This window comes from Psychrobacter sp. UBA3962 (genome assembly GCF_002385225.1).
GTDB lineage: Bacteria > Pseudomonadota > Gammaproteobacteria > Pseudomonadales > Moraxellaceae > Psychrobacter.
In genome coordinates, this window is record NZ_DGDC01000043.1 from 1 (window position 1) to 43,227 (window position 43,227).

The following is a 43,227-nucleotide window of genomic DNA, read 5'->3' on the forward strand; positions in this document are numbered from 1 at the left end:
TATTTCAGGACGAGACAAAATAAAAATGTTAACGCTTACGACTAAACTTGCTTAGTTTTTTATTATTGATTTCACTGATCGCATGGTTAATCTCATCTTCATCTAACGTAGCCACATGTTGCAGAATCTGCATGATGTCAGGATTTAGAATGTAATGAGCATGGCGTGCGATATTATTAATACGCTCATCAAAGGTCAGTACTCCCGTTTCTGGATCATTTTGTACATAATCTAAGCGAATTAAGGTGTTTAAAAAGCTGGTAAATAAAGCGCGGTCAAAGAAGTCAGGGATGTCATCTGCATATAATACAGACAGACGTTGACCCAATAAGTGACATAGGTCGACCACCTGTTCAGCCGTTAAATTACCTGAGCCTTGTTGGGCTAATAATGCCAAAGACATAAAGTAACGCTCAAGACTCTGAGATACCGGAGTGGCTAGCATATCTAATTGCTGATATTGCTCACTGTTTTTCTCTGGGGTGCCAATTACACCATTGCCTAAGTCAACCACCATCCCTTGTTCAATCAGGTTATTCAACTTTTCATCAATCATATCTGGCAAGTTACGAGCCGCACGATATAAGAACAACTCACTTTGTAAGAAAGGATAAAGCTGAGTGACGATGCTTTCTAAGTGTTCGCGCTGGATACGACCATTCCTATACACTAGGGAAGCTAGGAAAGATGACATGATAAACACATGTAGAATATTGTTTCTAAAGTAACTTAAGATAGCCATCTGTTTCGGTAACACTTTGATCATATCGCCTAGGATATGCGGCGTACGCTCTACCAGTTTCAGCTTAATGCCATAGTCAATGATAGATTGTGGCGACATATCGGTAATGATAGTACTTTCAGAATACGGCGAACCATGGGCTATTCTTTGATAAAGAGCCAATTGCTCACGACAGCTGTCTTCATCTAGAGCAGCTTTCGGGGTAGACAGTAATACCAAGGATAGCAGCGCGATGGGGTTAACCACCGCCGCTTTATTGATATTTTGCATGATTTTAACGCCAAGGTTGTCGACCATAGCCATGGCATTTTTACTAAGGGGAGTGTCAGTACGATCGGCCGGTAAGCTATTAGGCTCTACGTCAAACTTCTCCATGAAGTCCTCCATCAGCAATGGAGTACCAAAGCTTAGATGGACGTGACCGAAGATACGCTCAATTTTACGGCTGACTTTTAATAAGCCCAGTACCGACTCTGATTCTTTTGGTTTGCCTTTTAGCTCCCCAATATAAGTACCGCCTTCCATGATACGCTCATAGCCAATATAGGTTGGAATAAAGGCCATAGGCTTGTTTGAGCCTCGTAAATGACTGTGCACGGTCATCGAGAGCATGCCTAATTTAGGCGGTAATAGGCGACCTGAACGAGAGCGACCGCCTTCGATGAAGTACTCAATAGGCGTATTGCGCTGGATTAGGGTGTGTAGATATTCACGCAGGACCGCTTTGTATAGCTCATTATCTTTAAAGCTACGGCGGATATAGAAGGCAATGGCATTACGTAATATAGGGCCAAGTACGGGAACGTCTAGGTTATTTCCAGCAGCCACATACGGTAGGCTTAAGCCCTTCTCAAAAATAACATAACCCAGCAGTAGATAGTCAACATGGCTTCGGTGACAAGGCACATAAATAAGTTCATGAGTTGTGGCTAATTCGCGGACTTGCTCGAAGTGATGCACCTCAATACCGTCATAAAGCTGAGTCCACAACCAAGTCAAGAATCTATAAAAGAAGCGAATAACGGAGTAATTATAATCATTGGCTATTTCGTTGATATAACCCCGAGCCCGTTTTTTGGCCTCATCGAAGCTAATGTTTTCCGCTTCTGCCTCTTTTTGGCAAGCATAGTTAATCGCAGGGGAGTTAATCAGTTTGTCTACTAAGTTACGTCTATCCGACAAGTCTGGGCCAATCATGCTTTGGCGCTGGCTGTCTAAATAAGCATTTAGCTTGTGCTGTACCAATAGGGCTAAGCTAAAATTAGCTTCCGAGGCAGTAACCAGAGCAGTAGAGGTCGATAGGCCATTGGCTTCAACGTTTCTTTTGGCCTGAAGTAGCAGTTCTCTGTCACTGTTTGACAGCTCACTGTCTTTTAAATCCACCGCATCAAATAATTTCTGAGTCAGCTGCTGTGATTGCTCAGTAGAGTTGGTACTTGGCGTAGACAAGGAGTCTATTAAATCATGCAAAGATTGAGGGGGGTGGAACTGAACGAAGGTATCCCGTCCCATCATGCCGATGTTAAACAGCTGTTTGGTAATAGAAGGCTCTTCCCAGTTATCAGCCATTAAAAGCTTAAACAAAGAGTCTTCATTATCTGGCGCACGTCCCCATAAAATTGATACCGGTACTAGATTAATTTTTATGGCTGGGTTTTCACGACAAGCTGTGACTAGGCGGGCCAATCGGGGAGACACTTTACGACCATCGGCATTAGGATGGTTTAGAAAAATAATGGCCGCATTTTCATTAATATTAAAAGCAGGGCTCTCAACACCTACCAAAGCAGGGGGAAAGTCATGCTCTTTGGTCTGTAAGTCGACTAAAATACTATTAGAGCGTGAGTACTCGCGTAATACATAAAAGGTCAGCGCTCCCTCTTCAGTACTGATTGTGGGTAAGTCGCCAATAACCTTGGGCTTCACTGCCAAATCTAGCGTTTTACCAGAAAGTTTTCGGTATAGCTGGTTTACAGAACGGCCAGAGCGAGATATAGCGGCACTGGCTTGAGCCGCCTGCTCTTGTAAGCTCAAAGCAGAGCGTTGAGCATTTGAGGCAGTGCTCTTAGTCTTTTTTTGGGCTTGGCGCTGCTTTTTTAGGCGATTTTTTAAAGAGTGCATTAAGCGAGATGGTAACATAAGTATTAGTCAAACCTATTAATAATGATAAGGCTATATTGCCATAAAATACAATAAAGTAATACAGTTGTTCGCTGAAAAGATAAGGTTAGGGCTTTATTATAGGGCATTGGCGGCTTTGATGCTTTTTATTCAAAATCTAATTTGTGCCAAAAAGTAACTATTAACTGTTAACTAAATATCAGGTTATCCTGTTTTAGTTCTAAGGCGATTACGATTCCATTTTAAAGCCTTAACTAATTCTGAAATTTTAAACGATGATCAAGCTTTAAGGTCAGTTAAGCTGATCTTAGTTTTTGCATCAAACCCATTCTTTACGATAAGTATTATTATTTACACTAACATAATCTGTATAATGTTACCCGTATCGCAAGGGACAAATAGAATCCCTTGGGGCTCAGGGTAAGATTATTTAGGGTTGCTGGAGAGACAAATGTCTGATTATAAACAGCTTGTTGATCAATTATTAAACACCGTAAAATTAACTGAAGTGGCTCCTGATGTATTCCAAGGAGAGAGCTTTGATTATGTAGGAAAGCGCATCTTTGGTGGTCAAGTATTGGCTCAAGCCATTATGGCTGCGGCTCATACTTTAGAGGAAGATAAGCCTTGTCATTCTTTGCATGGCTATTTTTTACGCGGTGGCAATATTAATCAGCCAGTCATTTATAAAGTTCGTCACTTGCGAGATGGTCGTAGTCTATCTGCAAGAGAAGTAACGGCGATACAATACAAAGAGGACCAACAGGGCAGTCGGTTGGAGCAAGTTGTTTTTACCATGATTGCATCTTTCTCTCCGATGGAAGGAGGGCTAGATTATCAAGAAGAAATGCCCGCTTATCCCCCACCTGAGGATCTAGAATCGGAGCAGTCATTAAAAGAACACCATGTCGGTAGCGTTCCAGAGCCATTACGTGAGCGTTTTATGCGCCCCCGTCATGTTGAAATTAAACCGGTTAAACCACGTGACCCTGTCTATCCAGAGCCTATGGAACCCAAACAAGCCAACTGGTTGCGTATCCGTGAACTGGGGGAGCAACCCATGGCGATACAGCAGGCCTTATTGGCGTTTTCCTCAGATTATTATTTGGTAGGTACGGGGCTGATGTCACATGGTATTAGCTTTATGACCAAAGGACTACAAGCGGCCAGTATTGATCATTCAATGCATTTCCACCGTCCTTTTGATATCAATGAGTGGTTGCTGTATGACATGTGGAGCGATACCACCTCTCATTCAAAAGGACTGAATCATGGTCAGTTTTGGCAAAATGGTAATTTGGTGGCCACGGTGCAACAAGAAGGTTTGATGCGCTTACGCGGATAGTTAGGCAGAGTATAGATAGGCTAGAGTAAGTAGTATTACCTTTCTTTAAGCCAACAGCTGCTATAAGATTGATAGTCACAAGATTGACAGTAAAAAAATAGCCGTTCATTCATGAACGGCTATTTTTGGTTTTAGACCAGCTTTTGTTAAAAGTGAGCCATTACCAAATTAAAGAAGAGGCACTATTTAAGGTAACAAAGCCATCAGGCGTCTGACCATTGGCGGCTTGCCAGCGAGCAAAAGCGTTACGGGTATTGGTACCCATGATGCCATCCACCCCTTGGGTATCATAACCGGCGTTGGTTAGACGCTGTTGTAGGTTACGAACTTGAGTGGTGGTTAGCGGTTTCTCATAACGAGGCCATGACTTTTGAATACCAGACTGACCGTTGATACCTCGGCCCAGTAGGCTAACCCCTAACGCATAGTTTGAAGAGTTGTTGTAAACCTTGATGACATCGAAGTTAGGGCTTAATAATAAAGCAGGGCCGTCCTTACCGGCAGGCAGCCACATTTCAAATGAAGTGTTGGCATCCAGGTAAGCCCCGTCTATTGGGCCAATGCCCATATTACGCCAGCTTGATCCAGGCAGCTTCTGACCCAATAGGCTAAAGTCAAAGTTTGCAGGCAAAGTTACTTCATAGAATGGGGATAGACCGCGTACCCAGCCTGACTTACTTAGATAATTAGCGGTAGAAGACAGCGCATCCGCGGTTGCCCAAGGGCTACGGCGTCCATCTCCGTTCCCATCCACACCGAACTCCAACCAAGTACCTGGAATAAACTGAGTATGACCCATACCACCGGCCCATGAGCCGTTGAGTTGTGAGGGATAAATGTCCCCATTTTGGATAAGTTTGATTAAGGCCAGCAGCTGGTCTTCTGCCCAAGCACGGCGGCGACCATCATAGGCTAGGGTCGCCAGTGAACTTGGAATATAGCTGTTACCCGTACCTGCACCGTAAGAAGATTCCATACCCCAAATGGCAGTGATAATTTCAGCATTCACCCCATACTGAGATTCAAGTTGGCTTAGTAATGAGCGATGCTCGTTAAATTTACTTTTACCGGTGTTGATACGTCCACCAGACACTGCAGAATCCGCATAGTCCCAAGGCATTTTTACGAACTCGGCTTGGTTAGAATCTAATGAGATTACCTGACTGTTTAACTGGGCTGAGTCTAGAATGCGGCTCACATCATAAGCGTTATAACCTTGGCTAATGGCACGCGTAGTAAAGTCTGATTTCCACTCAGAGAAGCTGCTATAAGTTGCTTTTGGCTCAGGAGCAGGCTTAGGCTGTGGTACTGGCTGAGGTTTAGGCTTAACAATGACCACAGGAGCAGGTTTACTAACAGGAACTTGTTGAATTGGGGCTTGGCTGGCACAGCTGGCAAGAAAAATGGCAGGCCCAAGCGTCAGCACACTTTTTAGCAGGGTGAGTTTGTTTTGGTTATTGGTTTTTAAGCTATTGGTCTGAATCATAGGGTAGGGTCTCACACATAGGTTTGTTAGGAAAAGGTAAGCTATTAACGCTATTATAAAAATTAGGTTAAAGCACTTTATCAATAAATGGCTGTAAAGTCGATGGCTGTTGTACTTCACACGGCTAGAGCGCCTCTAAAACTTTAAGCATCGCTTTGGGTAAGCCGAGCGTTTGTTCTGCCTCATTAGCGGGTAACCACCGCGAATTAATATCGGCTTCTGTAAGCAGTCTGGTTAATTGCTCAGCTTGCTTAGCAGATAAAGCCAGCGTTTGTGGCTGTAGATACCAATGAAAATGGGTCAAGGTATGTTTAATCGGAGCAGCCTCTAGTAAGCCATCATTGATAGAGATGGCAATTAAGTTGTTATCCTCCATCCACTTGTCCACAATCTGTTCAGCTAGACTATTTTCAGACTCATAAGCGCTATCTTCCTCAGCAGTAGAAAGCAATTTTTTACCTAAAGTCTTTTTCTCAAACTGTAAGGGTAACACCCATAGCCCACCCCAAATACCATTATCAGGGCGCTGTAACCACAAGATTTTATTATCGGGGTCAGTTATTACTAGGGCATGACTAAACTTGCTGGGCTTAGGTTTCTTTTTGGCTTTGACTGGGTAGGATTCCTGTTTGCCCTCATGCCTAGCAATACAATCTGCTTGAATAGGGCACTGACCACAATTAGGGTTACGACGGGTACATAAGGTGGCGCCCATGTCCATCATGGCTTGAGCGAAGTGTCCACTGTCCTCAATAGGAGTTAAGCGCTCTGCTAGGGCCCACAGCTCTTTATTTGTGGCAGATTTGGTAATATCGCCGTCAATACCGGCCCAGCGAGTTATTACTCGTTTAACATTACCATCACATATCACCCCATAGCCATGTAAGCCCATGGCGACAATTGCCCCAGCCGTTGACTGTCCGACGCCTGAAATAGCCTCCCAGCCTTCTACCGTTTGTGGAAAGTCACCAGTTTCATTAATAATCTCTACCAGTTGCTTAGCGCCTTTATGTAAATTGCGGGCACGGGCGTAATACCCCAAACCTGCCCAATGTTCAGCGACACTATCCCATTCTGCAGTGGCTAGGTCTTGCACCGTTGGAAATGAGGCCATAAAGCGTTGAAAATAGGGGATAACGGTGGCGACTTGAGTTTGCTGTAGCATCACCTCAGACAGCCAAACGATATAAGCGCTTGGGGTATCGGTCTTATGCTGTTGCCAAGGCAGGTCATGGCGGCCGTAATCATCGAACCAATTTAGAATACGCGGAGCGAAGCTGTCGAGTTCAGCTTCGCTATGATTGAACAGTGTTGGCAATTAAGTTCCTTTACTTGGTAATAGTAGAGAGTTTGAAACTATAAACTTGATAGTTAAGTTTGACAGGGATGCTAGCAGTCCGTCTGGGTCAAATGAGTAACAGACGCTAGGTTGCTGGCAGCACTATAGCGAGCTGGCAAGATGGGCTCTACTTGCGGTTCTTACGAGCCCGTCTCTTACGCAGTTTTTTCTCTTCGATTCGCGCCAGTCTTTTTTCTTCGGCTTGGGCACGTAAGGCTTCGACCAGCTTGAATTCCTCGTCACGCATAGCGGGTGTTTCCAAAGTAATGCGACCTATTTGCCCACTGCGTAGCTCATTAACGAGTATCTCTGCCATACGGTAGATATCGACCACGCCGCCTTTTTTCAGAAAGCCCCGGCTGCGGCCCGCTGCTTCAAAAAACTCCCAGTCGGTTTCGGGTAAGTCGTCCAATTTATAACGCTCTTTTAACAGCTCTGGATAAGCTTTAATCAGATATTCTGCGGTGTAGCTGGCGACATCATCAAAGTCAAAGGCAGTATCTTTAATCCCCCCTGTGGCGGCTAAGCGATAGCCAGAGTGTGGGTTTTCAATCTTCGGCCACAGCATACCAGGAGTGTCATACAGCATGATGTCGTTATCGATTTTAATCAATTGCTGCGACTTGGTGACCGCGGGCTCGTCGCCTGTTTTGGCAATACTACGTCCGGCTAAAGTATTGATTAGAGTCGACTTTCCGACGTTTGGAATCCCCATAATAAGCACTTTGATTTGTCTGCCAGTACCCACTTTATTAGGGACAAGCTGTTTACAGAGCTGTATTATCTTTTGAACATCGTTGGCTTTATTGTCATCACAAGCGATGGCTTTGACTTGGCTTTGTTGTTCCAGATCTTGAATCCATGCTTGAGTGAGCTCAGGATCTGCCAGATCTGCCTTGTTAAGAATTTTTATGACCGGCTTTTGAAAACCATGTTCATTGTGGCGTAGTGCAGTAACCATAGGGTTTTCACTACTGAAGGGAATACGGGCATCGATGACTTCAATGACCACATCCATATCAGGCATAATTTCTTTGATTTCGTTGCGGGCCTTGTTCATGTGGCCCGGAAACCATTGAATGCTATTGGGGGCTTGTAAGTTGTACTGACTCATTATTGATTTTATCCATTGTTAAATCTAGATTAAGCTTTTAAATAGGGTATCTTTTAATTACCGTTGTGCTTATCTGTTTCTGGCTCAAGCTCAGTTTTGTTCTCATCTTGTTCTGGAGGAAGAGGGGCCAGATAACCGATAAGCAGGATCAAGCTACCTGCGCCAAGGAAGGAGACCACTCGCCAGATTGTATCGGTTTGAGAAAGGTCAATTACCACCAACTTCAAGACCACGATAGCTAATAAACCAATCCCCATAAACCACCAAAAGCGTTTTTGATATCGACTGGAAATGATGGTTAACACTAGAGCAGTAAGCGTCCAAAAGATAGTCAGCGCGGTTTGTACTTGCTCATCAAGCCAAGCCCCTTGGTACCAAAGTGGGGTGCCTAAATAGGCATGTAAAGTTCGAATTAATACACTCGATAGTAACCAAAAACCGAGAAGCCCCGCAATCTTTAACAGTAGATTGTTGCCCTTAATCAGTTTCTGATTCTGGCCGATAGTCAAATAATGGGTACTTATCAGGTAAGCCACTACAGTAATTAAAGATAGGTCATATAAGTTTACCACAGGTAGATAGGCTAAACCCCATACGATGCCATCGTGAGTCCAGTTACTATAGATAGCCCAGATGACAAATAGAGGGATAAATAACAAGCCACAGCCTAACAGAGCATTCTGCCAATTAAACCATGGAGGAGTATTGAGCTTTTTCCTCAAGCACAGTTGGATTAACGCTATTAACCCAATGCCAGTGATAAGTACGGTCATGACCCCATTTGAATGGGGTAATAGATAATAACTGAGCTGGGCTATTAAAAGGGTTCCCGTCATTAACCAAGTTACGGTATCAAAGTTTGTGGCCTTATCGGCATAATACCAACGCTTAATCCATAGCTGTCCAACGAGTAACCACCCCATTACCAAAGCTATGAATAGTGGCCAGAATGATGAGGTGGTGGCATCATCGTACTCAAAATGAAAAAAGACAGTGGTTAGCAGTGCCAGATAAAACAACCCTAAAAAAGCATGACTTATAGTGGTGACAAGGTTCCATTGACGATATTTATCTATGACAAAGTAGCCAATAAGGTTTATTAATAAGGCAAAGGTAATCACTCGGGTTAGGCTATCTATCCAGTTGCCCATATGGTCGTCGATGATGAGAACCGTAACAATGAGTCCCCACATCATGCTGACAACCGTTAACATATCCACAAAAGAGTTTGACCATATCAGCTGGAATATAGGGCTTTTGGTATTTACGCTGGCCAGTAAGGGTTTCTCTTTGGTGGGCGCCTCATAATCAGGCTGGATAGGATTATTCTCATTGCGTAAAATAAATACCGAGGCTAGACACCCCATAGCAGAGATAGTAAGAGACAGGGTACTTGGGGCTGGAGCACTATAGTAATCAAATAAAGGCTGTAGGAGAGCCAAGGCAAGTCCTTGTAGTAATATCCCCAATAACACCGTCCAGCCACGAAGAGATTGTCTTCCAAACCAAACCAGTGCCAACCCTTGTATAGCCCAACCACAGGCTGTCCACTCGGCATCAAAGGCTATGGCAATCATCAAAGCCAAGAAACCAAACCCTAACGCCAGCATGCCTTCTATTAACGGGGTATAACGGTGTTGATTGGCATTGTTTTTGTCTTTCAACACAAAAAACGACCCCAACCCTAAATAAGCAATCGCTATGATAGCACTGGCGATAGTCAAGGCATTATCAATGTCGCTAAGTAGGGTAGATAACAACCCAAACGCCAATAGAGGCACCCCAAACATTAGGCTGACATCAATGGGAATAATAAAGGCGGTATTGCTGTCTTTATAAGAGCCAGATTTATAAGAGCTGTCTTTATAAAAATTGAAGTAGCCAAATGACGATTTGCTATCCTCCGATGCAGACTCTATAAGCTCATGGTTTAAATCCTTTGCAGAAGGATTTATCACGACTTGTTCATTATAGGTCAGTAGCTGCTGGGCGTAGCGAATGACTACGAACACATACAATAACCAATGTAAGGTTACTAGACCCACTAAAGACCAACGCTGGGTACTAAAATCATCAATAGCATGAAAGGTATCTACTAAACCTAAGAAGTATGCGAAGCCAAAGGTCACAGTGGCTGCCAGTAAGTTTAAAACCTTCCAGGTGCGATAATGAGCAATAACTGCAATAGCGACATTCAATAATAAATAATAACTGAATAAAGTGGTCAAGTTACCGATATTACTGTTGGTCAATAAAGGCGCTAAAAACGCCCCTGAAAAGGCCAATAAGGCAAGTGGGAAAGCATTTTGGCGCACAGCAAGTATAACTGTAAGGGCTGACAAGGTACCTAACAGCACAAAACTAGGCAGGCTGGGCAACACCTCGTATACTTGATAGGCAAAGAAAGTACTGAGATAAGCAATCGCTAACCCAGCCCCTTGCAGCGTCATACCATAAGTGAATCTATTTTTAACCAGCTTCAGCCCAAGCCCAGCTATAGCAAGACCCACAGTACCTATTGCTATCAATTTTAGTTCAATAGATATTTCAATATAGTCGCTTAATAGGCGTAGCAACAACACCACGCCTATTAAAAGAACGATGACTCCGACGCGAACCACTAAGTTGCCGCCAAAAAACAAATGCTTTAAGGAATGCACCACTGAGGTTACGATCGCAGTAGATTGCTCATCCGGTTGAAGTTGCTTATGAGAGGACTTGAGTGCTTGTTGTCTAGCACTAGCGTTAGTCCGTGCAGGGGTAGCGGTTATTGGGGCGCTGTTTTCAGCAGATGGGTGTTGCTCAGCGGTTTCAGGAGTAGAGTATTCTTCTGAAACGGGTCGGGACTCGGTGACTGTTTTGTCGGTGGTGCTATTGTCGTTATTAATATTGTCGTTACTGATATTGTCGGTAGGGGTATTGGAAACTTGGGTAATATTTTGTTGATGGTCTTGCTCGGCTCTAATGGCATCGCTAGCTATTGAATCTTCTTCTGGTGATACATGTTGGATAGGAATAAAGTCATCAGCAGGTTTAGCGGTCTCTTTTTCGGCTAAAGTATTTTGATGGCTAGCCACTTGTTCAGTGAGGTGTTGTAGGTCGTTCTGTAAGCCAGTTATTTTTTTATTTAAAGCATTAAACTTATAACTTATGTACAGCAATAGGGCTACAGTTACCACCAAAAAAATAACCAACATTTGAGCCACCAAGTATTATATAAATTAGAGTGATAATGACCTTATTCGATTAAAAACACAAGTAAGGGAATACTTACAGCTATGATAAGTTAAACTAAATATATTACATTTAGAGTGAGGGTTTCAATAAAATGTTTTATCTAATAGACATCAAAAAAGCCTTTAAGCTGTGTTGAGCTTAAAGGCTTACGGTGCGGATAAACTGTTGCTGATTACTATTGATAGACAGTAGCTAGCTGTTACAGCGTGTCACGCATAAAGGCAATCATTTTATCCCAACTTTCATTGGCTGCAGCTTCGTTGTAACCTAAGTCCACGCCATTATCCGCGGCACGTTTGTCAGCATTGGGATTGGTAAAGCCATGCTTAGCATTGTCATAGACATCCACAGTGTAGTCGACACCGGCATTGTCCATTTCTTGTTTAAAGCTCTCAACATCTTCCATTGAGACCATGCTGTCATCACGACCATGAGCTACCAAAACTTTAGCCTTGAATTTGCCCTTTTCAGCCGGCTGCTTCGGGGATAGATTACCATGGAAAGTGGCGACAGCTTTAAGAGGCATGCCTTCACGGGCCATATCTAACCCAATTTTACCGCCAAAGCAATAGCCAGCTATCCCCAAACGATTGCCATCAACGGGAAGCTGGTCGGCAAAGTCGTCTAATATCGCACGGCAACGACCCATTAATTTATCTTGGTCATTTAGCATTTGCGTCATCCATTCATTGGCTTGGGCCGCGTCTGTGGTCAGCTTACCTTCACCATAGACATCCATTGCAATAGCAGCAAATCCAGCTTCAGCTAAGCGTTCAGTGACTTTACGAGGGTGCTCAACCACGCCCCACCATTCTGGGGCAACTAAGATGCCTGGCACTGAGTTTTCATCACTGGCATTTTCTGGAAGAGCAATATAGCTGATCAGCTCCATGCCATAGTCAGCTGTGGTTTTGATTTCGTAAGTTTTAATACTCATCGGTTATGTCCTTATTAATTTATGGGTTTGTTTTTTTTATGCAATACACTCTATAGCAAGACATTTTATAAAAGCCGGCTCATGATCGTTTATGGCCGTTTATAGTCATTCATAGCCCTTTATAGCCATTTATAATGAGGGCTTTGGATTTCACTTCTAATAACATAACAAAGATAACTGCCAGTTTCGACTTAAGAAATGTGAACAGGATTTACAGCTTGCTGTCGTTTTGTATTGATTCCCAAAGCCTAATCTATTAGTCTGCTGTCTATTGCTTAGGTAGGAGCCTAAGAGATAGCTTGAGGCAAAGAAATTAGTTAACAAGAAAATAGCTAAGTTACAGGTTAAATGACAAATCGAGGAATTATCGTGGGTGATGAGCAGTTAAGAGCAAATTTCTGGGAAAAATATCCCCTAGAGCAGCTGACCACAGCGGAATGGGAAGCTTTGTGTGATGGCTGTGGCGGCTGTTGTCTGGAGAAATTCTTGGATGACCCTGACTCGCCTTATGAAGTGGAGTATACGGATGTGGCCTGTAAGTTGCTCGATTGTAGCACGGGCTATTGCTCAAATTATGAGAATCGTCAGCAGTTTGTGCCTGAGTGTGTGTCTTTAACCGCGGATAAATTGCCAGATATGATGTGGCTGCCGAGCAACTGCGCTTATAAGCGAATATATTTGGGCGAAGGCTTACCTGACTGGCACTTGTTATTGACTCAAGATATAGCACTGACCCAGCAAGGCATGCGCGAGTCGGGTGTGGGCGTGGCAGGGCGCTGTGTTAGTGAGAAGCAGGTCAATGAAGAGGATCTTGAGGAGCGTATTGTGCGCTGGATACAGGCGTAGGCTCTAAGCTAAACACCAAAAAAAGGAGCGCTAAGGCTCCTTTTTTATTTTCTGTATTGATGTACTAACAGAGGACTCTAATAATCAATGACTAGTTAACAAACTCAGGATAAGCTTCCTGTCCACATTCTGACAAGTCAGCGCCTTCATATTCTTCTTCTTCAGAGATACGTAATCCCACCACAGCTTTTAAGATGCCCCAAACGATTAAGCTTGCACTAAATACCCAGGCAAAAATAACGGCTGCACCGCCAAGCTGACCTAAGAAGGTGGCATCTGTATTGGTAACCGGTACGATTAATACCCCAAATAGACCGACCACACCATGCACCGAGATAGCACCGACAGGATCGTCGATTTTCATTTTATCTAAAGCTAAGATTGAGCACACTACCAAGATACCAGCAGTTAAACCAAATAAAGTGGCTTGTACCGGAGTAGGGGTTAATGGCTCTGCAGTAATGGCCACAAGACCGGCCAAGGCCCCGTTTAATAGCATGGTTAAATCCGCTTTGCCAAAGATAATACGGGCAAGCAATAGGGCGCCGATAGCACCGCCTGCTGCTGAAGCGTTGGTATTTAAGAACACCATCGCCACTGAGTTGGCACTGTTAATATCGCCCAGCTTTAGCACCGAGCCGCCGTTGAAGCCAAACCAACCCATCCATAGGATAAAGGTACCCAAAGTGGCTAGAGGTAGGTTGGCACCAGGGATGGCGCGAATTTCACCATTTTTGCCATATTTACCTTTACGCGCCCCGAGTAATAACACGCCGGCCAATGCCGCTGACGCACCCGCCATATGTACAATGCCAGAGCCTGCAAAGTCGCTAAAGTTAAGCTCACCAATGAAAGGCACTGGATTGCCTCCCCAAGTCCAGCTGCCTTCCATAGGGTAAATAAAGCCGGTCATCACTACCGCAAAGGCGAAGAATACCCACAGCTTCATGCGTTCTGCTACTGCCCCAGAGACGATAGACATACAGGTGGCGACGAATACCACTTGGAAGAAAAAGTCAGAGGCTTGTGAATAAACCGCATCGCCGTCAAAGCCATTGGTTGCTGAAGCGGCCAGAGCATCTGCCACAAGGGTTTCGCCTCCAGAGATACCGCTTAAGAAGAAGCCACCGTCATACATAAAGTGGTAGCCACACATCAAATACATAGTACAAGCGATGGCAAATAGGCCAACGTTTTTGGTCAAAATTTCAGTGGTGTTTTTGGCACGAACCAAGCCTGCTTCTAACATGGCAAAGCCAGCCGCCATCCACATGACTAAGGCGCCGCACATTAAGAAATAGAAAGTGTCGAGAGCGTACTGTAGTTCAAAAATCTGGTTTTGCATGAAGATTCCCCCTTGGAATGCGATCGAGATTGTCAGGATGTCATTTGTAGTGGCGATTTAAGTTCTTGACCTTAAAGGCCGAAATGAGCGCTGTGATCGATAACAGCTTAGATGGCGTCAGGACCTGTTTCACCGGTACGGATACGAATAACTTGCTCTAGAGGGGAGATAAAGATTTTACCATCACCAATTTTTCCGGTACTTGCAATACGGGTAATGGCTTCAATGGCAGGTTCTACCATCTCATCCGTTACCGCAACTTCTACTTTAACTTTAGGTAGAAAGTCGACCACATACTCTGCACCGCGATACAATTCAGTATGGCCCTTTTGACGACCAAATCCTTTTACTTCAGTAACTGTAACGCCTTTCACACCAATTTCAGATAAGGCTTCACGCACATCATCTAATTTAAAAGGTTTTAATATAGCGGTAATCAATTTCATAGCAGATCCTTATTAATGACTTTGATAATATTTCGATTGAGTGATTTACAACAAACGGCTTGTTAATACGTCTATTTAGCTATTGTCTTTGATGTCATTGTTTCAAGAATTGTGCCAACTAAAAACGAAGGGGGAGGACGTTTTTAGGGCTAACAATGCATCAAAATAGTGCGTTTTAGACTTATAGTGCACCAAATGAGTATGCACCATATCAAGCAATAACCGAATTATTATAACGAAGTTTAATCAGAGAAGGTTAGCCATTGGTTAGTAATTTGTGATACCTCAGTGACGTTAAGCGTAGAGGCAAAAGGCGTGATTGAGCAGGGGTTAGAAGTGGTTACTTGTCGGTTACTGTGGTTACCTATGGTTATCATAACTAGCAAATCATTACAGATAATGTGGGTATAGTGTTGTATTATAAATATAGAGCTATGACCAAGGATGGGTTTGCAAAAAGGGCTAAGCGTTTAAGGTTAAAAATAATACTAAAAACTTAATAACTATTAATAACTAATAACTAATAATAAGCAAATAGCTAACTAATAAATAAAAGCAATAAACCGCTTAGCGTAATAAACAGCTGACTATCATAAAGACTGCCCACCCAACTCAGCTATAAATCTATCTCTAAACTGCTTATCTAATGGGAGACAAGCGTGTGTCTATAAATTCTACAGGGAGTGTGGTCAGAAAAGATCATATCTCGTGGTTTATCTTCGGTCTTATGGCCAGTGTTACTTTTCTAGGTATTCTCTCTGAATTAGTGCCTTCAGGTATCTTGCCACAAATGACCCAAGGTCTAGGTATCGAGGAAACCCAAGTAGGTTTCTTAGTCGGTATTTATGCCTTAGCTTCGGCAATCTTTGCCATTCCTCTTATCAGTATGACCCTAGCGGTCAATCGTAAAACTCTATTACTCATTCTGCTGGCAGGTTTCTCCCTATCCAATGTCGTGGTAGGAATGACTTCTTCTTACTACCTAATTGTGGCCATGCGAATTATTGGGGGTATCTGTGCTGGTATTATGTGGCCGATGATTGCCGCTTATGGTGCTGCTTTGGTCACCGAGGACTTACAGGGACGGGCCATTACTATTATTATGGCCGGTAACACTTTTGGGGTGAGTTTGGGGCTGCCTTTTATGACCTATATTGGTACCCATATGGGCTGGAGGACTGAGTTTATCTTGCTCGGTGCTTTGGGAGCACTGATTGCCCTATTGGCCGCTAAATTCTTACCTAATGTCCCTGGCGAGAAGCTGACTCAAAGTAACTCACCGATTGCCATGCTAAAACTTCCGCAAGTGTGGATTGTTTTGGTGCTGACCTTCCTATCCGTGGTAGCCCACTATAGTACTTATACCTATATCACCTTGTTGGTTGAAACATTAAGCTTCCAAGGGGGCATTAGTCTGGCGCTATTGATTTTTGGTATTGGGTCGGTGATCTCGGTCATTTTATCCGCCCGTATTATTGATGCTCATCTACAAGGTTTGATTGTCTCAATGTTGGGGGCAGGTACCGTGGCTATGTTGCTATTTGTGATATTTGGCGGTAGCAACGGCTGGTCACACATTGCTTTCTTACTATGGGGTTTGGCTTTTGGTCCGTTAGTGACCATGTGGCAGACGGCCGTCAGCAAGCAAGTAACAGAGGCCAAAGCAGTCGCCACTTCGGTACAGTCTAGTGTGTTTAACTTTTCGATTATGATTGCCACTTGGGTGGCCGGCTTAATCTTAGTTTATCTGCCCCAATTCGGCGCGATGGGTATCGTTTATCTATCGATTCTATGCTTTATCCCTGCCATCTTGTTGTCACTTTTTGCCAAAAAGACATTGGGAGCTGAGTAGGACGCTAAGAAACCCGCCTTTTAAACGCAAGCAAAATCATGCCCATAAAATGCGGTATAAAAAATGAAATAAATAAAAAGGAGAAAATAATGAAAAAGTTTATCAATGCCACCGTGTATGGTGATGAAAACAACCGTCAGCAACAAGCAACTGAAATTCTAGTCAAAGATGGGGTAATTGAAGCCATTGGCAATAACTTACCCAGTGCCGATGAAGAGATCGATTTAAAAGGACGGCTGGTTGTGCCTCCCTATGTCGACGCTCACCTGCATTTGGACTATGTTTATACCGGTAAAAATGAAGGCGCTGGTAACGATACAGGCACTTTATTTGAAGGGATTGCGCGTTGGCACGATGTTAAGAAGACGCAAACTTTAGAAGATGCCAAAGAGCGCGCTCTAAAAGGTATTGCAGAGGAAGTGTCAAAAGGGGTGCAGTTTATCCGTACTCACATTGATGTGTGTGACCCTAATCTAACTGGACTAAAGGCGATGTTAGAGGTACGTGAGCAGCTAAAAGACAACGTTACCATTCAAATTGTCGCCTTCCCACAAGAAGGCATGTATGCCTATAAAGGCGGAGAGGAGCTGGTAGAAGAGGCCTTAAAGATGGGCGCGGACTGTGTGGGGGGTATTCCTCACTTTGAATGGGCCTATGAGTTTGGTCAAGATTCGGTGCGTAAAGCGGTAGAGCTGGCGATTAAGTATGACAAATTAATCGATATTCACTGTGACGAAACCGATGACCCGATGAGCCGTCACGTGCAATTGCTAAATGCTCTAGTTATGGTCGAAGGCATTGGTAGCCGTACCGCTGCTAGTCACACTTGTTCATTCGGCTCTGCAGATGATGCTTACGCGTTTCGTATGATGCAGCTGTTTGAGCAATCTGGCATGAACTTTATTGCCCTACCTACTGAGAATGCCTACTTGCAAGGTCGTCAAGATACCTATCCCAAACGTCGTGGCTTAACCCGTGTGAAAGAGTTTTGGGAAAGTGGTATTAACGTTTGTTTCGGTCAAGACTCAATCAATGACCCTTGGTATCCTGCCGGTAACGGTAACCTAATGAATATCTTGGACAATGGGATTCACTTAGCGCAAACCATGTCCTTTGATCAGCTAGATACCTGTCTTGATTTGATTACCTATAATGGCGCTAAGACCTTAAATGTTGAAGGTCAATATGGGTTAGAAAAAGGCAAACCCGCTAACTTCTTAGTGTTGGATGCTGAGACCCCCTTTGAAGCCGTGCGTCAGCGCGCAGATGTGCTAGCATCGATTCGCAATGGTAATTACTTATTCAAGAAACCAGAGCCCAGCTATGACATTGAGCTGGATCTATTTAGAAAAACCAAATAAGTAATTGAGGGGCGACGTAAGCCCATTTGATTAAAACTCAAAAGGTGAGCCCAGATAACGCAGTTGTCTGGGCTCACCTTTTTTAGGTGTAATGGTTTTAGGGTTAATAGTTTTAGGACTAATGATTTTAGGACTGATAGTTACTATTGGCTACCCATATTAGCTACATTTTGGGATAGAGCAAATAGGGGCTTTGACTGGCTTTAAGTAATTTACGGGTATTACTACCATGCAGCAGCTCATGCAAACGAGACTCACCAAAAGCGCCGGTAATCAATAGGTCTAGCTTATTTTGGTGCTGATAAGTGATCAAGGCATTGGTCACGTCATTGCCGGCTATCAAAGATTTTTTGCAGTTAATTCCTGACTGAGTCAAGCGGGCATACGCTTCACGTAGAGCCTCTTTGTTGCGCTCAGTTTCTTCTCCGACCATCACCACATGTAGATTCAAATTTCTAATTAAGGCGGTATCACACAACCAATCCAGTAAGTGATGACAGGTGGGGCGGTTATCAAAGCCAAAAAGGGCGGTCTTTGGAATTTTAAAGCTCTCATGAGTGACCAAAGCAGGGCAGCGGCTGGCACGAATTAGCTGCGATAGCGTGTCTTTACAAGTGACTTGGTGGCCAAGCACGACTAGCTGCGCGCTTTCATCAACATAATCTAAGCTTTCAGCAATAGAGGCATGGCGATGTAGATAGTAAATTTGATGCTTATAGCGGCCTTGGTGACGCTCACAATAACGATGCGCCCGCTTTAGCAGTAATCGACCTTGGTCGCGCAGTTTGCCATTACTGTCCTTCTCTTCCAAGGTCAACTGATTGAGTAAGTTAGTGCCGTCGTCGGCAACTAAGTACCCTGAATAATCCAAGGCTTCCTTATGCTGTACGGTGGGGGCAGCGTGTAATAGACCTATGGGGGCATGCAAGTTCTTGGCAGCCCACATACTGGCCTCAAGTACCGCCTGTACATGGCTGGGAGCATCAAGACAAGCAATAACACTGTCCGCTCTTAAATTACTCATAAAAATCACTCAAATAGGGAGACATCCCTTTTCCGTAAAATAAGCGTCCCACTGAAGCAAGGCTAGAGTGGGATTGACTGTATTGGGCTATAAATTAGACCAGAGATTAGCTTTAACAGCATTCTAGTCTAGTAAGCCGATATCACGACGGTCATGAATTGAGAATTTGTCAATAATGGTGCGGCTTGCGCTGTTTAGACCCACTACTTTAACATCAATTCCTTCGCGTTGAAAACGAATCACTAGTTTGTCTAAAGTGTCTACAGCAGTGACATCCCAGAAGTGGGCTTGGCTCACATCAATTATCACTTCATCTAAGGCTTCTTTGGTATCAAAGCTGTTTAGAAACTGAGTCGTTGAGCTAAAGAAAACTTGGCCTTGCACGTAGTAATAGCGGGTATTGTTTTCATCATCGAGTTCACTGACCACGCTTAAGAATTGACCAATCTTATTGGCGAAGAATAGCGAGGATAAAAGCACCCCCACCAATACCCCATACGCTAAGTTATGGGTAAATACGGTGGTAATGACCGTGGCCAACATCACTACGTTAAACGACATAGGGTGGGTCTTAAATTCACGGATAGATTCCCAGTTAAAGGTACCGATAGAGACCATGATCATCACCGCTACCAACGCTGCCATTGGAATTTGGCTGACCCAATCACTTAAGAATACCACCATGATTAATAAAACCGCGCCAGCAATAAAGGTAGATAAACGGGTGCGTCCGCCAGATTTAACGTTAATAACTGACTGACCAATCATGGCACAACCCGCCATACCGCCGAAGAATCCTGAGGCGACGTTGGCAATACCTTGACCCCGACACTCGCGGTTTTTATCACTCGGGGTATCGGTTAAGTCATCAACAATGGTGGCGGTCATCATCGACTCTAGTAAACCTACTACAGCCAATGCCATAGAATAAGGCGCAATAATTAATAAAGTTTCAAGGTTAAGAGGGACATCAGGCAGTAAGAACATAGGCAGGGTATCAGGCAGCTCGCCCATGTCACCCACATTACGAATATCCAACCCCATATACAACGCCACTGCGGTTAAGCCGACAATACAAATCAGCGGAGAGGGAATAATTTTGCCAATCTTAGGGATAAGCGGAAAGCCGTAGATAATGGCCAGTCCTGCAGCGGTCATCAGATATACAGGTAGGCCGACTCGCTCCATAGCGGGGTTAAGCTCAGGAAGCTGGGCCATAAAAATTAAGATGGCTAGGGCATTTACAAAGCCGATGACCACTGAGCGAGACACAAAGCGCATCAAGTTACCTAGCTTAAATACCCCCATAAAAAACTGAATCACCCCGCACAACAAGGTGGCGGCAAGCAAATATTGTAGACCATGATCAGCAACTAAAGTGACCATGACCAAAGCCATGGCTCCTGTGGCTGCCGAAATCATGCCTGGGCGACCCCCAACGAAGCTGATAACTACCGCAATACAAAACGAGGCGTATAGCCCGACCTTGGGGTCCACACCGGCAATTATCGAGAAAGCAATGGCTTCAGGAATTAAGGCTAAGGCAACTACTAATCCTGAAAGTACGTCACCTCGCACATTAGAAAACCACTCATCTTTTAGCGTATTTAAGGAAGGGGCTTTTATAAGCATAGATTTCGGCATAGTGTTTGGGTCGATTATTTGTTAAGTTGTATTTTATAGCGATATGAAACTAAAAAACAGATGAAAGCGGCCGGAGTTGTAAGGTAAACCCTGCCACCGAAATTTACGGTAGACTATCGGCCATACCGCTCATAAAGCGTATGCTATCTTGCGCAAATACTGTCATAAATTATTCACATCACCTAAGTGGTGCTATAGTGGAATGATATTAAGAGATAAATATCAGTATGAGACAACGCTTCTAAACATAGCCCAATTTAGCTTGTTAAAAAAACAATGATATGAGCACAGAAACGTAAGTAAATTCAGTTCATTGAGGCTAGGCTCATGGTAGAATAACCAGCTTCTACCCCTAGCAACGACTTAGTACCCTATTTTAATTTTAGCATTAATTTATTCTATGACGATAACAGCAAGCTGCAATCAATGCAGGTTGAATAGTTAGTGCCATTAGCAGCAAAATAAATAGGGACTACATACTACTACAAAAATGGGTGCATCATAGCACAATATAGAAACAAGGACAGACCATGAGTACTGACCCAATCCTAACCGATGCCAATAGCCCTTCGGTAGATCCTACAGCTTACAAGTCACAAAATACGTCACGCAATACATCACATAATAACCCTCAGGGCTTAGCAGACTTTGAGGCTGAACAGACCTCAAGTGTGGGCCAGTATCAGCCCAGTACCCATTACCAAGGCGCTGCCAAATCTGACAGCCTGCCTTCAGCGCTTATCCAAAAGGGCAGTGGGCTACAGGTGGTCATTGGCTTGGGACAGTCGGGTTTGGCGACCGCCAACTATCTAGCAAAGCGTGGTTATAGTGTTGCGGTTACTGATGGCAATGCCGCCCCTAAATTAGCCGATCAATTAAATCCAGCTATCGAAATTCGAGCCTTCGGTGAGATTGATGCTGAGCTTTTGATGCAGGCTGAACGAATTATTATCAGTCCAGGAGTCGCCTTAACCACGCCCGCTGTGGCCCGAGCCAAACAAGCTGGCATTGCCATCGTCAGCGATATTCAGCTATTTAAAGAAGCTTGCAGCGCGCCTATCGTTGCTATAACCGGCTCTAATGCCAAAAGTACCGTAACTACCTTATTAGGGCTGATGGCCAAAGAGGCCGGTATCAAAGTCGGCGTTGGTGGCAATATCGGGGTGCCCGCGTTAACTCTATTAGAAGATAAGAGCTTGGGTGACCAAATGGAGCTGGCAGTTTTAGAGCTGTCTAGTTTTCAGTTAGAAACCGTCACTGATCTTGGGGCCAAAGTAGCCACAGTACTTAATATGTCACCGGATCATTTGGACCGTCATGGGGATATGCTCGGCTACCATCAAGCCAAACACCGTATATTCCAAGGCGCCCAGTCTATTGTGGTGAACCGTGATGATGCGTTATCTAGACCATTAATTGCTGATAATACGCCCCGACTTAGCATTGGCTCAAACGCCCCAGACTTGGGAGAATATGGGCTGATTACCGAAGAAGATGGCAGTATTTATTTGGCCAAAGGCACCGAAAAGTTAATTGCAGCCGATAAGCTAAAAATAAAAGGCAAACACAATTTAGTGAATGCTTTGGCGGCACTCGCTTTAGGGGAGCTGGCGGGGATTGATCTGCAGAGTATGCTGCAAACGTTACAAGAGTTTTCAGGACTGCCACACCGCTGTCAATTTGTGGATAATGTGGCAGGCATAGATTACTTTAATGATTCCAAAGGCACCAATGTTGGGTCGACAATGGCGGCTATCTTAGGCCTTGGCTCTGTCTATAGTAGTCAGAGCAATGGTAAAACCAAGTTAATGCTGATATTAGGTGGCCAGGGCAAAGGTCAAAATTTTGCTGAGTTGGCGCCTTTGATCAATAAGTATGTGACTCAGATCCTATTAATTGGCGAAGATGGTCAGCTGATCGCTGAGCACTTACAGCAAGCGGACTTATCTGATGAGGTGCAGCTGCATCATTACCAGACTTTAGATCAAGCCATGGACAAGTCTCAGCAGTTACTGAGTAGCAGTCTGTCACAAGTGGCAGCAGTCTTACTGTCTCCTGCCTGTGCGAGTCTGGATCAGTATAGTAGCTACAATGAGCGCGGTGACCATTTTTGTCAGCTAGTTACGGCATTGAAGTCCTAGTTTGATTTGTTATTTATTTTATTAACCAAAATTATTAAAAAATAGTTTTAAGTACAGTTGATACCCTATGGCAAAAGATACTGCTAATGCATCTGGCTACACGCCAAATGCTCTGTCCAAACGTAAGCAAAAAAGTACCGGCGTCTTTTCAATGCCGTCAGCAGGAAGTGTGTTAATCACCAGCGTCAGCTGCTTGATGGTGTTAAGCCTTATCATGGTGGCCTCAGCCTCCATTCCTTTTGCCAATATGCATGATATTGAACAGCTTTACTTTTTTAAGCATCAATTAATGTACATGGGCTTGGGTTTGGTAGCCGGGCTTATGGTCTACAAAGTACGCCTTTTGTGGCTCTATGACATGTTCACTTTGGTTTCAGCACTGCTGATAGTGATTGCATTATTGTTGGCCACTTTGATGTTTGGAGACGCTATTAACGGCTCGAAGCGTTGGATTGAGCTCGGTCCCTTTAACTTCCAGGTGGCGGAGCTGGCTAAGCTTGTAATGGTGATGTTTACTGCTGACTTTGTGGTGCGCCGAGGGACAGAGGTGCGCCATGGTTACGGGGGTATCTTCCGAATGGGTGCAGTGGTAACGATATTGGTTGGCCTGTTTTTGTCACAGCCTGACTTTGGGTCATTAGTCATCATTATTGGGGTCATTTTAGCCATATTCTTTGTGGCCGGTGCGCCTTGGAGTCAGTCTGGACTGTTGTTATTATTTGGTTTAGTGGGAGCGGCTTATGCGGTAATGTTCCAAGAGTATCGCATGACTCGTGCTAGTTCTTTCATAGATCCTTTTGATGATATTCAAGGCTCTGACTACCAGTTGGCTCGCAGCTTAATTGCTTTTGGTCGCGGTGAAGTAACAGGGGTGGGTTATGGCGAAAGTGTACAGAAGCTGGCTCACCTACCCGAAGCCCATACTGACTTCTTATTGGCCATTACCGCTGAAGAGCTGGGTTTCGTAGGCGTGATGACCGTATTGGTTTTAGAAGCCTTGGTAATAGCTAGTGCCATGCGTATTAGTTATATAGCGCTAAAAAATCGTCAAATGCGCTTGAGCTATACCGCCTTTGGTTTCGCGGTAATTTTCATTGGCCAAGGCGTTATTAATGCTGGTATGAACATGGGATTAATGCCAACTAAGGGGCTGACCTTACCTTTCTTTAGTTATGGAGGATCTTCTATGTTGATTAGCTTAATGATGGTGGGTATCTTATTAAATATTCATAAGAAAACCTCAAAAATACCAGCCGCCCAATGTCGGCATTACTAATGCTAACCACTAAGTCCAAGGGATAAATCTAGCAATGGATAGATAGTATGGTTAATTCGTATAGTTAAACCGAGAAGTTAGAAACAAAAAGGCCGTATAGCATGCTATACGGCTTTTTTGTTTCTGTTTTACTTACTGAGTCAGGATTATATAAGCCTATACTTTACCCAGCACACTTTGATGCTGTAGGGGGTCCAATTGCCACTGTGCCACAGCTTGCTGTAACATAACCTCTGGCTTATCTAAGTCTACTGCCGGCTGTTTGAGCAAGGTTAGCGCCTTTTGAATTAATTTTTGACACTTCGGTAGGGTAGCGGTATCAATAGGAGTGGCTAGGTTTTGTTTCGATAACTTTTGACCACAGTGGTTTTCTACCAAAGGCAAGTGATACCAGTGCTCAACAGTGGGTAAGTCTAGATAATGCATGATGGAGATTTGGGCGGAGGTTAAGGGCAAAATGTCTAACCCGCGCATAACATGGGTAATGCCTTGCAGACCATCATCGATACTGGCTGCCAAGAAGTAATTAATGGTACCGTCTGCGCGGCGTAATACCACATCTCCTAAACTTTGTTGCGCATTAGACCACTGTATACCCTGAATACCATCTATAAACCCCATGCTTTGATTGGGCAGCTGAATTCTTACCTTTTTATCTGTTAAGTGTTGCTGCCTTTGCTGCGGGCATAGGTTATGGGCTTCATAAGCTACAGTCTTAGGGTCAGGCAGACAAAATCTAGGGTAGATTTCATAGTCAGCCAAAGCTTTGCGCGAGCAGCTGCAACCATAGACGTAAGGCAATAGCTGCTCATACAATAGCTCATTGTAGATAGCTATACGCTCGGACTGATACCAAATATCCCCATCCCAGTGCAGGCCTAAATTCTCTAAGTCTATTAAAATTTGGTCGCTGAATTGGGTACTGCAGCGTTGAAGATCGGTATCTTCGATACGCAGTAGCCAAGCTCCATTGAGAGATTTAATGTGACAATAACTGGCAATGGCTGTGGTCAGCGAGCCAAGATGCAAGGCTCCAGTGGGTGAGGGAGCAAAACGGCCCACAGCTGGCCTATAAATAGGACAGGCAGTGGGCCGTTTATCATTAGATGCTGTCATAGCCAGAGGCAGTCGCTAACAGTTACGCATAACTGAAAGTGACTTAAGAGTGACCCCAGTTTTGACGCTCTTTGATTTCCGCTAGAGTTTTGCAGTCGATACACTGAGTCGCCGTAGGACGGGCTTCCAAACGACGTAAGCCAATCTCAACGCCACAAGTTTCACAAAAACCATAATCGCCATTGCTGATCTCTGCCAATGACTTATCGATTTTGCGAATTAACTTACGCTCGCGATCACGAGTACGTAGCGCTAAAGCGAACTCTTCTTCTTGAGTGGCTCTATCATTAGTGTCTGATAGGGCAGCTGACTCATCTTGAATGTAGGTCTTAGTGCTTTCAGCATCACCTGCTAACTGTTGCTTCCATGCCTTAAGAATGTTCTCAAAATGGGTAAGTTGCGCATCAGACATATATTCTTCATCTGTACCAACTTCGTACGGCTTAAAATTTGTTAGGTCGTCAATAGCATTTTGACTCATGACAATTTCCTATATCCATGTAGTAGGGGGTGCCAAATTAAATAATTGACTCTTATATCATATTTTTTTTGTTATTGCGAGAAGTATTATATAAGGTCTTCTTACTGATTTATCAATAACCTGCAGGCAATTAAATCTGCTTTAAGCCTTTTTATTTTCTAGCCTAGTTATCCAGCTTTTTATAATGCCTTGTTTATTTAAGCTTAACCAACGGTAGCCGGGAACTGCTTGGTCATCAATAGCAAAGTCGTCAGACTTTGGCTTAAATTGATAACAAGTAGAGGGGGTAGCATATACTTTGATTCCCGCTCTTTGAGATTCAAAATTTTGATGCACATGACCACTCACTACCGCTTTCACTGTAGGGTAACTCTCAACCCGTTGCCAAAAATCTTCGGCATCTTCAGTGATATGTTGGTCAATCCAGGCAGAGCCCATGGGCAGCACGTGATGATGCATGGCAATTATGACAGGATGATGACTATTTGCTAATTTTTGCGATAGCCAGTTTAGGTTTTTGTTACCCACACTGCCATAAATTTTGCCAGGAACACTGCTGTCTATTAGCAGTAAACGCCACTCATTTAAAGCAAGGCAATGATTTGATAGTAGCATAGGATTTGGCTCATGAGGCACAAATCGGCGCTGAGAGAAGGGCAGATGGGGATCTAACTCATCGGTGACATCATGATTACCGGCTATGCAAACGAACGGAATCCTGGTTTGTTGTAGCAGTTGATAAATATTTTTATAAATCTCAGGCTTAACCTCATTCACCAAATCCCCGCTCAATAAAATCAAGTCACAACGGATGTTTTCATTTAGCGCCTGCTGCAGACAAGCAGTAAAACTCTGGTAGTTATTAATACCAGCCGTTTCGGTATCCGGATCTAGATATAAGTGCGGATCGGTCAGCTGTAGAATATTAATCACACCATCTTCAGTAGTTATCTGAGCCGGAGGATAGTTTACGAGTTCGACAGAGCTTTCAGAAACTGGCATAACACACCTTTCCTTCACTATTAGTAGGGGGGCTTTAGTTTAGTAGGGGGTCATTGAGGCACTATTAACTGGCTTGAGACACAATAAATGCCATGAAAAACGCTATGGCTAAGCCCAGGACGATGGCCAATCCAGTTTGGATATCAAATAAGACACTGCCCCAAACCCCACCGGTTACTGCCAGCTGTGCCAAAATAACTGAAAAAATAACCATTTGCTTCGGGGAGTGAGCCCAGAGTCTGGCGGTCAGAGCTGGCAAAATCAATAAGCCACTAATAAGTAGGCTACCGACAGCCTGAAGGGCCAAAGCACAAAATCCTGCTAAGACCCCCATAAAAAACAACCGCTGGCGAGTGGCATTTATTCCAGAGACCTGAGCCAAATCAGTGTGCGTTGCTAGAATGACCTGTTGGCGCCAAATATAAACTAAAAAACCGATACCAAGCGCGACACAAGCCGACAAGATAGGCAGGTCGCTCCAGCCTACCTCCAACAGATTACCAAATAGATAGCCCAAGACATTGGCCTGCATTTGAGTCAAATGGGTCAAAGTTAATAAACCCAAACACAGCATAGAGACTGAAACAACGGCCAATATGGCATCACTGGGTAAGCGCTCATCTTCTAGTAACATCAAAGCGATTACCACCATGACACTCACCAAAGCGATGCCTATGCCGAAGGGCAGTTGCCATAAAGCCGCTAGGGCCACCCCAAATAAAGTGCCATGGGCTAAGGCATCGGCAAAAAAGGACATGCGTCGCCACAGGACCAGACAGCCTAAAGGGGCAGATAACAGGGCCAACAAACTGCCGGCAATCCAAGCGGGGGCTATAATATCGAGCCATTCAACTAGCATACGAGCGGTATTCCAAAAAAGTTTGTTATTTTAAGATAGCGACTACTTCTGGCAGTAGACAGCGCTCTAATGAGCGTGCGGACCATGATGCTGGCAGTCATGCGGCTTATGAATATAAGGCTGTTCGTACTGATGACCAAATAGCTTTTTAAATTCTTGGGATACTCCAAGATCGCTTGGCTGGCCCTCACAGCAGATATGCTTATTTAAGCAAATCACTCGACGACTGCCCCGCATCACCCAATGTAAATCGTGTGACACCACCACCATGGCGCACTGCAAGAACTCAGGTAAATCGTCAATAAACTCATACAGCCAACGCTCACTTTCAGGGTCTAAGCCCTGCATCGGCTCATCTAAAATCAGTAAGTTGGGTTTTGATAATAACGATCGAGCCAGTAACACGCGCTGGGTTTCACCGCCTGACAGATGAATCACCTGTTTTTTTAATAACGGGACTATCGATAGACGCTGGTATAAAAAATCTTGTTCGCTTGCCGAGAGTCTTTTTTGGGTTTGTGCTAATAGATCTTCAACTCGTAATGGCAAAATGGCCGGCACAGTGAATTTTTGGGGCACATAGCCCAGTTGCAGATTGCTATGACGCTGAATCTGCCCTGAGGTAGGTTGGATTAACCCTAAAATAAGCTTCATCAAGGTAGATTTCCCCGCACCATTGGGGCCGATAACACTGATTTTTTCGTAGGGCAAAATTTGCAAGCTGATGTTACTTAATAGCACTCTGGATTGAGAGTCTGCTGAAGTTTTTTCAGCCGTTTTTGCCGAACGGGCTCCGCTAAGCCAGCCGCTTAGTCTAGAGCCTGTTAGCGCTTTTTTAGCAGAAGCATTATCAGTAGCTGATGTATCCGCTAAGCTTGCCAGTTCAGACTTGCTCAGACCACGGGCACTTACTTCAAAGCCAACCTGGTTAAGTGTCATGAGTGCTGTTGACTCAGTGTCAACTTGATGGGCTTGCTGTGAGGAGGTATTGCGGGTGACAGACATGAGTTAAACGTCCTCTGAGATATGAGCAGGCACAGGTGAGCAGCTTTGACACAGACCTTTTAGTTCCATCACGCTTTGCTCAACTTGAAACCCTACCTCGTTTTTGACATAGCCGACAATCTCTTGAACCGGTAAGCCACTAAACTCCTGAACACGCTCACAGTCATTACACAGTAAGAAGACCGCATTGTGTTCATCGCGAGGATGACAACAAGGCACAAAAGCATTAATCGATGTCAGCTGGTGAATGAAGCCCAGCTCTAATAAAAACTCTAGAGTGCGATAGATGGTTGGGGGAGCCACCATTTTCGCCTTATCCCCAGCTTGTTTTTCACGGTTTTGTTGCAGGCTCTGAATTAAATCATAAGCCCCTAGAGGTTTATCCGATTCCAAAATCAGTTGGTACACCGTATGGCGTAAAGGGGTGAATCTTATTTGCTTAGCGGCACATATTTGCTTCGCTGTTTGTAGGCGCTGATTAATCTTCTCAGGGGTCAAGTCATGAACATCATGTGAATGTGCCCCCTGATGTTCACACGGCTGAACCTGAGAAGCAACAGAGGGGATTACAGCATCATCACTCATAGATAACCTCAAACCAAAGTATTGTTTTTTTTAAAAAAGGGCTTAATATTTAATTTGTTATAGTATAACATATCTATTATAAATTGTTTCGTTCCTTTCATTAAAGAAAGTTTTGTCTAATTTCATCCACTGAGAATACTATGTCCACAGTTAAGCCCTTCTCTTCTAATCTTTCGTCCTTCAAAAGTCTATTTGTAGGGAGTTTAGCGGCTTCTTTAATAATGACAGCCGCTCCTTTGGCCATGGCTGAAGCTCATCACGACCACAGCGGCCATGACCACGCTCACGAGGATCATCATGACCACCCTCATAATCAAGCGCACACAGAACCTCAAGGCTACGCGGATAACTCCCGACCCAAAATGAAAGTTATTCCAGAGCATATCCGTAACAAAACTGAAATTGCGATTAGTAACTACCCCTTGTTTTTGTTGAGTGAGGCGGTGACCAAAGGAGCCCCCTCTGGCAAGCTACTATTACAGCCAGGGGATGTGGGGCATCACGGCAGCCTAAGCCCAAGTGACATGAAAACCGTTAAAGACAGTCGTTATGTGGTTTGGTTTGGCAGTCAGTTAGAATCAAATTTAGTCAACTCTGTGGGTAAAAGCCCCAACAGTATCAGCTTATTCCGATTTAAAGCTTTCAATCGTCTGCCCTTGCGTGATGTGAAAGGGAAGCCTATTGAGGGCAGTTTGGACCCACATCTTTGGCTAGACCCAGATAACGCAAAAGCCATTACCCGTGCTTTGGGCTCTCTTTATAGCCGAGCCAACCCCGAATATAAAGCAGTTTATGCCAATAATGTGAAACAATTCGCTAAACAGATGGACAATGCGGTGGCTCAAGTGCAGGTCAATAACCAAAAAAGTCGACCTTACTGGGCCTATCATGACGCTTTTGGTTATATAGAGTCAGCTTTGAATTTACAATTGGCAGGAGCTTTAACGCATGATCATCACTTGCCGCCAAAAGCCAGTCAGTTTCATTGGTTAAATAAAAACCGCCCACAACCCACCATGTGTATTGTGCTTCAGTCTGACAATAGTAAAGGTGCCACTGCTAAATTAAAACCGATCAACAGCACAGTACAGCAAGAAGATATGAGCAATGCAAAAGACTTTATCTCAGGCTGGATGGCTGTGGCCAATGATATAAATAACTGTGTCAAATAAATCTGACCAAACAGTGTTAATTAAGCTAACCAAGGCTTAAAAAATTAGCTACAATATCCCTACCTAAGTAAGGGCGATCAGTCAGGAAGACATCGACTCTAGCTGTTGTTATTCTGAGCTTTTAGTCATTAACGGCTGGCGCCATATGACTGGGGTAGGGGAGTGTTGTAAGTTATTGATACCCTATTAACCATATCTCAAACCGTTAATAACTATTACTTACAGATATGCATAAAAAAAGTATTTGACAAAAGAATCTTTTTTTTCTTGCTTTACCCCTAAGCGCTCATTATAATAGTCGGCGTTTTGTGTTATAGAAAAGTCATGACTACTCATTCCAATACGCCACTACGAGCGTCAGAACGTAAACAGCTACAACGAGTCCAGTTAAGACGACAAGCCCGGCTTAGGTCGAGCAGTCTATTAATCATTATCGTTATGGCTTGGTTATTAGACATGACTTTATTTAAGAGCAACCTACTCATCCCAAAAGGGGTCGCATTAGGGGCTTTTATAAACTGGTTTGCTCAGAGTGTCTTTGCTTGGTTTGCTTTTCGATATACCGGAGCACAAGCCAGACAGGCTATCGTTAGCCAACTCTATCTGGGTCAGATCATTAAGTGGTTTGTGGTTATGTTAGGGTTTGCCCTAGTGTTTATCACTGTACAACCCATTTCTGCTGGTGCCGTCATATTTGGATTTATTGCCATGCAAATAGGACACTTTATAAGTCTCTGGCAGATTCGCAAAAAATAGTTAAGTGAAAGTAGCTTGCAAACCGCCACAGCAGCTCACCACTATTTATTTTATTATGAAACCCATACGTGGCACTTTAGGGTTCATATCCGTGCAATAATAAGATATTAAAAATTGCAGCAGTATCAAAAAAACATAATTTTTATCAGTCATTGTAACCAGTATTGTTACAAAACTAGTAAATCAGTGTATGATGTGCGGCAAGTTCTATCTTAAAATTTAGTAAATTTCTAATTTTATAAGAATACAGAAAGGTTGTGTTAAAAAAATAAACGTTTTCTTTACACTTATACCTTGCTGCATTAATATAAGGGCAGAAATAAATGAGCACCAAATTTATTTAGCAAAGTATAAGTAAGAAAAGTAGTAAAGCGTTCATTAACAAAGTATTTTTTGCTAAATAAATTAATGGTTAACACAAACTTATAAGAAGCTTAGATTATGGCAGCTGAAATATCCTCGTCTGATTATATTGCACACCATTTAACCAACTGGACCTTTGGCTATTTGCCAGGTGAAGGCTGGAAAGTTGCCCATACTGCTGAAGAAGCAGGTCGAATGGGCTTTAATGCCATTCACTTGGATACTATGCTTTGGTCATTTGGACTTGGTATTATATTTTGTGCCTTATTTTGGTTCGTAGCAAAGCGTGCGACTGCTGGGGTACCAGGTAAGCTACAGTCTGCAATTGAAATGATTGTAGAGTTTGTGGACACAAACGTACGTGATTCCTACAACGGTACATCAAAACTTATCGCACCTTTAGCGTTAACAATTTTCGTGTGGATTTTCTTGATGAACTTGATGGACTTAATGCCCATCGACTATATCCCAGTGTTAGCCCAAAAAATCGGTGCTGCTATGGGTCATGATCCACATCATGTTTACTTTAAGATTGTATCGACAACAGATCCCAACGCTACATTAGGTATGTCGTTCTCGGTATTCTTCTTAATCATTGGTTATAGCATTAAAGAGAAGGGACTTGGTGGCTTCATCAGTGAACTAACCATGCATCCGTTCAGTGCTTCAAACCCAATTGCTAAGATTCTATTATTCCCAGTCAACTTAATCCTAGAGTTAGTTACTTTAATTGCAAAACCTGTGTCACTTGGTTTGCGTTTATTTGGTAACATGTACGCAGGTGAGTTGGTGTTCGTATTGATTGCCTTATTACCTTTCTGGATTCAGTGGGCATTATCAGTACCTTGGGCAATTTTCCATATTTTAATTATTACCCTTCAGGCGTTCATCTTTATGATGTTGACGATAATCTACTTATCACTAGCATCACAAACTGAACATTAATTAGTTAGATTTTTCATCAATCAATAGGTAAATGAGGATACATCAATGGATCCAGTATTAGGTGGTTACACAGTTATCGCAGTAGCAATGCTAATCGGCGCAGGCGCGCTAGCTACAGGTATCGGCTTCGCATTACTAGGCGGTAAGTTCCTAGAAAGTGTTGCACGTCAGCCAGAATTAGGCTCACAATTGCAAACTCGCATGTTCATTGTAGCCGGTCTTCTAGATGCGGTGCCAATGATTGGTGTTGGTATTGCGATGTTATTATTATTCGCTAACCCTCTAGCTTAATTTAAACATCAGTGACCCCTGTTGACCATTCGCAATTATTTGGAATGCTATATCAGATATAGAATGGTCAATGATACTGATTTTTATTAATAAAGAGGTGATCGTGTGAATATTAATCTAACCCTAATCGGTCAGTCCATAGCGTTTGCAATATTTGTTTTATTTTGCATGAAGTTTATTTGGCCTTTCTTAATGGGTGCCATTGAAGAGCGTCAGCAAAAGATCGCTGAAGGTCTTAATGCCGCTGAAAAGGCAAAGTCAGACTTAGCAAATGCTGAACAATCAGTTGAGCAAGAGTTGGCATCAGCTAAAGTTAAAGCTGCTGCACTGATTGAACAAGCAAATAAAAGCGCTAACCAGCTTATCGAAGAAGCAAAAGCACAGGCAGAAATTGAAGGCGAACGTATTCGTCAGCAAGCCCGTGAGTCAATCGATCTTGAAATTAATCAAGCACGCGAGGGTTTACGCAGCCAAGTGTCTGAGCTTGCAGTACTAGGTGCTGAAAAGATTCTTAAAGACAAAGTTGATGCGCAGCAACACGCCAAAATGTTAGAAGAATTGGCAGCTAAGCTTTAAGTGGTAAATTTAAGTCTTAATATCTATTGTTGATCAGCTGAAGTGACTCAGCTTCAGCTTTATAGAATCCTATAATAAACTGCTTTGGCAGTAATTATGGTTTTATAAACCGGCGATAGTAGGGCTCTTTACCTCTAATCAACTTCTTATACCTGGTTTGTTTTATATAAAGTTTTTCATCAAATATGTGGCTAAGAGGACATAATGGCTGAATTATCTACACTAGCGAGACCCTATGCCAAGGCAGCATTTGATTATGCGCATGAAAACTCAGTCATTGGTGAGTGGGAAGATTTCTTGCTGATCGCAAGTAGCGTGGTCGGTGATTCTGCCTTTGTGCAAATGCTAGATAACCCCGCTGTTACTGCTGACCAAAAAGCTGAAGCACTAATCAGCATTTATGATGAACACGTAACCTCTACTCAGGGGCAATCGTCTAGTCAGCTATCAGTAGCAACAACACCCATCAAAAACTTTGTGCATCAACTTGCCGAACAAGAGCGTTTGAGCCTATTACCACAGGTATTAGAGCAATATCGTTTACATCGCGCTAAAGCACTTAAACAAGTAAACGTATACGTAACGTCTGCCTATCCGTTAGACGACGCACAACGTACTATGATTCAAAGTCGATTAGAACAATCACTAAATGCATCTGTGATTCTTCATGAAGATGTAGATCCTAGTTTATTAGCGGGTGCCACCATTAAAATTGGGGACAAGCTTGTTGATGACTCGGTGCGTGGAAAATTAAAACAGTTAAAAACACAGCTAACTGCTTAACGCATTATTAATAATAATGATAGTTGATGTTGCTTATTAGTTAACCTGTAATCAAAATAAATTATCATTAAAAGCTTAATTTATATTTTATCTTCAACACATTTTTCGAAGAGTTTAAGCTTTATATCCGGCGAGTAAGCAGGCAATCACAAATTAAAGGAAACAAGGCAATGCAACAATTGAATCCAGCAGAAATCAGTCAACTGATTAAGCAGCGAATTCAAGACCTTGATACAGGTGCAACCGCTAAGAATGAAGGCACTATTGTCAAAGTATCTGATGGTATTGTACAGATTCATGGTCTTGAAGATGCAATGTACGGTGAGATGATTGAGTTTGAAGGCGATGTCTATGGTATGGCATTGAACCTTGAACAAGACTCCGTAGGCGCGGTTGTTTTGGGTGATTACCTAGGTCTTCAAGAAGGTCAAAAAGCTTACTGCACAGGCCGTATTTTAGAAGTACCAGTAGGTCCTGAATTATTAGGCCGCGTGGTTGACGCTTTGGGTAACCCTATCGATGGTAAAGGCCCTATCAACGCTCAGCTAACTGATAAAGTAGAAAAAATTGCTCCAGGTGTTATTGCCCGTCAATCAGTTGATGAGCCAGTAATGACTGGTTATAAAGCGGTTGATACCATGATTCCAATCGGTCGTGGTCAGCGTGAGCTTATCATTGGTGACCGTCAGACTGGTAAAACAGCTTTAGCTATTGACGCTATTATTGCTCAGAAAGATTCTGGTATTAAGTGTGTGTACGTAGCCATCGGTCAGAAACGCTCTACCATCGCTAACGTAGTACGTAAACTAGAAGAAACAGGCGCTTTAGCTTACACCACAGTTGTGGTTGCTTCAGCCTCTGAGCCAGCAGCGCTACAGTATATCGCTCCATACTCAGGTTGTACTATGGGTGAATACTTCCGTGACCGCGGTGAAGACGCGTTAATCGTTTATGATGACTTATCAAAACAAGCCGTAGCGTATCGTCAGATCTCACTACTATTACGTCGTCCACCAGGTCGTGAAGCTTATCCAGGTGACGTTTTCTATCTTCATTCACGTCTACTAGAGCGTGCTTCACGTGTAAACGCTGAGTATGTTGAAGAGTTCACCAAGGGTGAAGTAAAAGGTAAAACCGGTTCTTTAACCGCTCTACCAATTATTGAAACTCAAGCCGGTGACGTATCTGCATTCGTACCAACTAACGTAATTTCTATTACAGATGGTCAGATCTTCTTAGAATCAAGCTTATTTAACTCAGGTATTCGTCCTGCGGTTAACGCTGGTATTTCAGTATCACGTGTTGGTGGTGCTGCTCAGACTAAGATTATCAAAAAGCTATCAGGTGGTATTCGTACCGCATTGGCTCAGTATCGTGAATTGGCAGCGTTTGCTCAGTTCGCCTCTGACCTAGATGATGCTACTAAGCAACAGTTAGAACACGGTGAGCGTGTGACTGAACTGATGAAACAGAAGCAGTATGCTCCAATGTCAGTTGCTGAACAAGCCGCAGTTATCTATGCTTCTAACGAAGGTTATTTATCTGATATCCCAGTTGAAAAAATCGGCGCCTGGGAAGAAGCTTACCTACGTTACATGTATGACGAACAAGCTGATCTTATGAAAGAAATCAACGACACTGCAAATTACAATGATGATATTGCAGGCCGTTTGAAAGCTTCAGTTGAAACGTTCCTACAAAACCACACGTTCTAAATAAACAAAGGTGCGATTAGTGAAGCTAATCGCACTATTTGAAATGTGTGTAATAGATTAACCCTCATTTAAACCCCGCCGAATTGGAAATGTTATGGCAAGTTTAAAAGAAATTCGTGCTAAGGTTACTAGCATTAAAAGTACGCAGAAAATTACGCGTGCGATGCAGATGGTAGCCGCCAGTAAAATGCGCCGTGCTCAAGAGCGTATGGAAGTGGGTCGTCCTTATTCTGAAAATATGCGTCGTGTGGTGTCACACTTAGTAAACGCCTCTTCAGATTATAAGCACCCTTATATGACTAGCCGTCAGGTAAATCGTGTAGGCTATATCTTAGTGACTTCTGATCGTGGTTTGGCTGGTGGATTGAACATCAACTTGTTTAAACAGTTGATGCATCATGTTCAAGAATTTCAAGACCAGTCTGTGCAAGCTGAGTTTGCTGTAATCGGCTCTAAAGGCGTTAGCTTTTTCAAGAGTTTTGGCGGCAAAGTAACTTCAGCAGTCACTGATTATGGTGATAATCCTAGCTTTGAGCAATTAAATGCTCCAGTTCAAGCTATGCTTGATGATTATGCCAAAGGTCACTTAGATCGCATTTATTTAGTTTACAATAAGTTTGTAAACGCAATGACACAAAAGCCAATGATTAGTCAGCTGGTTCCATTACCGCAAGATGCCATTGACTCAGACTCAGGTATCCGCACGGAAATTAACTGGGACTATATCTACGAGCCTGATGCCAAGACACTTGTCGATGGTTTACTTGGCCGTTATATCGAGTCTATCGTATATCAAGCGGTCATGGAAAACATTGCTTCAGAGCAATCAGCACGTATGGTAGCGATGAAAGCTGCTACTGATAATGCTGGTGACCTAATTAATGATTTACAGTTAGTTTATAACAAGCTGCGTCAAGCGGCAATTACCCGAGAGATTTCGGAAATTGTCGGCGGTGCTGCTGCTGTTTCCTAATTGACATACCTATATTTTTAGAAGTTCAAGGAGAACGCCATGAGTAGCGGTCGTATAGTACAGATTATTGGCGCAGTTATTGACGTCGAGTTTAACCGCACTGACGTGCCTCAAATTTATGACGCGTTGGTTGTAGATGGTACCGAAACCACACTAGAAGTTCAGCAGCAGTTGGGCGATGGTGTTGTACGTACTATTGCAATGGGATCTACTGAAGGTCTTAAGCGTGGTTTACCAGTAACTAACACTGGTGCCCCAATTACAGTTCCAGTAGGTGATGCGACTCTAGGTCGTATTATGGACGTTTTAGGTCGTCCAATTGACGAACAAGGTCCAGTTAATTCTGAAGATCATTGGTCAATCCACCGTCAAGCGCCTTCTTATGATGAGCAAGCTAATAGTACTGACCTATTAGAAACCGGTATTAAAGTAATTGACTTACTTTGTCCGTTCGCTAAAGGTGGTAAAGTTGGTCTGTTCGGTGGTGCCGGTGTTGGTAAAACCGTAAACATGATGGAATTGATTAACAACATCGCTCTTAAGCACTCAGGTTTATCAGTATTCGCTGGTGTGGGTGAGCGTACTCGTGAAGGTAACGACTTCTACCACGAGATGCAAGAAGCGGGCGTTGTTGATGTTGAAAACTTCACCAACTCAAAAGTTGCGATGGTTTACGGTCAGATGAATGAGCCACCAGGTAACCGTTTACGTGTTGCGCTAACCGGTCTAACTATGGCTGAGTACTTCCGTGATCAAAAAGATGAAAACGGTAAAGGTAAGGACGTTCTATTATTCGTTGATAACATCTACCGCTACACACTAGCCGGTACTGAAGTATCAGCACTTCTAGGTCGTATGCCATCAGCAGTAGGTTATCAGCCTACACTAGCTGAAGAGATGGGTGTACTTCAAGAGCGTATTACTTCAACTCAGACCGGTTCTATTACTTCTATCCAAGCGGTATACGTACCTGCGGATGACTTAACGGATCCATCACCAGCGACTACGTTTGCTCACTTAGACGCGACAGTGGTACTAAGCCGTGACATCGCTTCACAAGGTATTTACCCTGCGATTGACCCACTAGACTCAACTTCACGTCAGCTAGATCCTCTAGTTATCGGTGAAGAGCACTATAAAGTGGCTCGTGGTGTTCAGGAAGTTCTACAGCGCTATAAAGAGCTGAAAGACATCATCGCGATTCTTGGTATGGATGAGCTTTCAGAAGAAGATAAGATGGTGGTATACCGCGCTCGTAAGATCCAGCGCTTCTTATCTCAGCCATTCCACGTAGCCGAAGTATTCACCGGTGCGCCTGGTAAATACGTATCTCTACGTGACACCATCGCAAGCTTCCGTGATATCTTAGATGGTAAATATGATGATCTACCAGAACAAGCCTTCTATATGGCTGGTAGCATCGATGAAGTAGTGGCTAAAGCTGAAAAAATGAAGTCTGCAGCGTAATTTAATCGCTAAGGCTTTAATAGTTTAATAGATAGTTGTTAAAAGGCATGGCAAAGTTGAAGTTAACTTTGTCATGCTTAACAAGATATTAAATTATCGCCTATCCAAGTTTGATGTTAATATTAATTAGCAAGTTAATGAGTTTATAACGGAGAGTCGCATGGCAACCTTACAGTGCCGAGTAGTTAGTGCTCGTGAAGAGATTTATACTGGCGAGATCAGTATGTTAATTGCGACGGGTAGTGAAGGAGAAGTGGGTATCCTAGCGGGTCACACCCCACTAATCACACTATTAAAGCCGGGCTCAATGAGAATCCAATTACCAGATGGTAGCGAAGAAGTTATCTATGTTTCTGGTGGGGTTTTAGAAGTTCAGCCTAAGCTTGTCACTGTACTTGCAGATACTGCAGTACGTGCAGATGACTTAGACGAAGCGAAGATTATTGAAGCTCGTAAACAAGCAGAGCAAATGCTTGTCAACCAGTCTGAAACTTTACAGACAAACGCTGCATTGGCTTCACTTGCAGAGTCTGTGGCACAGCTACAAACGATTAGAAAATATCGTAACCGTGCGTAAGGTACTCTACACCAACCAGCGTCAACTGTTGAGTAAGTGTTAACTGCTTATCAAAATAATCAAACAGCCTATACTAGGCTGTTTTTTTGTTATCAGTCATCGTAATAACCTACTGTTTATACTAGGAGTATAAAACGACATTAAGTGTCGTAAATTATCTTTAAAAGGTTGTTAGTTTAAGCTAATCTTGCGACACTAAGGCTATGAGAACTCTCAAGCTGCGCATCAAAGACAAACATATAAAAGAGCTGAATCGTCTAAGCGGTTCGGTGAACTTTGTGTGGAACTATGTTAATGCGCTGTGCTTTGAGCATTTAAAACGTACCGGTAAGTTTTTTAGTGCTTATGATCTAAACCAGTACACTAAAGGTAGCGGTGAGTATTTAGGTCTACACAGCCAAACCTTACAAGCGATTAACGAAACTCACGCTAAATCTCGCAAGCAATTTAAAAAAGCCAAACTCAACTGGCGCACAAACCGTCCTGATGCCAAACGCAAATCACTTGGGTGGATACCCTTTAAAAAGTCCGCTATCAAGTATTTAAATACAAGACGGACGGGTAAGAAAGCACTTAGATCAACCATACAGCTATCCTTATCTAAAGGTCAGAAGTTAGTCATTGACGTGTTTGACAGCTACAACCTGTCTTTGTATCAAATCAACACGCTTGAGATAGTACAAGACAGCCGTAATCGTTGGTATGCGTGTATCACTGTTAAGGACTACCCTAAACAAGTAAGCGGTACGGGTAGTGTTGGCATTGACTTGGGCTTAAAAGAAGCTGCCACCACGTCAAACGGTGAAAAGCTAATTACTAAGCAAACTCAAAAATGGGCGCATAAATTAGCAACCGCCCAACGTGCCAAGAATAAAGAGCGTGTCAAAGCAATCCACGCCAAAATCAAAAATACAAGATTAGATTTAATTCATAAGTTCACCACCAAGCTTGTTGAAGACAATGCGTTAATTATTGTTGGTGATGTTAAATCACGCTCATTTACAAATAAGAAAGCCAACCTAGCTAAATCGACATACGATGCAGGTTGGTTTGAAATCAAACGGCAACTAGAATATAAATGCAAGCATGCAGGTTGTCGTTTTGAGATAGTAAATGAGAGTTACACTACCCAGACCTGTTCGTGCTGTCATAAAATAAGTGATAGTAGTCCGAGAGGTAGAGCAGGTCTTGGAATAAGAGGATGGACTTGTGCTAAGTGTGGCACAAGGCATGATAGAGATATTAATGCTGCTAAGAACATCCTTGCGGTTGGGCTTGACCGTCTAGCTGTAGGAATCCCCTCGGTTTAGCGAGGGGAGGGAGTCAAGTGCTAAGATTAAGTATATTACTAATTACATTATGGATTAATTTATATATACTAAGGGTTGTAATGGTTTATTAATATCCAAATGGAACATATTTATAAGACCCTGATTAAGGTTTCATTTTTTTGAGGAAATAATAATGTCTATAAGTGAAGAAGAGCAAACCCCACGAATTTTGATTGTTGAAGATGATGAGCGTCTGGCCATATTAACCCAAGACTATTTGGTTAAGAATGGTATGGATGTGGCTATTGAGACTGATGGTAACCGTGCGATTCGCCGTATCATCAATGAACAACCTGATTTGGTAGTTCTAGATGTGATGTTGCCAGGTAGTGATGGTTTGACGGTTTGTCGTGAAGTCCGCCCACACTATCATAGCCCTATCTTGATGTTGACTGCCCGCACAGAAGACATGGACCAAGTATTAGGTCTAGAAATGGGTGCAGATGACTATGTGGCCAAGCCTGCACAGCCGCGCGTTCTATTGGCTCGTATCCGTGCCTTATTACGCCGCTCTGAAAATGCCCCTTCTGAAGAAGTACCACAGCGTCTAGAGTTTGGTGAATTGGTTATTGATAATGGTGGCCGCTCAGTGACTCTAAATGGTGAGTTGGTTGACTTTACCAGTGCTGAATATGATCTTCTATGGTTATTGGCTTCTAACGCAGGTCGTATCTTATCTCGTGAAGATATCTTCGAGCGTCTACGTGGTATTGAGTATGATGGTCAAGACCGTTCAATTGACGTACGTATCTCACGTATTCGTCCTAAGATTGGCGATGATCCAGAAAATCCAAAACGTATTAAAACCGTTCGTAGTAAAGGCTATTTGTTTGTTAAAGAAGGCAGCTAAGCCACTTTATTTAGCTACAAGCCTTAAAGTGAGTAATCAACTGATTGCTCATTAGTTTTAAAAGGTCAGCTTTAGGCTGACCTTTTTATTATTTAGAGTTTTGATACTAGCACTACATTAGTGACGATATTTCTACAAATCTATTTTTACAACAACAAAATATAAAATTATAGAGCGTTGTTAACTCTATATAATTTAGGCTGGACTCTGGACCATTGCAGGTGTAGGTTAACCACTCGATTTAGGGTAAACTAGGACAAAATTAAATTTATTAGATTTCGTATGCCAATATTCTCATCATTAAAACACAGTATTTTTCTACGTATCTACGCAGGGCTGCTATTGGTCTGTCTATTTGTGGCGCTTTTTGCTCAATTATTGGTAGACACCATCAATAAAGAACGCGTTCAGGCTTATCGAGAGAATGTGGCTACGGGGGCCCTGTATCTGGTCAGTTCTGGCTTGCAGCAACAGTCCTCTGAAACCCAGCGTGAATATTGGCTCAATGATATCAGTCAATTATTTGGCAATAATTTTAGCATTCAGCCCGAGTCGAAAATCGATTTTAAAGCCAGTGAACTAAAACGCTTAGAAGAGAATAAAACCGTAGTTCGCTATGTGGCACAGCCTACTTATGCCGATATTTTTCATCCTATTGAGGGCGAAGATAACGTCATAACCGTCCGCATCAGTAAAGTTACCGAACAGCAGGTTCGAGCAATGGCGGTACTTCTGCTGAATGATTTGTCCTACTACAAGGACCTATCAAGCAAAAGGCAGCGTCTTGATGAGATCTCTAAGCAGTTTGCTTTCCCTTTGAGCATTGAAAACATTGTTGATTTAGAGTTGGATGACGATCAACTGCGCCGTTTGGACAGAGATGAAGTGGTGATGCTGTTTCGAGACAGTACCCGCTCCGATGACTCGTCTATTAAGATCATTGCGCCGTCTGAACTTGAGAATATGGCAGTGGTTATTGGTCCGGTTAGCTTGTTTAAATGGTTTCCGTTTAATCTGATTATTAGTGTGGTGTTAATTAGCATGTTCCTCATTAGTTTGGGGGTTTATGCCTTAATTTTCCCACTAGAGCGTAAACTGCAATTGATTCAATCTGGGGTCAATGAGGTTGGGGATGGTAATTTAGACACTCGGGTGCAAGTGGTGGGTCAAGATGAGATTGCCCGTTTGGCGGCTACCTTTAACGCCATGACCGAGCACATTAAACGCCTTATTGAGTCTCAGCGTGAACTAACCCGTGCGGTGTCGCATGAGTTAAGAACCCCTGTGGCTCGTATTCGATTCGCAGTTGATATGTTGGCGGATACTGATGATCAAGAGTCGCGTGAGATGCAGCGTGATTATATTGACCAAGATATTGAGGCCTTAAATGGTCTAATTGATGAGATTTTGACTTACGCTAAGCTGGAAGAGGGCTCTCCTAAACTAGATCTTGAGCCGGTCAGTTTAAAAGATCTGGTGGATCAAATTGTGCGTGAAACCAATGCTTTAGGTAAGCCTATTGAAGTCGTTGGTATCTCACCTTCAGCGAAGGTAACGGCTGTGGCGGATAGACGTTACCTTCACCGTGTGGTGCAGAACTTAGCGGGTAACGCCCTGCGCTATGCAGAGTCGAAAATTATCATCAGTGCCGGCGTACGCAAAGGCGAAGCTTACGTCAGTGTAGAGGATGATGGCCACGGTATTCCTGAGGAAGATAGAGACAAGGTGTTCGTGCCTTTTGCGCGCTTGGATGACAGCCGTACCCGCGCTTCCGGAGGGTATGGGCTAGGACTGTCGATTGTGTCCAGAATTGCCTTCTGGTTTAACGGAAAAATGTCGGTTGACGAAAGTCCGAAACTGGGTGGAGCACGCTTCACTATGCGCTGGCCCATTAAGCCCTTGGCACAAACTATCTCGGCAGACCAATTGACTCAAGAAAAAGGCGCTCGCAAAATCATTGAAACCGAGGATTAGGTCTGCTTAGTTAATGATGTTAAAAGTGCTGCTGATACTAAAAGCATCAGCTATGATAAAAAAGCTAATGATAAAAATAGATAGCATAGAAAAAGCCCAAGGCACTCTACCTTGGGCTTTTTTTATGGCAACTGTCCCGTCCTGAAATAA

36 protein-coding genes are annotated in these 43,227 nt (G+C 43.3%); 19 read left to right on the forward strand and 17 right to left on the reverse strand.

Annotation, left to right across the window (positions count from 1 at the left end; all coding sequences use genetic code 11):
• Positions 1-28: 28 nt before the first annotated feature.
• Complete coding sequence (gene plsB, locus B3S92_RS10280) at positions 29-2,881, reverse strand: glycerol-3-phosphate 1-O-acyltransferase PlsB (protein WP_296205705.1); 2,853 nt, start codon at positions 2,879-2,881, stop codon at positions 29-31.
• 433 nt (positions 2,882-3,314) lie between these two features.
• On the opposite strand from plsB, the gene B3S92_RS10285 reads away from it, so the two are divergent.
• Entirely contained in the window at positions 3,315-4,208 is an 894-nt protein-coding gene (locus B3S92_RS10285) for an acyl-CoA thioesterase (protein WP_296205709.1), read from the forward strand.
• Between the two features lie 160 nt (positions 4,209-4,368).
• On the opposite strand, the gene B3S92_RS10290 is transcribed toward B3S92_RS10285, so the two are convergent.
• From B3S92_RS10290 to B3S92_RS10310, 5 genes are all read right to left on the reverse strand, one after another.
• On the reverse strand, positions 4,369-5,694 hold the full coding sequence (locus B3S92_RS10290; protein WP_296205717.1) for a lytic murein transglycosylase: 1,326 nt from the start codon (positions 5,692-5,694) through the stop codon (positions 4,369-4,371).
• 124 nt (positions 5,695-5,818) lie between these two features.
• Complete coding sequence (gene mutY, locus B3S92_RS10295) at positions 5,819-7,012, reverse strand: A/G-specific adenine glycosylase (protein ID WP_296205719.1); 1,194 nt, start codon at positions 7,010-7,012, stop codon at positions 5,819-5,821.
• 148 nt (positions 7,013-7,160) lie between these two features.
• Positions 7,161-8,147, reverse strand: a complete 987-nt coding sequence (ylqF, locus tag B3S92_RS10300) for a ribosome biogenesis GTPase YlqF (RefSeq protein ID WP_296205721.1) — start codon at positions 8,145-8,147, stop codon at positions 7,161-7,163.
• A gap of 53 nt (positions 8,148-8,200) precedes the next feature.
• The gene (locus B3S92_RS10305) at positions 8,201-11,344 is read right to left on the reverse strand and encodes a DUF2339 domain-containing protein (protein ID WP_296205722.1); all 3,144 of its coding nucleotides are present in this window, start codon (positions 11,342-11,344) and stop codon (positions 8,201-8,203) included.
• Positions 11,345-11,583: 239 nt separating this feature from the next.
• Positions 11,584-12,321, reverse strand: a complete 738-nt coding sequence (locus tag B3S92_RS10310) for a dienelactone hydrolase family protein (RefSeq protein ID WP_296205723.1) — start codon at positions 12,319-12,321, stop codon at positions 11,584-11,586.
• Positions 12,322-12,669: 348 nt separating this feature from the next.
• Here B3S92_RS10310 and B3S92_RS10315 point away from each other — a divergent pair, with 348 nt between their 5' ends.
• A complete protein-coding gene (locus tag B3S92_RS10315) occupies positions 12,670-13,167 on the forward strand; it encodes a YcgN family cysteine cluster protein (protein WP_296205725.1) in 498 nt (165 codons plus the stop codon).
• Between the two features lie 91 nt (positions 13,168-13,258).
• On the opposite strand, the gene B3S92_RS10320 is transcribed toward B3S92_RS10315, so the two are convergent.
• From B3S92_RS10320 to B3S92_RS10330, 3 genes are all read right to left on the reverse strand, one after another.
• On the reverse strand, positions 13,259-14,512 hold the full coding sequence (locus B3S92_RS10320) for an ammonium transporter (protein ID WP_296205726.1): 1,254 nt from the start codon (positions 14,510-14,512) through the stop codon (positions 13,259-13,261).
• A gap of 107 nt (positions 14,513-14,619) precedes the next feature.
• Positions 14,620-14,958, reverse strand: coding sequence for a P-II family nitrogen regulator (locus B3S92_RS10325; protein ID WP_077450440.1), 339 nt, complete (start codon positions 14,956-14,958; stop codon positions 14,620-14,622).
• 242 nt (positions 14,959-15,200) lie between these two features.
• Positions 15,201-15,335, reverse strand: coding sequence for a hypothetical protein (locus tag B3S92_RS10330; protein WP_296205729.1), 135 nt, complete (start codon positions 15,333-15,335; stop codon positions 15,201-15,203).
• Positions 15,336-15,619: 284 nt separating this feature from the next.
• On the opposite strand from B3S92_RS10330, the gene B3S92_RS10335 reads away from it, so the two are divergent.
• Positions 15,620-16,810, forward strand: coding sequence for an MFS transporter (locus B3S92_RS10335; protein WP_296205732.1), 1,191 nt, complete (start codon positions 15,620-15,622; stop codon positions 16,808-16,810).
• A gap of 89 nt (positions 16,811-16,899) precedes the next feature.
• Positions 16,900-18,171: an amidohydrolase family protein gene (locus B3S92_RS10340; RefSeq protein WP_296205733.1), complete on the forward strand. Its 1,272-nt coding sequence runs from the start codon at positions 16,900-16,902 to the stop codon at positions 18,169-18,171.
• 163 nt (positions 18,172-18,334) lie between these two features.
• On the opposite strand, the gene B3S92_RS10345 is transcribed toward B3S92_RS10340, so the two are convergent.
• Both B3S92_RS10345 and B3S92_RS10350 read right to left on the reverse strand, forming a co-directional pair.
• The gene (locus tag B3S92_RS10345) at positions 18,335-19,195 is read right to left on the reverse strand and encodes a universal stress protein (protein WP_296205736.1); all 861 of its coding nucleotides are present in this window, start codon (positions 19,193-19,195) and stop codon (positions 18,335-18,337) included.
• Positions 19,196-19,318: 123 nt separating this feature from the next.
• Complete coding sequence (locus B3S92_RS10350) at positions 19,319-20,827, reverse strand: SulP family inorganic anion transporter (RefSeq protein WP_296205739.1); 1,509 nt, start codon at positions 20,825-20,827, stop codon at positions 19,319-19,321.
• Between the two features lie 542 nt (positions 20,828-21,369).
• On the opposite strand from B3S92_RS10350, the gene murD reads away from it, so the two are divergent.
• Both murD and ftsW read left to right on the forward strand, forming a co-directional pair.
• A complete protein-coding gene (gene murD / locus B3S92_RS10355) occupies positions 21,370-22,980 on the forward strand; it encodes a UDP-N-acetylmuramoyl-L-alanine--D-glutamate ligase (RefSeq protein WP_296205742.1) in 1,611 nt (536 codons plus the stop codon).
• Between the two features lie 67 nt (positions 22,981-23,047).
• On the forward strand, positions 23,048-24,256 hold the full coding sequence (gene ftsW, locus B3S92_RS10360) for a putative lipid II flippase FtsW (RefSeq protein ID WP_296205745.1): 1,209 nt from the start codon (positions 23,048-23,050) through the stop codon (positions 24,254-24,256).
• 156 nt (positions 24,257-24,412) lie between these two features.
• Here ftsW and gluQRS read toward each other — a convergent pair whose 3' ends face one another.
• The 6 genes from gluQRS to B3S92_RS10390 form a co-directional block, all read right to left on the reverse strand.
• Entirely contained in the window at positions 24,413-25,372 is a 960-nt protein-coding gene (gene gluQRS, locus B3S92_RS10365; RefSeq protein ID WP_296205748.1) for a tRNA glutamyl-Q(34) synthetase GluQRS, read from the reverse strand.
• 43 nt (positions 25,373-25,415) lie between these two features.
• A complete protein-coding gene (gene dksA, locus B3S92_RS10370) occupies positions 25,416-25,853 on the reverse strand; it encodes an RNA polymerase-binding protein DksA (protein WP_077450435.1) in 438 nt (145 codons plus the stop codon).
• 141 nt (positions 25,854-25,994) lie between these two features.
• A complete protein-coding gene (locus tag B3S92_RS10375) occupies positions 25,995-26,855 on the reverse strand; it encodes a metallophosphoesterase (protein ID WP_296205754.1) in 861 nt (286 codons plus the stop codon).
• 64 nt (positions 26,856-26,919) lie between these two features.
• Positions 26,920-27,714, reverse strand: coding sequence for a metal ABC transporter permease (locus B3S92_RS10380; protein WP_296205757.1), 795 nt, complete (start codon positions 27,712-27,714; stop codon positions 26,920-26,922).
• A 66-nt stretch (positions 27,715-27,780) separates the two neighbouring features.
• On the reverse strand, positions 27,781-28,653 hold the full coding sequence (locus B3S92_RS10385; protein WP_349678959.1) for a metal ABC transporter ATP-binding protein: 873 nt from the start codon (positions 28,651-28,653) through the stop codon (positions 27,781-27,783).
• 69 nt (positions 28,654-28,722) lie between these two features.
• Entirely contained in the window at positions 28,723-29,304 is a 582-nt protein-coding gene (locus B3S92_RS10390; RefSeq protein WP_296205760.1) for a transcriptional repressor, read from the reverse strand.
• A gap of 221 nt (positions 29,305-29,525) precedes the next feature.
• On the opposite strand from B3S92_RS10390, the gene B3S92_RS10395 reads away from it, so the two are divergent.
• The 13 genes from B3S92_RS10395 to B3S92_RS10455 all read left to right on the forward strand — a co-directional run bounded on the left by B3S92_RS10395 (position 29,526) and on the right by B3S92_RS10455 (position 43,077).
• Positions 29,526-30,476 (forward strand): metal ABC transporter solute-binding protein, Zn/Mn family, encoded by a 951-nt coding sequence (locus B3S92_RS10395; protein WP_296205761.1) that lies wholly within the window; start codon positions 29,526-29,528, stop codon positions 30,474-30,476.
• A gap of 324 nt (positions 30,477-30,800) precedes the next feature.
• Complete coding sequence (locus B3S92_RS10400; RefSeq protein ID WP_296205764.1) at positions 30,801-31,232, forward strand: ATP synthase subunit I; 432 nt, start codon at positions 30,801-30,803, stop codon at positions 31,230-31,232.
• A gap of 441 nt (positions 31,233-31,673) precedes the next feature.
• Positions 31,674-32,540 carry a F0F1 ATP synthase subunit A gene (gene atpB / locus B3S92_RS10405; RefSeq protein ID WP_296205767.1) on the forward strand — a complete coding sequence of 289 codons (867 nt, stop codon included), beginning with the start codon at positions 31,674-31,676 and terminating at the stop codon, positions 32,538-32,540.
• Between the two features lie 45 nt (positions 32,541-32,585).
• Complete coding sequence (atpE, locus tag B3S92_RS10410) at positions 32,586-32,831, forward strand: F0F1 ATP synthase subunit C (RefSeq protein ID WP_077449392.1); 246 nt, start codon at positions 32,586-32,588, stop codon at positions 32,829-32,831.
• A 105-nt stretch (positions 32,832-32,936) separates the two neighbouring features.
• On the forward strand, positions 32,937-33,407 hold the full coding sequence (locus tag B3S92_RS10415) for a F0F1 ATP synthase subunit B (RefSeq protein ID WP_296205772.1): 471 nt from the start codon (positions 32,937-32,939) through the stop codon (positions 33,405-33,407).
• A gap of 204 nt (positions 33,408-33,611) precedes the next feature.
• On the forward strand, positions 33,612-34,190 hold the full coding sequence (locus B3S92_RS10420; RefSeq protein ID WP_296205775.1) for a F0F1 ATP synthase subunit delta: 579 nt from the start codon (positions 33,612-33,614) through the stop codon (positions 34,188-34,190).
• 170 nt (positions 34,191-34,360) lie between these two features.
• Positions 34,361-35,905 (forward strand): F0F1 ATP synthase subunit alpha, encoded by a 1,545-nt coding sequence (gene atpA / locus B3S92_RS10425; protein ID WP_077450428.1) that lies wholly within the window; start codon positions 34,361-34,363, stop codon positions 35,903-35,905.
• 94 nt (positions 35,906-35,999) lie between these two features.
• A complete protein-coding gene (gene atpG / locus B3S92_RS10430; RefSeq protein ID WP_296205780.1) occupies positions 36,000-36,878 on the forward strand; it encodes a F0F1 ATP synthase subunit gamma in 879 nt (292 codons plus the stop codon).
• A 39-nt stretch (positions 36,879-36,917) separates the two neighbouring features.
• Positions 36,918-38,345, forward strand: a complete 1,428-nt coding sequence (gene atpD / locus B3S92_RS10435) for a F0F1 ATP synthase subunit beta (protein WP_296205783.1) — start codon at positions 36,918-36,920, stop codon at positions 38,343-38,345.
• A 160-nt stretch (positions 38,346-38,505) separates the two neighbouring features.
• Positions 38,506-38,922 carry a F0F1 ATP synthase subunit epsilon gene (locus tag B3S92_RS10440; protein ID WP_007394509.1) on the forward strand — a complete coding sequence of 139 codons (417 nt, stop codon included), beginning with the start codon at positions 38,506-38,508 and terminating at the stop codon, positions 38,920-38,922.
• 203 nt (positions 38,923-39,125) lie between these two features.
• Entirely contained in the window at positions 39,126-40,232 is a 1,107-nt protein-coding gene (locus B3S92_RS10445) for an RNA-guided endonuclease InsQ/TnpB family protein (RefSeq protein WP_296205790.1), read from the forward strand.
• A gap of 160 nt (positions 40,233-40,392) precedes the next feature.
• Positions 40,393-41,103, forward strand: a complete 711-nt coding sequence (locus tag B3S92_RS10450) for a response regulator (protein WP_296205794.1) — start codon at positions 40,393-40,395, stop codon at positions 41,101-41,103.
• Positions 41,104-41,385: 282 nt separating this feature from the next.
• Positions 41,386-43,077 carry an ATP-binding protein gene (locus B3S92_RS10455; RefSeq protein WP_296205792.1) on the forward strand — a complete coding sequence of 564 codons (1,692 nt, stop codon included), beginning with the start codon at positions 41,386-41,388 and terminating at the stop codon, positions 43,075-43,077.
• The last annotated feature ends 150 nt before the right edge of the window (positions 43,078-43,227 follow it).

What these genes read in the sequence shown, in the direction of transcription:
- plsB (WP_296205705.1), bottom strand. Translation starts at nt 2,881, where the DNA reads ATGTTACCATCTCGCTTAATGCACTCTTTAAAAAATCGCCTAAAAAAG.
- B3S92_RS10285 (WP_296205709.1), top strand. Translation starts at nt 3,315, where the DNA reads ATGTCTGATTATAAACAGCTTGTTGATCAATTATTAAACACCGTAAAA.
- B3S92_RS10290 (WP_296205717.1), bottom strand. Translation starts at nt 5,694, where the DNA reads ATGATTCAGACCAATAGCTTAAAAACCAATAACCAAAACAAACTCACC.
- ylqF (WP_296205721.1), bottom strand. Translation starts at nt 8,147, where the DNA reads ATGAGTCAGTACAACTTACAAGCCCCCAATAGCATTCAATGGTTTCCG.
- B3S92_RS10305 (WP_296205722.1), bottom strand. Translation starts at nt 11,344, where the DNA reads ATGTTGGTTATTTTTTTGGTGGTAACTGTAGCCCTATTGCTGTACATA.
- B3S92_RS10310 (WP_296205723.1), bottom strand. Translation starts at nt 12,321, where the DNA reads ATGAGTATTAAAACTTACGAAATCAAAACCACAGCTGACTATGGCATG.
- B3S92_RS10315 (WP_296205725.1), top strand. Translation starts at nt 12,670, where the DNA reads ATGACAAATCGAGGAATTATCGTGGGTGATGAGCAGTTAAGAGCAAAT.
- B3S92_RS10320 (WP_296205726.1), bottom strand. Translation starts at nt 14,512, where the DNA reads ATGCAAAACCAGATTTTTGAACTACAGTACGCTCTCGACACTTTCTAT.
- B3S92_RS10325 (WP_077450440.1), bottom strand. Translation starts at nt 14,958, where the DNA reads ATGAAATTGATTACCGCTATATTAAAACCTTTTAAATTAGATGATGTG.
- B3S92_RS10330 (WP_296205729.1), bottom strand. Translation starts at nt 15,335, where the DNA reads ATGATAACCATAGGTAACCACAGTAACCGACAAGTAACCACTTCTAAC.
- B3S92_RS10340 (WP_296205733.1), top strand. Translation starts at nt 16,900, where the DNA reads ATGAAAAAGTTTATCAATGCCACCGTGTATGGTGATGAAAACAACCGT.
- B3S92_RS10345 (WP_296205736.1), bottom strand. Translation starts at nt 19,195, where the DNA reads ATGAGTAATTTAAGAGCGGACAGTGTTATTGCTTGTCTTGATGCTCCC.
- B3S92_RS10350 (WP_296205739.1), bottom strand. Translation starts at nt 20,827, where the DNA reads ATGCTTATAAAAGCCCCTTCCTTAAATACGCTAAAAGATGAGTGGTTT.
- murD (WP_296205742.1), top strand. Translation starts at nt 21,370, where the DNA reads ATGAGTACTGACCCAATCCTAACCGATGCCAATAGCCCTTCGGTAGAT.
- ftsW (WP_296205745.1), top strand. Translation starts at nt 23,048, where the DNA reads ATGGCAAAAGATACTGCTAATGCATCTGGCTACACGCCAAATGCTCTG.
- gluQRS (WP_296205748.1), bottom strand. Translation starts at nt 25,372, where the DNA reads ATGACAGCATCTAATGATAAACGGCCCACTGCCTGTCCTATTTATAGG.
- dksA (WP_077450435.1), bottom strand. Translation starts at nt 25,853, where the DNA reads ATGAGTCAAAATGCTATTGACGACCTAACAAATTTTAAGCCGTACGAA.
- B3S92_RS10375 (WP_296205754.1), bottom strand. Translation starts at nt 26,855, where the DNA reads ATGCCAGTTTCTGAAAGCTCTGTCGAACTCGTAAACTATCCTCCGGCT.
- B3S92_RS10380 (WP_296205757.1), bottom strand. Translation starts at nt 27,714, where the DNA reads ATGCTAGTTGAATGGCTCGATATTATAGCCCCCGCTTGGATTGCCGGC.
- B3S92_RS10385 (WP_349678959.1), bottom strand. Translation starts at nt 28,653, where the DNA reads ATGACACTTAACCAGGTTGGCTTTGAAGTAAGTGCCCGTGGTCTGAGC.
- B3S92_RS10390 (WP_296205760.1), bottom strand. Translation starts at nt 29,304, where the DNA reads ATGAGTGATGATGCTGTAATCCCCTCTGTTGCTTCTCAGGTTCAGCCG.
- B3S92_RS10395 (WP_296205761.1), top strand. Translation starts at nt 29,526, where the DNA reads ATGACAGCCGCTCCTTTGGCCATGGCTGAAGCTCATCACGACCACAGC.
- B3S92_RS10400 (WP_296205764.1), top strand. Translation starts at nt 30,801, where the DNA reads ATGACTACTCATTCCAATACGCCACTACGAGCGTCAGAACGTAAACAG.
- atpB (WP_296205767.1), top strand. Translation starts at nt 31,674, where the DNA reads ATGGCAGCTGAAATATCCTCGTCTGATTATATTGCACACCATTTAACC.
- atpE (WP_077449392.1), top strand. Translation starts at nt 32,586, where the DNA reads ATGGATCCAGTATTAGGTGGTTACACAGTTATCGCAGTAGCAATGCTA.
- B3S92_RS10420 (WP_296205775.1), top strand. Translation starts at nt 33,612, where the DNA reads ATGGCTGAATTATCTACACTAGCGAGACCCTATGCCAAGGCAGCATTT.
- atpA (WP_077450428.1), top strand. Translation starts at nt 34,361, where the DNA reads ATGCAACAATTGAATCCAGCAGAAATCAGTCAACTGATTAAGCAGCGA.
- atpG (WP_296205780.1), top strand. Translation starts at nt 36,000, where the DNA reads ATGGCAAGTTTAAAAGAAATTCGTGCTAAGGTTACTAGCATTAAAAGT.
- atpD (WP_296205783.1), top strand. Translation starts at nt 36,918, where the DNA reads ATGAGTAGCGGTCGTATAGTACAGATTATTGGCGCAGTTATTGACGTC.
- B3S92_RS10440 (WP_007394509.1), top strand. Translation starts at nt 38,506, where the DNA reads ATGGCAACCTTACAGTGCCGAGTAGTTAGTGCTCGTGAAGAGATTTAT.
- B3S92_RS10445 (WP_296205790.1), top strand. Translation starts at nt 39,126, where the DNA reads ATGAGAACTCTCAAGCTGCGCATCAAAGACAAACATATAAAAGAGCTG.
- B3S92_RS10455 (WP_296205792.1), top strand. Translation starts at nt 41,386, where the DNA reads ATGCCAATATTCTCATCATTAAAACACAGTATTTTTCTACGTATCTAC.